Raw genomic sequence first — 57,671 nt, forward strand, 5'->3', positions numbered from 1 at the left:
GGGCTGCCTGACGCTGGTCGGCATGAACCAGCACGGCTTGGCCGTCGGCACGACGAACATCAAAGTGAAGGGGAGCCGCCCGGGCATTGGCTACCTGAGCCTGCTCCACCGCATGATCCGCGCGAAAACGCGGGAGGAGGCGGGCCACATCGTGGAGACGGCGCCGCGCTCCGCGGCTCACACCTACTGGGCGGCGGATGCGGGTGGAGCGCTGGAGTACGAGGTCAGCGCCCAGGACTTCTTGCGCCGCGAGGCGAAGGTCGAGCCCCTGGCGCGCACCAACCACTGCCTGGCGCCGCAGCACGTACCGCTGCAAGGGGAGCCGACCAACAGCTCGAGCCTGGCGCGCCTCGACCGCATGGGGCAGATCTTGAGCGCCGGCGCCCACGACGTCGAGTCGATCCGACTCGCCTTCGCCGACCGCGCTGACGGCGTGGACAGCATCGCACGTTTCCCTGAGGATAATCAGGGCACCGCGACCAACTCCTGCATCATCACCCGGCCTGCTGAGCGCGAGATCTGGGCCTGCAAGGGGCCGAGCCAGCGCGGCGCCTGGCAGCGCTTGCAATTCGAGCGCGACTAGAGTGTGCTCGGCTCTTGGAGGCGCCGCGCTGGGCTAGCAGCGGGCGTGCTGAGGGCGGCATGCAGGACACTAAAAACCGACTCCCGTCGTACTTTGGCCTGCGCCTGGCGCTCGTCGCCGCGCTCTGGATCGGCCTCGAGCGGCTGCTTGCGCTGCAAGCTTATCGGGTGGTGCCGGCGAGCCTCGGCGCCAGCCTGAGCCTCGCGTCGTGGATGGCGTTCATCGAGTTTCTGTCCACGCTGCTGGGGCTGCTTCTGGCGTTTGCGTTGCTGCGCTCGCCGGGCAAGCTCAGCCTGCCTCAGGAGGCCCTCGGTGCGCTCTTGCCGCGGCGGCTCACGTGGCTCCACGCGCTCTTGCTCGCGCCCCTGGTGTACGTGACCGCGATCTACCTTGGACAGCAAGCGGCCATCGACACGCTGCTAGCGGAGATCCGCCAAGGCGGGCGCCAGCAGGCCCAAGCGGGGCTAGGCGATTTCGGTGCGGGGCTCGCGGTGTCGTCTCTCGTCGCGACCCTGGCCTGGGTCGGCTTCATGGCGCCGATCAGCGAGGAGCTGATGTTCCGCGGGGCAATGTGGGGGGCGATCCAGCGCGGCATCGACTGGCTGCGGCCTTCCAAGCGCCCCCACAAGGAGAGCGCCTTTGACGCGGCCATGGCCGCGGCGCAAGCGGATCCGGATGCGCCGCCGCCCAGTAGCAAAGCCGTGCTGTCCGGCTCCGTGATCAGCGATCCGGCGTGGTTCAAGCTGCTGCGCGGCGTGGGGCGCGCGATCCTCGATGGCTTCATCGCGACCTTGGTGGTGCTCGCGCTGTTCACCGCCATGCACGCGGATTTCGACACCGGCCTCGGCATCATCCGCGTGGTCTCCGCGCTGGTGCTCGGCTTCTTTTGCGGGATCTTTCGCCAGTGGTCCCGCGGCGTGCTCGCCCCCATCGTGCTCCACGCGAGCTTCAACTGGCTCAGCGTGGCGACGGATCACCGCTGGGTGGTGAGCGCCAGCTTCCCGAAGTGGAAGCTCGTCCCGTCGCTCTTAGTCTACGTCGGCTTCGCCGGCCTCGTCCTGAGCTGCATCGTGCTGTTCGTCGAGTGGCAGCTACGGCGCCGCTGACTTCGTCGAAGTCCCTGAGGTTTTGGTCTCTGTCTGTTGGGTCGGGGTGTTCTTCGGTTGGACCGCCAAGGACGCCAAGGATCTTGGGCTTGCTGCGTTTGAAGCCTGAACTTGCGTCAGCACGCGGATGCGTTGTGAGTCCCTGAGGTTTTGGTCTCTGTCTGTTGGGTCGAGGTGTTCTTCGGTTGGACCGCCAAGGACGCCAAGGGCGCCAAGGATCTTGGGGGTTGAGACTGGACGCGCTGACGGGCTCCGAAGTGAGCGATCGCGCACTGCCCGAAAAAGAGATGAACGGCTCTCTCAGAGCCGCACTGTTCTTGCTAAAAAATCTTGGCGTCCCTGGCGGTTGAATCCCCGGGGAAGCGTCTGCCAAACCCGCCGGAACGCCGCAGGGAGGCGAGGCGCGCACTGCCCGAAAAAGAGATGAACGGCTCTCTCAGAGCCGCACTGTTTTTGCCCAGAAAATCTTGGCGTCCTTGGCGTCCTTGGCGGTTAAATCCCCGGGGAAGCGTCTACCAAACCCGCCAGGGCGCTGCCGGAGCGCGAGGTGCACGCGCCGCCAAGCGCCTTGAAACGGGACTATGCCGCGGCGGGCTCGGGGGGGACGAACATCGCCTGCATGATGAACGGCTTGGCGAGGACTACCAGGTTCTGGTTCTCGTCCAGGGCGGTGCCGAGGCCTGCTAGCAGGCTGAAGGTGCGGCCGTAGAGCACCAGATCGTTCGGGATGTAGATGTTGTCGATCTTCGAGATCAGGCCTTGGACATCCTCACGGATGCGCTCGAAATCGAGTTCCCGGGCTTCAGCTGGGGTCAGCTCGTAGTACTGCTCGAAGAACTCCTTGATGAGGGGCTTCGCCTTTTCGACGTCGGCCTCGCTCAAGATCCCCATGGCAACGACCGTGGGCGCGTAGGCTTCGACATCGCGGGTGAGGAAGGCCATCACGGAGTTGACCAGCTGGCGATGGAAGCTGCGGGGCAGGATCTTCACCTGACCGAAGTCGATCACGCACAGCGTGGTGCGGCCGTCGATCACGTTGAAGAGCAGGTTCCCAGGGTGGGGATCGCTCTGAAAGACGCCGTCCTGGTACATCATCTTGGTCCAGGTGTTCAGCACCAGCTCGAGCAGCTCCGTCGGCTTCACCCCGAGCTCATCCATCTTCTGCTTGTCGGTGACGCGGAAGCCCTCGAAGAACGTGGTCGCGATCACGCTGTCCGTCGTGTACTCGTCGAGCACGTCGGGGATCACCACGTCGCCACGACCCGCCGCGTTGTTGATGCTCGGGGAGAAGTTCTTGAAGTTGTCGTGGATGGTGCGCGTGTAGGCCGCTTCCTGGCGGTAATCGAGCTCGGTCTCCAGTGCGAGGCGCATCTCACGGTAGATCACCGCGAGATCGACCTTTGGCACGAAGATATTGAAGAGCGGCACTGCGATGCCATACAAGGTCATGTCGACCTCGAGCATGGCCTGGATGTTGGGGTAGCGGATCTTCAGCGCGATGTTACGGCCGTCCTTGGTGGTGGCGCGGTGCACCTGGCCAAAGCTCGCTGCGGCGATGCACTTCTCGTCGATGCTGGCGAACACCTCCTGGGGTGGCGCGCCGTACTCTTCAGTGAGGTGCGCTTGGATGCCTTCCCAGGGCGTGGGGTCGACGCGGTCCTGAAGCTTGGACAGCTCCTCCACCCAGACGCGCGGCATGATGTCCACGCGGGCGCTGATCAGCTGACCCACCTTGATCATGCCGCCACGCATGCGCACCGCCAGGCGGTAGAACGACTGAGCGTTCTTGCGATGCACGGTGTTCCACGTCTCCTTCTCGATCTCCTGGCCGAGCTTCTTCCAGCGGATCCAGAGCCAGAGGTAGGAGAGGTAGATCGGCACCAGCGTCCACGCCGAGATCGAGAAGCGCACCACGGCGTACCCGAATTTCCGTGCGGTATCGAGCTCCGAGGGGCGCTCTTCAACCGGACACAATGCGGCGGGACGTAGCGCCGTAACCTTCGGCTGCAGAGAACTCGGAGACGTCGCTAGGGCGGCAGGATCTTGCATGATAACAGGCGGAGAGTTAGCACCGAGGGGATGCGGCTCCAAGCGGCCACTTCCGCAGCTTTCGTGAACGGAAAGCGGCGCTACCAGGGCAGTTCTTCGCCGTTTGCGTGCATGAAGCGGCCGGTGGTTTCCAGGCTCAGCTCGTCGATGCGGGCGATCAGCCCCTTGGCCGCGACGTCGGGACCGATGTCGCCGTTGCCCCCGGTCATCTCCGTCTTCACGTAGCCAGGGTGCAAGATCACCACGGCCACACCGTCGCTCTTCAGCTCCTGGGCCAGGCTCTTTCCGGCGGCGTTCGCTGCGGCTTTGCTCATGCGATAGCCGTACATGCGCCCTGAAGTGTTGTCTGCCACAGAGCCCATGCGGCTCGAGACCACAGCGACCTTACTGCCTTGCTTGAGCTTGCTCTGTAGCGCGGCGGTGACGCGCACCGGGGCGAGGGAGTTGACCTCGAACTGACGCCGGATTGAATCCGCGCTGATATTCCCGAGGGCGTCGACTTCGAGCAAGCCGGCGTTGTTCAGCAAGACGTCGATGGACTCGTCGCCCACGCGCTTCGGCAGCTCAGCGATCCCGGCGTCCGTCGTGACGTCGATCCCGCTCTCCACGCGCACACCGGCGACGGCGTCGAGCTCCGGCGAGCTCTTGCGGCAGATCGCCACCACGGACGCTCCACGCCCCGCCAGTTGGCGCGCCAGCTCCAGTCCAATGCCGCGGTTTGCTCCTGTGATGACTACGACGCCCATGTCACTCCCTCTCGTCCGTTGCTGGTTCCCCCGAGACCTGCGACAGCCTCGGCAAAGCCGCAACCCCAAGCGTCGGAATAAGCGCTAGTCCAAGTCGAGGGCCCCGCTCAGCACGTCCAGAGCGCGCCGCAGCCGCTCCTCGTCGCTGTTCACCTGCGGAGCAGGGTTCGCTTCGGATGCGGGGGCTGCTTCAGGCGCAGGGCTCGCTTCAGCCGCGGGGTTCATGTCAGGCGCCGTGTTCACCGCGTGCTCCTCGAAAGCGCCGGAGCTGGCGTCTGAGGAGCGGGATTCGGGCTCGGGGGGGAGGTACGCCGATTCGGCCGCGTGGGCTCGCCGGGAAGCATCGTTCACGGGAGCCGCCACAGGATCCGCCGCGGGCGCTGGTCCTGCCTCGTGTGCTGACCCGGAATCAAAATGCCGCGGGGAAACGCTGGGGCTGGAGTTCGGGTCGAACGGGTTCTGGGGGCGCTGACCCGGGCGCTTGGAGGGCCCGCGGGAAGAGCGCAACGGCGCGCTCGGCTTCGGCCCTGGCTTGCTCACGACGGAGCGCGCCAGCTCCGCCGGTTCTGGCGGCAGCGCGGTCAGCCCTTTGTCGACGGCCTCGTCCAGGCCGCGCAGGGCCGCGAGGGCGGCGCGTTGCTTCGGGTCGGGGAGGCTCGAGTCGGCGCCCGGTCGCAGTGAGATCGTTGCGCCGTCGAAGCCGTCTTGTACGGGGCCCGCCGCCGGCCCGCTCAGTCCCTCTGCCAGGGCGCGGGGGAGCGCTCCGGCGCGGGCGATCGCGTCCGCCGAGGGCATGGCCGCTGCTGGCGGCGCGCTGGGTGACGCAGGCGGAACGGATCGTGGCAGCGCGCTAGCAGGGCCGTCAGCAGCGGGCGGTCGCACGCTGCGCTTGCCGGTCTTTTTCTGCGCCTTCTTGGTCTTTTCGTCTTCCTTCTTCTGGGCGAAGGCCGCCGCTTGTTCGAACATCGCGCGCGCCGCCTCGGCCGCCCGGTTTGCGCGCTCCGTCTCTCCGCGCATTTCCATGACGAAACGGCTCGGGATCGAGGCGCGGAGCTTGCCCCACTTCATGCGGCCTTTGCAGAAGGTCAGCGTCAAGGTGTCCTGGGCGCGCGTCACTCCGACGTAGGCCAGTCGCCGCTCTTCGTCGACGCTCTTGTTCTCCAGCACCGAGCGCGCGTGGGGCAAGATCCCTTCTTCCATGCCGACCATGTAGACATGGGGGAACTCCAGCCCCTTGGCGGAGTGCAGGGTCATGAGCGTGACGGCTTCCTTTTTCTTCTTGTCGTCGCCGTCCTTCATGTCGTCGCGAGTCGACAGTGCCATTTCCTCGAGGAAGCCTCTGAGGCTGGGGGTTTCGGCGCGAGAGACGTAGGAACCCAGGGCGTTGACCACCTCTTCGATGGCGTTCAATCGCGACTCGACGTCAGCCGGGTTGTCGTACAGGCGCTGGAGCTCCGCCTTGTAGTCGATCTGCTGCAGCAGCTCGCGCACGGTATCGACGAGATCGCTGCCTTCCCGCTCGCACTCCCGCTTGTAGTGCTCGATGAGCTTGCGGAAGCCGTCCACGCGATCGATGACCACCGGCGTAAACTCGGTGTTTTGCCGGACCTCGCTGAGCACTTCCCAGAGCTGCCGCCCTTGGTCGACGGCGGACTGCACCAGGCTCTTGATGGTGCCGCTGCCGATGCCGCGCGCCGGGGTGTTGATGATGCGCAGCAGGGCGACTTCGTCTCGCGGAAACGCCAGCACCTTGAGGTACGCCATCACATCGCGCACCTCCTTGCGATCGTAGAAGCTCTGACCGCCGACCAGCACGTAGGGCACCTGGTGACGCCGCAGCTCGACCTCGAAGGCGCGGGGCTGCTCGTTGGTGCGGAACAGGATCGCGAACTCGCTGGGGTAGACCCGCTTGTCCTGGGGTGGATTGTCGAGGCGCGCGCGGATCTCGCGGACGACGGCGTGGGCCTCGGTCGTCTCGTCTTCGAAGCGGATGAAGCGCGGCGGCTCGCCACCTTTGCGATACGGCTTGAGCACCTTGTCGTGGCGCGTGGAGTTGTGAGCGATCAGCGTGTTCGCGAGCTTGAGGATCGCTTCACGGCTGCGGTAGTTGCTCTCGAGGCGCACGACGGTGGCTTCGGGCCAGTCGTTCTTGAAGTTCAGGATGTGTTCGACTTCGGCGCCGCGCCAACCGTAGATGGACTGGTCGTCGTCACCCACGACGCACAGGTTCCGGTGCCGCTCGGCGAGTCGCCGCACGATGCGGTACTGCAAGCCGTTGGTGTCTTGGTACTCGTCGATCAACAGGTGATCGAAGCGTCCACTCTCCTTGACGCGCACATCAGGGAACTTGTCGAGCAGTTCTTCGGTGAGCAGCAGCAGGTCATCGAAGTCGACGGCGCCGGATGCGCGGAGGTTGTCCTGGTACTTGGCGTAGGCGAGCGCCGCGAGCAGCTCCTTGTCGCTCTTCGCTACCTCGGAAGCTTGCTCTGGGCGCACGGACTGGGACTTCCAGCCGCCGATCAGGTGCAGCAAGTCACCGGGGCGCAGGCGATCGTGGCCCACGCGGATGTCGCGCAGCGCGGAGCGCGCGAGGCTCTCCTGATCGCTGCGATCGTAGATCGGGAACTCGTTGGGGTAGCCGAGCTGATCGATGTTGCGGCGCAGGATGCGCACGCACAGCGAGTGGAAGGTGCTGATCTCCGGCGCCTTGTCGCCCTTCTTGCGGCGCTTGCCGAGCAGGCCGACGGCGCGCTCGCGCATCTCTTTGGCGGCCTTGTTCGTAAACGTCACCGCGAGGATGCGGTCGGGCCGGATCCCATTTCGGATCAAGTTCGCGATGCGAAACGTGATCACGCGCGTCTTTCCGCTGCCAGCGCCTGCGAGCACCAGCATCGGCCCCTTGAGGGTGTTCACCGCTTGGTGCTGTGCTGGGTTGAGATCGGGTGCGGACATGAGTGAACCGAAGCGGCGACGAACGGCAGGCTTTAGAAACCCGCGGCGCGCCCGTCAAGCCGCGAGCATCAGGGATCCGCGACCAGCGGCCCTAGGCCCAAAAACAAGCCGAAATAGCCGATACGTGCGTGCCCCAGTTCCTCCGGATCTTGGGGCGCGTCGTACATTCGGGCGCGAAAGCAGATCGATGGACGGCCGAGGTGACCACAAGCCGTCGCGCGCACCACCTGGGCAGAGCCGTCGCGATTCCATACGGCAAAGCGCTGGTAGCGCAGGTCGAAGCGGACGTCGGGTGTGGCGAACGTGAAAATGGCACCGTGTTCAATGGTTGCGCCAAGCTTGTGCTGACCTTCCTGATCCGAGAGCTTGACGCGCCCGGTCCAGTTGGGGCCGACGAACGCGTAGCCTTCGATCAAGCGTGAGGTGTCATGGACGTGGTAGCCGACCTCGAGCCGCGGCAGGGTGAGCCAGGAAGAATAGAAATGCCGATTGCCGAGCAGCTCCGCGGAGATCCCGCCGCGCACGAAGCTCCCTTCACCTGGGACGACTTCGAACAGCGGCCCAGCGCTGATCTCACCCCCGAGCCCGCCCTCGACGCCTGCACTGCCGCCGCCCACCATGCCGAAGGTGCGTGAGCGCTGAACCCAGCCAAGACGTGTGGAGTCCAGGCTGCCGAACTGACCGACCAGTGCCGCGATGCTGCGTTCGTTCGTGCTCTCGCTCGACGCTTGAGTAGCCGACGCGCCGAGGGAGAGCTGACGATCCACGAACAGCGCGGCGTCGGGATCCGGCGCGCCGCCAGGGCGCTGCTTGCCAAACTCCAGCGTGAACGCCTGCGCCAGCGCAACACTGGGCAGCAGGCACACGCAGGCTGCCGAGCAGCTAGCGAGCAATCTGGGTATTCGGGGACTTCGCGAGGTCAAGGTTCAGGGGGGTGCGCTATAGAGAGACGCATGTTGCGCATTCGGAGTGTACTCGGCAACTCACAACGGCTGGATGGCGGCGCGATGTTTGGCAATGTGCCACGCGCGCTGTGGAGCCGCTGGTGCCCCCCGGACGAAGCGGGGCGAATCGCCCTCGCGTGTCGTGCGCTGCTGATCGAAGACGGCTCGCGGCGCATCTTGCTCGAGACGGGGATTGGGAGCTTCTTCGAACCGAAGCTGCGGGAGCGCTTTGGAGTGGTTGAAGAGGAGCACGTCCTGTGTCGGCACCTGAGCGAGCTCGGGGTGCCCCATGACGAAATCGACGTCGTGGTGCTGAGCCACCTGCACTTCGATCACGCGGGTGGCTTGCTGGCTGCTTACCAGCCGGATCACACGCCGTCGCTGCTGTTCCCGAAGGCGCGCTTCGTCGTCGGGGAAGAGGCGTTTGCACGCGCCAAACAGCCGCACCCTCGAGATCGCGCTTCGTTCATCCCAGAGCTGGTTGGGCTACTGGAACAGAGCGGGAGACTGGAAATCGTAGGTGGTGAGACGGACGCCGACTTGAAGTCCGAGGCGCTCGGGCCGCGTTTCGGCTTCGTGCGCAGCTACGGGCACACGCCGGGCATGCTGCACACCGTGGCTCGCGGTGATGCTGGTGAAGTGTTTTTCTGTGCGGATTTGGTGCCTGGAGTGCCCTGGGTGCACCTGCCGATCACGATGGGCTACGACCGCTTCCCGGAGCGCTTGATCGACGAGAAATCGACGGTTTTTCCCGGCCTCTTGAGTCGCTCGGCGTGGCTCTGCTTCACCCACGACACGCGCGTTGCGGTGGCTCAGCTCACCGAAGAGAAGGGGCGCTACGGCACTCAGAACGAGATCGTAGACGCTGACTTGGATCTGGATCTGGACGCGGCTTGAGTCGCGGTTCGCCGCGCTTCACCACGCCATGCAGGTCTCGTAGATGCGCATCACGTCCTGCGCCTCGGGGCGACGGGGCGTGGTGATCATCAGCGGATCCGCGAAGGCATCTTCCACCAGCGTCGGGAGCAAGCTCGCGCTGACGCCCAGATCCGCGAGGCTGATGTCCGTCTTCACCTGGGCGCGCAGGTGCTCGATGGCGTTGATGCCGAGCTGCGCGTTGTCGTGGTTGTCGAGCTCAGGCTCAGCGACGCCGAGGGCGATCGCCACCTGGGCGTATTTCGTCTCGCTTACCAGGCAGTTGAAGCGCATGACCTCGGGCAGCAGCGTGGCCAACGTCTGACCGTGCGCGGCATTCAGCCGTGCGGAAATAGGGTGGCCCATCGCGTGGCACACGCCAAGACCAGCGCTCGCAAAGGCGATACCTGCCAGGTGCGAGGCGAACATCAGCTGACTGCGCGCCTCGAGGTTTGCACCGTCCTCGAAGGCCACTGGGAGGTGATGTCCGGCCATGGCGATCGCACGCAACGCCACCGCTTCGCTGAATGGATTGGGCCGGTTGGAGGTGAGCGCCTCGATGGCGTGGGTCAGCACATCCATGCCGCAGGTCGCGGTGACCGCAGGTGGGCAACCGACGGTGAGGGCTGGATCCAAGACGCTGGCCTTGGGTTGCACGCTCAAGTGACCGATCAGGATCTTGCGACCGCGCTTCGGATCCGTGATCACCGCGAACATGTTGGTCTCGGCGCCGGTGCCAGAAGTCGTGGGCACGGCGATCACCGGGTAACCGGCGTGCTTCGGCTTACAGCCGGGGACGTAGTCTGCGAGCTCGCCGCTGTTGGGCGCCCAGAGCGCGATGGCCTTGGCGGCGTCGAGCACCGAGCCGCCACCAACAGGGACCACTGCCGCTTCCCCGAAATCGCGGGCGGCGTCCCGACCGTGGGTGACGTCTTCCGTCGTGGGGTTCGGGCGCACGCCGTCAAAAACGCGGGCTTCGATGCCTTCTGCTGCCAAGGCTTCGGTAACCTGAGTCACGACCCCTGCCTTCACCAAGCCGGTGTCGGTGACGATCAGCGCACGCTGTTGGCCCACGCTCTTCACGTGTTTGCCCAGCTTGCTGATACTCCCAACTCCGAACTGCGCGCGGTTCACCGGTTGGATTTGAAACCCAGCTTCAGACAGCATCCGCGCACCATACAGCGAGCCACCGGGCCGTCAAAGCCGTGCGTCATGGGCGCAGGTGAGCGGAAACCGATCGAGGCTTCGGCGCATACGCCGGGCGATTCGGGAATTGCGCGACATTTGGAAACGCAGCCTGGATACGCTTAGGATCCAGTTGGAGGTTGCATGAAGAGTAAACGAAACGCATCGGGCCCCAAGGCGATCAGCCGCAAAGACTTCATTCGTAGCGCGGTTTGGGCGGCTGGTGCCGTCCTGGTGCTGCCTGGCTGCGGCTCAGATGACGATGGTGGTGGATCTGGCGGGAACGCGGGTTCTGGTGGATCGGGCGGCAGCAACGGTGGCTCTGGCGGCACCGGAAACGCTGGGTCCGGCGGCACGGGCAACGGTGGAGCTGGCGGCAGCACTGGCGGCACCGGCGGAGCTGGTGGTGCGACTGGCGGTAGTGGCGGCACCGGGATGACCGGTTGTGGCGCGACCATCTCCGCCAACCACGGCCACGTGCTGATGGTCTCTCAAGCAGACGTCGATGCGGCTGCGGACAAGACCTACGACATCATGGGCGGCGCTGGGCACACCCACTCAGTCACCATCACGGCAGCGGATTTCGCGACGCTCGCAGGGGGTGGGAGCATCACCGTGACCAGCACGACCGGCGCGGCTCATATGCACACCATCACGGTCATGTGCGCCTGATCTAGCGCGAACGCGCAGTAGACAAAACACAAGCGGCGTTACCCTCGGGTAACGCCGCTTGTTCGTGTTTGCCTGTGAGTTCCCGCGCTAAGCCGTGATTCGGGCCTCGGCAGTCACTCACCAGGCAGCGGGATCAGCTCGCCGCGATTCCGATCACCACGTTCGCGATGATGCCAAGCACGTTCAGGACCAACGAGACGACCCAGAGGATCAGGAAGATCTTCACGGTGCCAAGCTTGCTCTCCGCCGTCGCGGTGTCGCCCTTCGCGACCGCTTCCTTCGCCTGGTTGGCGAAGATGATCGGGATGATGGCGAACAGACCGCAACCACAGAGGCTGCACAAGGAGAGGATGAAGTACTTCTGAGCCTTCGCTGCCAGTTCAGCGTTTCCGCCGCCCATCCCACCGCCGGGCATGCCACCGGGCATCATTCCGCCACCGGGGGGAGCCATGGGAGCGCCTCCAGGCGGGGGAGCTCCATAACCACCGGGGGCGCCCATTCCGCCGCCGGGCGGCATACCGCCGGGAGGGGGACCGTAACCGCCACCCGCTGCTTGGATGCTCTCAGGCTGGTGATTCATCATCTTCTAGTGCTCCTCTTCCGCTTGCTTTCAGCTCAGTTGATACGCCCTCGTGGATTCGGCTCGGCCACAGACGAGGTACTTTTCTCGCCGGCAGTCGCGAAGGCGTCGCGTGACTCCCCACGCTCCCTCCAGGCCGCCTCACCACCCGAGCCGAGGTTAATACTCCACTTGGCTGGCGTTGCTAAGGCATTTTTCGCGCTAGCTGAGCCGATTGGGTGCAAAAGCCCCACGCGTTCCCGTGATGTATCCGCCGCGCTTGCGCGGAGTTTCCGCGAATCCCGATTGGGATGCGCGATACGACCACAAAAAGGCTGGTTCACCACCGGTTTCGCTTTCCGCGCGAACCACCTCTGCTTGGCTCGATGTCCCTTGCCTCGACCTCACCGAGCCTCGTTGTACGCTGGTTTCTACACATGCTGCCCTCAGTGAGTCGATCGTCCAGAGCCGTGACACGTCGCCGTCACCCGAGCCTCTGGATCGCGATGGCATTGGCCACCTCCTCGCTCAGCGGCTGCCGTTGCAGCGAGCCCCCAGCTGAGAAGGAGGAACCAGCGAAGGCTTCCCCAACCATTCAGCGGGGAGACGCGGTGCTCGTCGAGCCCAATGCCGGGGATTTCTTCGAAGCACGCGTGCTTGGACTGGAACCCGCCGCAGGGATCCAGAGCCTGAAGCTTCAGCGCAGCGACGGGGAGATCACCACCGCGGACGCCGTCGATGTGTACAAGCTCCCCGACGAGTCAGCAGCCGCTGCTGCATCCAAACAGCCGGGGCTCGCGCCGGGGCGCCTCGGGATCTGTGAAGTCGCCCATCAACGCTGGGTGGGATGCCGCATCAAGACCGTCTCGGAAGATGGCTACCAAATCGAGGATTTTGGGGGGGAGGAGCACCGGATTTCCCTGAAGAAACTCATGCTGCCCAGCGAGCTGACCCGGATGAACCTCGAGCAGCGCTTCAAAATCGGGGACCGCCGGCGCGCCTTCGAGCGCGAGGCCGCCCGCGCCGGTCAACCCGCTCCGCCACCCGGCTTTTCACCGGGCTTCAAGGAGCGGGTTATCGCCAAGCGGGGCGACGAATGGTTCTCCGCTCACATCGTGCGCTTCCACGACGACGGTGCCTTCCGGGTGCGCTGGATGGCTGATGATCGCGAGAACGACGTCGCGAAAGTCGAGGTGATCCCGGAGCCGCCCTACCAACAGCCGCCAAAACGCGGAGGTTTCGTCTTGCTCAAGCCGAATGTGCAGAGCCTGCCCTGGGCGCGCTGGCGCGTCGTTTCCGTGCGGCCTGAACTCGTGCTGCAGAACGCGGCGGGGGAACAGTCCCAGAGCAGCCGCCGTGAGGTGGTGCCCCTGGACCCGGACGTTGCCGCCTCTGACGAGGAGTCGCCTTGAGCGCCTTGCCCGAAGCATCAAGGGGCAGGGGACAGTACCTGCCAGCCGAACAGCGCGGCCCCGGTTCCGCCCCGCGAGGACAGCTCGATGTCTAGACGCAGCGGGCCGTGGCCTTCGAGGTTACATTGCCGCGCGGCAACGGCGCGGGGGCCGCGATCCAGGGTCAAGAGCCCCGGCACGACGCTCTCCCCGGCGCCGTGACCCCGTACGCTGAGCTCCAGCGAGCCGACGTTCGGTCCGGCACCCACGCCAATGTCCAGGCAGCGGCCGGGGGGTACATCGAGCTGCTCCCGGTGCAGGGCGGTCTCGCTGAGTTCCACGCGCTTCACGCCACCTAGCTGCTTTCCGCGCGTGACACCTCGACTCGTCAAGAGCCCCAACAAGCGCCCCGCAGCCAGCGGCGCGCCCCGCAGCTCAGCGGACGCTTTTCGATCGGCAGTGCTGAAGAGCGCGAACGCCCCCGGGCGCACCGCTGCTTCGACGTCGAGGCGAAATTTCCCCGCTTCACCACAGGCAAAGAGGCGCGCGCTGGGATCACCGGACGTCTCCGCGACGAGCTCTCCGCCGGCGCTCCACAAGCGCGCCGAGACGCCGCGAGCCGGTTTACCGAGCACCAGGTCGAGGCGGGTACAACCGCTCGCGAGATCGACATCCACGCTGACGCTGCGGCCAACCGGGGCCGAGCCCTCGAAGAGCTTGCTCCCCAGGGGCAGCCCGAGGCGGCGACTCAGCTCAGCGGCGGTCTTGATCGCGTCGGGTAGCGACTCGTTTGTTTCCGTGAGGTAGCGAATCGTCTGCTTGCTCGCAGGGATCTCGCTTGCCAGGCCCTGGGAGACGAGCAGTGCGACCAAACCTCGTCCCAAGTGGGGTCTGACTTCTAGTGTCAGCTCCGCCGGCTTTCCGGCACAAACCTGCAGCGTGCGGTTGCGTCCCTGGCTCGAGCCTCGACCGAGGGTGCGCCCCTCGGCGTCCAGCAGCGCGAGGTCCAGATGGGAGACATCGGAAGACGGCGCCACGAAGACGTCCGCGCACTGTCCGGCCTCGAGGCTCAAGCTGCTCAAGGTGGGCGCACTGATCTCGACTGGCAGCGCCGCCCGACGTAGGTCCTGCCAGGGGCTGCCAAGCTCTTCACGATGCGCTTGGAGCTCCGCCTCGAAGTAGCTCCACACGTTTGCTTCGCTGGGAGGTGTGTGGTGCCCAACGGCTTTGGCCGCCACCGCTGCTTTGTCCGGAGCCACCAACTGACCACCGACCGCGACCAGGCCGTGTCCTGATGCGACCCGAGCGACGACGAAGATACGCTTCGGATGTGGGGGGCAGATGACGAGGCTTGGTTCCTTGTCTGGGCGCTCGTCACTGCCGAGCACCTCGCCCCCGTCGGAGTACGCGAAGAGATCGACGTCGTCGATGCTGTCGCTCACGCGGGCGAGGAGCAGCACGCAGCGGTCCTTGGGGACGATCAGCGTGCCACTCACGCGGTCTCCCGGGGTCGCAGCTTCAACCGCGATCACCCGGGATTGCTCTGCGCCTTCCGCCGTCGCACGCGCCGCATCCGCCGCGAGCAGCGGCTTGCCGTCGGGCGGGGCGCCGCGCTCGAGGCCCTCGGCGTGTTTCGGTGCGGTCCGCGTGCTGCCGCAAGCTGCGCACAGGTAGAGCAGGCTCAGCGCGGCCGCCCAGAACGGCGCGCGTGTGCTCATTCGAAGCCACCCGCAGGCAAACTGCCCGTGCGATAGGCAATCATGCGCCAGATCAGCGCCGCGCCCTGGGCTTCCACCTCGAGGCGCGCGCGGCCGCTCTGGCGCGCGCAGAACTGCACGAAGGTGGGCTGCCCCGGCCCGCTGCTCTGATTTTCTATGTGGATTTGCGGCTGGCGCGCGACCAGCGCGAACCCGCTAGGAACACCCGAATGCGCTGCCACCACCACGGTGTAACATGCACCGGCCTGGGTCTGTAGCGTCGCGCGGGTGACTCCGGCGACTCCGAGCCACTCCCGTCGCCGCCCGGCGTCAGCGAACGTCGCCGCGCCGAGGCGCTTTTGCAAGAGCAGCAGCGCGAGCTGGTTCTTCGTCGAGTCGCTCCAGTGTTTGGGGAAATCCGCAGGAAAAGCGAACCGGCTCACCAGGCCCAGCAAAGGAACATGGGGAAAGCCTCCAGAGTAGCTCAAGCGCACGGCTCCGGGGCTCGCGGTGCAGAGCTCCACGTGGGCGTCCAGCGCCTCGCCCCGGTCGCTCACGACCAGCGCCCCATCGGGCACGCGGCGTACGTCCAGGTCGACGTCTGCGCTGCTGTGCCAGCCCTCGGGCGCCTGAGCCGAGAGCACGTCGATACGATAGCAGCCCGAGCTCAGCTCCACCGTCTGCCCGCCCGCGCCGCGCCCGTCCGCGGTGAGTCCCACCCGTCGCTGATCGAGCGCTCCCTGGCGCCACGCTGCCGCGCGGATTGCGCTCACCCGCGCTGCGAGGGTCTCTGCGCGGGCTGGTGGGCCAATCGGATGAGCCTCGTCCACCGGACCTGGATCGCGGTCTTGGAGCAGGCGCTGGGCGGCGGGCAGCGGCGCCTCAGAGGCGGCGAACACCACCTCCACCACGCCTCGGGGCGAGCGCATCTCGAGTAGCATGCGGCCGAGCTCTGCGCGACGCTCGCCACAGCGCACCAGCTGGATTAGCCCGGCCACGGAGGGCTCTGGCGCTTCGGGTGTTTCCCCGCGGTTCGGAATCACGCGCAGCACGAAGCTGACATTCCGCGCACTGATCAGCACCACGCTGGTGCACTCCTCCTCGCGCTCGAGGTAGCGCTGGGGAATACCGACCGGGACCTGATCTCCGCGCTCCAGGAGCCGCGGAGGCAGCGAGGCGTGGGCCTTTGTCTTTCTCCACGCCTTTTTCAGCGTTGAAACATCGTCGACCAGCTCCGCGCTCGCCGGACCCGCGCTGAGCGTCAGCGCGAGCAAACCAAGGCACGCTGTTCGAGTACGCGCGGATAGCAGTCGTCTAGCCCTCATCGATGTTGAAGGGGGTCTCCACGAAGCTCTTGCTCGCGTCCTCCCAGATGAACAAACGATGCGCGGTGACTTCGCCTTTGTCGACCGCAGTCACCAAATAGGCCAAATCGTGGGTCGGGGCCTCTCCTGCGCCCATCGTCATGCTCGCGGCGTCCTCCTCGGAGAAGTACGCGCCGCAATCGAGGTGAGAGTGAAAGAACACCTTCACCGGTCGCCCCGCGGCGCGCCCGGCCTCGATCGCGCGCTCGAACTTGAGCGCGTTGATCTTGAAGTACTCTCTGCCGGTGCGTGGATGATTTTCAGGGTCCACCTGGTGGTACTTGTTCGCCAGGTTCTCGAGCTCGACGGCTTCGTCGGCACGGCGCGGCTCTTCAGCGGGGCCCGCCAGGTAGCCACAGGCCTCTTCGTCGCGGGCGTAGGCCTCGCGGGCGGCTTGTTCGACGCGGGAGATGATTCCGCGGGTGAAGCTGAGATCGCCTTGGGTCCACTCGGGTTTCGTCATGTTGCCTCGGTCTTGCGAATGATTACCGCGCGGAATGGCGCTACCAGATGTAGCGCTTCTCCCATTTCATCGGCATGAAGTAGCGATCGCTGCGGTCGCAGGCGATGGTGACGACGCAGCCGCCGCCTTGAGTCGCCTGCAGTTCCTCAGCGAGCTTCACGGCGGCGAAGATGTTCGCGCCCGTCGAGTGACCGATGAACAAGCCTTCTTCGGCTGCAACACGCTCTGCCATGTCCCAACCATCCTCCGTGCCTACGGGCATGATTTCGTCAGGCAACGTGGGGTCGAAGATGTTCGGGACGATGCTGCTCGCCATGTGTTTCAGCCCTTCCAGGCCGTGCAGCGCTTCAGCGGGTTCCACGGCGACGCAGCGGATGTTGCGGCCCCCAGGCTCTTTCGCGAAGTCCTTCAGTCGCCGCGTGGTACCCATCGCGGTGCCGCTGGTGCCGAGTGCCGTGACGAACACGCTCAAGCGGTCCCCCAGCACCTCGAGGATTTCCTTGCCGGTGCCGTGGTAGTGGGCGAGGGGGTTTGACGGGTTCGAGTACTGGTCTGGATAGAAGTACTTTTCAGGGTGCTTCTCCACCAGCTCGCGCACGAGGCGAATGGCTCCGTCGGAGCCTTCCATGGGCGACGAGTGGATCAGCTCGGCGCCATAGGCCTGGGTGATGTCCTTGCGCGCCTTGGACACGTTCTTCGGCATCACGAGGTTCACCCGGAAGCCCAGCGCTGCACCCATCAGCGCGTAAGCAACGCCGGTGTTGCCGCTGGTCGCGTCGATCAGGATCTTGTCGTCGGTGAGTCGACCATCGGCGATGGCGTCCTCCACCATGCGCTTGGCGGGCCGATCCTTCACGGAGCCGCCCGGATTACAGAACTCCAGCTTGACGAACACCTCGACGTCCGGCGCCGTGCTCGCGACCTTCTTCAGCCGTAGCAGCGGTGTGTTCCCCACGGCATCGATCACATTGTTCAAGCGTCGAGAGCGTACGAAGCGATTGGGTTTCACGAGGGGTCTCTGGAAGTTGCTGTTCTTGGGGGGGAGGGTGCCACTGGGTCGCAGCGCGTTAGTCTTCTTGGGGCGCCTCGAGGGCGCGCCGCAAGTGTTGCAGCGCGGTCCAAGCGCCGCGCGCTACCTTGGAGGGGCCGCCGTGTTCGAAGTGGACGCCATGGGGCCACTCTTCGGGTGTGCCCGCCTCGAGCTCGATCTCGCTGACGCCAGCGCGCTCCAGATACACCTTGGCGAAGGTGGCTTCAGGACCGCCGCGTAGCACGACGCCGAGTGCCTCGATGCGCGCCTGCCCGCGCTTGCCCACTTCGAGCAGCTTGCGCTGGCGGCTGTAGCGGTCCTGAAACGGCAGCACGCTTCACCCGCCCGCGATGGCCGGGACGATGCTGACTTCTTCTTTGCCGTCGAGTGCGGTGTCGAGGCCATCCAGGAAGCGGATGTCTTCGTCACCGACGTAGATGTTCACGAAGCGCCGCACGCCCTTGTCGTCGAGCAAGCGCTCGCGCATGCCGGGGTGGTTCTGCTCCAGGTTCTCGATCAGCTCCCGCACGTTCGCGCCATCGATGCTCACGGCTTCTTCGCCGCTGGTCAGGGTACGCAGGGGAGTGGGGATGCGAACTGTAGTTGCCATTTCTTGCTTCCTTCGGTTGCCGCAGTCGGCCGTCAAGAGCCAGGTGGTCAGGAGACGTTGCCTGCCTCAACACCGCTCGTCTGGCCGCACGTGCCGGCGAGCGGATCCAAATAACGCGCTTCTCGAGTGTCCAGAATCGTCGGCTGCCTACCGCACAGTGTACAGCCCGCTCGAGCAGCGACTTCCACCTTGCGCAGGCGGTCCGTGCGCCCGTCGTAGGTCCAGACGACGCCTGCCGCTCGGCTGTCACCGTTGAGCCAGCGCAGCGCGAGCTCAGCCATCAGCGCGCCGGCCAGGCCCACGACGGGGCCCATCACGCCTGCGGAGTCGCAGTTTTGCTGGGCGCCGCGGGGTAGATCTTCGAACAGGCAGCGATAGCAGGGGCGACCTTCGGGGGCGACGAGCCACGCCGTCGCTTGCCAGCGGATGGCAGCGCCATGCACGAGCGGTACCCCCGCGAGGTGGCAGGCGTCTGCGGCGAGGAACTTGGTCGCGAAGTTATCCGAGCCTTCCAGCACCAGATCAACGGACCCCAAGATCTCTTCGGCGTTCTCCGGGAGGAAACGCGTCGAGCGCAGGCTGAGACGTTCGGGAGCGGCGCCGTGGCGGAGCAGGGCATCCCGCGCCGCTTCGAGCTTTGGGCGTCCGACGTCCGAGTCGCTGTAGAGCACCTGGCGATGCAGGTTCGTCAGCTCGACCTCGTCGTCGTCGAGCAAAAGCAGGTCCACGTCGCTCTCGAGCAAGGCGAGGGCTGCTGGGCAGCCGAGGCCGCCGAGCCCGATCAGCGCAACGCGGGGCCGCGCTCGCTCACTCATCGAAGTACTCGTCCAGGCTGAAGTAGCGCTCCCCCGTGTCGCAGAGGATCGTGACCACGGTCTTGCCGGGGCCAAGCTCGCGGGCCACTTCGAGCGCCACGGCCACGTTGGCTCCCGCGCTGATCCCGACGAGCAAGCCCTCGCGCTGGCTCAACGCGCGCTTGATCTCGTAGGCGCGGCGGTCAGCGACGGTGCGTACTTCCGTGGGGATCTTCGCGTCGTAGTTGCCGGGGATGAACCCCGCAGCGATGCCCTGGATCTTGGAGGGGCCCCTCTCCCCCCGAGAAATAGTCGCACAGGTCTCCGGTTCGACGGCGATCACGCGACAACTCGGGTAGCGCTCGAGCAGCGCCTTGCCAACGCCGCTCACCGTGCCTCCGGTGCCGACCGCGGCCACGAACGCGTCCACCGGGGTGTCTCCCAGTGCGTGGAAGATCTCCTGTGCCGTCGACTCGTAGTGGACGTTCGGGTTCGCTTCGTTGTCGAACTGCTGAGGCATGAAGGCGCCCGGCGTACTCGCCACGATTTCACGAGCCTTCGCGATCGCGCCTTCCATCTGCTCCGCCTCCGGAGTCAGCACGAGCTCGGCGCCCATGCTCTCCAGCAGCTGGCGGCGCTCGAGGCTCATGCTCTCCGGCATGGTCAGAACACAGCGGTAGCCTCGCCGTGCGGAAACGAGTGCGAGTCCAATGCCGGTGTTGCCGCTGGTGGGCTCGACGACTACCCCACCGGGCTTGAGCAACCCTTGCGCCTCCGCTTGCAGGATCATCGATAGGCAGATGCGGTCCTTGATCGATCCACCAGGGTTCTGGCTCTCGAGCTTGCCGAGCACGCTGGCCCGGGGAACCTCGGTCTCCAGACGCTGGATTTCGACCACGGGGGTGTCCGTGATCAACTCCAGGATGTCTTCGTAGATCCGTGGATGCTTGGCTGGGGGGAGAGGTGCGTTCGGGGTCATAGGGGACTCAGATCACGTAGACGTAGCGCCGCGCGCCGGGGCGCGGCAGTCCTAGTTCGTCCGCTCGGGCGCAGATATCGCTGACGCTGACTGCCGCAAAGCACTCTTCGACGCGCTCGGAGAGATCGCGAAACACACTCTCGGTGACGTTGCGCACCTCGTCCTGCTCCGCCGCTTTGTCAGGCGCTTTTTCGCCCAGGGAGATCGGACCTTCCAGCGCGCGGATCACGTCGCTCAGCTTGATCTGGGCTGCGGGTTTCGCGAGGGAGTAGCCGCCCTGAGGGCCGCGCTTGGAAGCGACGATCCCAGCGCGCTTCAGATCTTGGAAGATCTGCTCGAGGAAGCGCGGAGGGATGGACTGGCGCTCGGCGATGTCTTTCACCTGAGTCGGCCGGCCCTCGTTGTAAAACGCGATGTCGAACAGGGCGCGAACGGCGTAGCGGCCTTTGTTCGAGAGCTTCACCGGGGGTGATCTGCTTTTACACATCGGGTTTGTCAAGATTAGGCGTGGCGATGGCGCGTTTTTCGCGCCAAGAGACCCCGGAAGAGCAAACAATTCCGTTTCGCCGCAAGCAGTGCTGAGTCGAGAATCTCCCTATGTGCGACACCTTCGTGGCCCTTGGTGAGGCCACACCCAGTGGGGCGCCGCTGTTCGGAAAGAACAGCGATCGCGAGCCGTTCGAGGCCCAAGGCCTGGAGTGGGTCCCGCCGCAGGTTCACGACCTAGAAGCTCGGGTATGCACCACCCACGTCGCGATCCCCCAGGTAGCCCGCACCCGCGGCGTGCTGCTCAGCCGTCCGTACTGGATGTGGGGCGCGGAGATGGGTCTCAACGATGCGGGAGTCGTTGCCGGAAACGAAGCGGTATTCACTCGCTGCGCGGCGGCCCGGCGCAAGCGTCGAGAGCTCGGCCACCCGGGGCCACCTGCGTTGCTTGGCATGGACGTGGTCAGACTTTGCCTCGAGCGGGAAGCTACGGCGGAATCCGCGGCGGCCCTGGCCTGTGAGCTCACCGAGAGCCATGGCCAGGGCGGTGAAGCTGGGCACCAACTCCGCAACTTCGACTACGACAACAGCTATCTGTTCGCCGATCGCGGCTCCGCCTGGGCCGTGGAGACTGCTGGGCGCGCCTGGGTGAGGCGGCGAATAGACGGCATTTATGCGATCTCGAACCGCCTGCGTATCCGCGAGGATTGGGAGTTCGCCAGCCCACACATCGCGGCCTATGCCCGGGACTGTGGCCTCAGTCCGGGGCGCGGCCGAATCGATTTTGCGGGGACTTTTCGCGACAAATTCTACGAAGCGGCCGCGATGGGCGGTGCTCGTCAAAACCGAGCGGAGGGGTTGCTCTCCCAGGGCAGCGGCGCGCTCACCGCTGGCTTTGCGTTCGACGTCTTGAGAGATCATGGCGGCGCTGCGCCCGACGCAAACCGACCTCAAATCTGCGCACACGCCGGCTGGTTGCCCCAGCGGCGAGCCGCTCAAACCACGGCTTCTCTGGTCGTCGATTTCGGTCAAGCGGACCCTGGTGGAGCGGCGTTGCCGATCTGGGTCACCGGGACCAGCGCTCCCTGCACCAGCTTGTTCAAGCCGGGTTGGCTCGAACCCAGCACGCATCCGGCTTGGCTCCCGGAGTTCCCCGGCGCGCGTGGGGATCGCAGCACCTGGTGGCAGCACCAGCGCCTGCTGAAGCGGGCCAGGCGCGACTGGATTAAATTCCTTGAGGAAATTCGTGTCGAGCAGCGGGCATTCGAGGCGCAGCAGCTGCTGGAGCTCCCCGCAGCGCGAAAGGGCTCTGAGAGCCTGCGTGACGAGATGTCGCAGCGGGCGTTCGCTGCAGCCTCGGTGCTCGAGGAGCGCTGGGCGGCTTGGGCCGACTCGCGGCTTCAGCGCGAGGGGACTGGCCCGAACAACTGGTACCTTCGGAATCTGGAGCGCCGGGCGAACCTCGGTTGAAGCGTCGCACTGGGTGGATCGCGCGCAGAGCGGGGGAGGAAACCAGGCGCCGCGCGGCTCACAGTGTAGGACTACAGCCGGCGCGAAATGGGCGGGCTTTTTCCCGGTCTTTGGGTGCTGGGAGCAGACTCGATCCTCAGGGCTGGACCAGAGTGTCTCACCCAAATCAGTCGCCACGCAGCGCTGTGCTGCATTCCTGCTGTTTCCGCGCGAGTTCAAGGACGAGGTAGGCAGCGCGCCTACGCCGTCCGACCAGGCGTCTTTCTGGGTGGGAAATCCGCTGCGGCCTTGGGTTGGTGAAAACAATGCAGCGAAGCTGTTCTCCGCAGCCGAACCGCCGCTGGAATGATTGTCGAGGCAGACTCCGGGTGTTAGCCAAAAGAGGCTTGATGACGGACCACTCGCCCGCTCGCGCTCGCCGGATAAAGGCGGTTCGGCCGGGGGGGGACCGAGGCGCCCAAAGCGCATCCGGTCTCGTGTCCGCTGGCTTGAGTCGGAGCCTTTGCTCCACCCCTCATGGAGGCTGTTGAGATATGCGCTGGGCAGTTTGGTTGGGAGTCGCTGGGTTGGCTGGAATCATGGGCGCGTGTGGTGCCTCTGGAGACGGCGGCGCGGACGCGGTCAGTCTGGGCAATCCGGGATGCACCGGCGCTGGCGACTGCAGCCTGTGTGGCGTGTGCTTCGACAAGTGTGTGTGCGAGAACGGCGATGGAAACGCCTGTGCGGTTGCCTGTGGCGTGCCCGGCTCTGGAGGCTCTGGCGCATCCGGCGGTTCGGGAGCTCAAGGCGGCTCTGGCGGGAGCGGCGCAGCAGGTGGATCGGACCAGGGGGGCACCGCTGGCACGGGCGCGACGGGAGGCAACGCCGGGAACACCAGTGGCGGCAACGGCGGGACCAGCGCCACCGGGGACCAGGCAACCGGGATTCGTATCAGTTCCATTTCCGTGTGGCAAAGTGTCAAGGTGCCGGTGATGGAGAACGGCGGCTCGGTCAGCGCCAGCACCCGCAAGGCGCCCGTGGTCGCGAGCAAGGACGCGGTGTTCCGCGTCTTCGTGTCTCCAGACGCCGATTGGCAGCCGCGCCAGCTCGCTGCGGTGCTCGACCTGGACGGTCAGACCTACGAGGCGACGGCCTCGCCGAGCGCCGAGTCCAGCGATAGCGACGTGAACACCACCTTCAACATCAAGGTACCTGGCAGCGCCATCACCACCGGCTCGAGCTACTCGGTGACCCTGTTCGAAACGGGTGGCGGCGGCCCAGGCAGCAACGCGGGCTCTCGCTACCCGGGCAGCGGCAGCGAGGCGCTCGCCGCAGAGGACCCGCGCGGCCCACTGCACGTCGTGCTCGTGCCCGTGACGATCAACGGCTTCACGCCGGACGTCGGCCAGAACCGCGTCGACTCCTACATCAAGCGCCTGACGTCGATGTATCCGGTGCCCACGGTCGAGATGACGGTGCGCCAAGCAGTGAACTACGGCAGCAACGTCAGCGCCAACGGCAGCGGGTGGAACCAGCTGCTGAACGCGATCTACAACCTGCGCGCTCAGGACAACCCGCCGAAGAACACGTACTACTACGGCGTTCTGGCACCCACGAGCAGCGCCCAGTCGTACTGCAGCAGCGGCTGCGTGGCGGGCTTGAGCGGTCTGCCGGCAGCAAACGACGACTACCAGCGCGGCTCCATTGGCCTCGGCGTGTTTCCCGACGGACAAGACATCGGCTCCGCGGACACGATGGCCCACGAGCTTGGACACGCTCATGGTCGGCCCCACACGATGTGCGGCACCGGCGAGAGCGGCAGCGGCTACCCGTACTCCGGTGGTGGGATCGGCAGCTGGGGCTACGATCTGAGCATCGACCGCGTGCGCCAGCCCACGACCTACAAGGACGTGATGGGCTACTGCAGCCCGAACTGGATCAGCGACTACAACTACAACCGGATCTTCGACCGCGTTGCGTACGTGAACGGTGGGGGCTTCGTGGTTCCGCCGAGCGACCCGGCGCGCTTGGTTGGCGACTACATGAGCTTCATCGTGGAGGCTGACGGCCGCGTGATTCGCGTCAACGACGTGCACCTCAACGGTCCGGCGTGGGGCGAAGAGAGCAGCGCAATGCTCGTCGATCAGGACGGGAACGACCTCGAGGAGCTGAAGGGTTTCTACTACCCGTTCGCCGAGGAGCAGTTCGGCGGTACGCTGCTGGTGCCGAAGCCGAAGCAGATGCCCTCGCTAGCGTATGGCATCGCGAGCAAGCTCTCGCCGGCTGGAGTGGTCGCGCCCCTGGGCGTTATCCAAGACAACCGCCTGTACTGAGCTTCACCTCACTAGGCACTGGCGACACATACGAGCGCAGTTGGATCCCCAGCTGCGCTCGTCGCATTTTGTCGCGGACGACTACGCCAACCAGACGCGTGTTTGGTTTGCCATACGGATACGCTTGTCCGTGCTCAGCGCCCCGCGCCGTGGGAGCCGCGAGCGTTCTTGCCTTGCGGTAAGAATTCTCCAGGTCGGATCTGGCGCGGTATGCGCGGTTCGAACGCAACGAACAGGGCGCTATCATCCCAGGGCACACAACGCTCGAGGCCCTTGAAAGCAAGGCGCGCCCAAGAATTTTCACGACACTGTTTTCGCACGAAAATGCGGGGTGGTTTCGTTGTGCAGTTAAGTGCAGCGTGTTAGCTACAGAGGACTGCGGAGACGGTGCACGGTTTTCTGAAGTTGCCGTGCGGCAACCAGAGTGGCGCCGTTTCCGAGGCTCCCGCAACAACGGCATCGAAGAGGCAAGCATGAAGCACTGGCTGTCACGCGGTTTGGTGGGGATGTTGGGTTTCTGGGCTTTGGCCTGTCAGCCAGCTTCTGGTGGCGGCGGGTTCGACGACGGCAACCTCGGGGACCCTGGGTGCGATGTCGAGAGCGGTTGCGGATCATGTGACAGCTGCTTCTCCCGCTGCGTGTGCGACACCGGGGACACGGACGCCTGCACGGCTGCTTGCGGCTCTGGACAGGGCGGCTCCGGTCAGGGCGGCAGCGACGCCCAGGGGGGCAGTGCTCAAGGCGGAAGCGACGCCCAGGGCGGTAGCGCTCAAGGTGGTTCCGATGCCCAGGGCGGCACCGACGCGGGCGGCGCGAGCGGCAGCGGGGGCACCGCCGGTAGCGCCGGCACCGGTGGCGCTGGCGGGACTAGCGGTAGTGGCGGCGCCGGCGGCAGTGGCGGGACTAGCGGAAGCGGGGGCACCAGCGGGAGTGGCGGGACCAGCGGCAGTGGCGGCTCGGGCGGCGGCACGACGGCGGGCGCGCCCGCCACCGGGATCGACATCAGTCAGGTTTCCGTGTGGCAATCGGTGAAGGTCACGTTGATGAACAACGGGGCGGGGCAGTCGCCGAACGCTCCTGTGGTCGCTGGGCGGGACGCTTTGGTGCGAGTCTACGTCAGCCCTACGTCCTCCTGGCAGAGCCGAAGCATCGTGGGCCGCCTGACCGTAGGTGGCCAGTCGATGGACGTCACTGCGAGCCCAAGTGGCGCTTCAAGCGACGCGACCTTGGGTTCGTCCATCAATTTCAACGTGCCCGGAAGCTGGATCACGGCCAACGCGAGCTTCTCCGTGGAGTTGCTCGAGGCGAGCAGCGGAAGCTTCCCCGGTACGAGCAGCGGCTCCCGCTACCCGGCGTCTGGCACCGCAAGCCTTGCTGCAGAGTCGCCGAACGGGGCTTTCAAACTCAAGCTGGTCCCGATCCGCGTCAGTGGCTACGAGCCCGATCTCTCCAGCGCTCGCGTGGAGACCTACCGTCAGCAGCTGCTGGCCATGTATCCCATCGCTTCGCTTGAACTCACGGTGCGCGCCACCTGGGCGTATAGCGGCACGGTGACCCGCACCTCGGGGTGGTCGTCACTGCTGAGTTCCCTCCAGAGCTTGCGTCAGAGCGACAACCCCAGCGCAGAGACCTACTACTATGGGGTGCTTGCCCCGGCGTCTCGCTTCAGTAGCTTCTGCTCTGGTTCCTGCACCGCGGGCCTTGGCTCGGTGCCGAGCGCCAACAGCGACTATTACCGTGCGGCAATAGGCCTTGGGTTCTTCCCGGACGGCAGCAACAGCGGTTCTCCCGACACGCTAGCTCACGAGGTGGGCCACACGCTGGGCCGGTCCCACGCGCCGTGCGGCGGTGTCTCGTCTTACGACGGTAACTTCCCTTACTCCGGTGGAGGGATAGGCAGCTGGGGCTATGACGTCCGCAGCCAAAAGGTGCTCACGCCCTCCGGTCGTTATGACGTGATGGGTTACTGCGATCCGAGCTGGCTGAGCGACTACACCTACAGCGCGATGTTTGATCGGATTTCCTATGTGAACGCGAACCCCGCGCTGCACGTCCCGGTCGGTTCGCTGCGCGCCGCCGGTGCGTTCGAAGCCTTCACGCTGCGGCCTGACGGCACCCTCGAGTCTCTGGGGAAGGTCCAGCTGCGGTCCGCCGCAATGGGCGACGCGACGCTGGTTCACCCGGTGGATGAGCAGGGCAAGCCGCTGCCCGCGGTGTCCGGCTACTTCACGCCCTACGGCGACGACGAGCTGGGCGGGACGCTGCTCGTGCCGGTACGTGCCCTGCCCAGCGCCGCAGGCGGCTTGATCTCCAAGGGGTTGTTGGTGCAGCTCGGGGGCCCAGCGGTGCTGGAACCCGAGTGGATCACGCCCATCGCGCCCTGATCCAAGGCTCAGCCCCCAGATGAATCGGAGCCAAGCTGTGGCGCCCGTCCCTGGATAACACACCGCGCGGAAACGTGGCGTTCGACCAACTGGTCGTTGGGTTCGAGCGGAAGCATTGGCGCTTCTTTTCTGCACGGAAGTCACCGATGCTCAGGGGATGGCTCCCCCGTATCGACGCCTCCGAAGCTCTGGCGCAACTCGCAGCCTCAGCCTGCTGCTGGTCGCGGTGTTGAGTGCCGCGTGCCAGGCGGAGCTCGGTACCGCGGGTGCCGGTGGCAGTGGCGAGTTCGATGCGGGGAGCGTCGGAGGTGGCACCTCCGGCGGCGGCGCGGGGCGAGCGACTGGCGGCAGCAGTGGCTTCGACACTGGTGGTGCTGCGGGGGCTGACGCTGGCGGGATGGCTGGCGGCAGTGGAGGCTCTGCGGGGCATTCGCTGACGGGCGGCGCTGGCGGCGCCGATGCGGGTGGTAGCGCCGGCTTAGGTGGCGAGAGTGGTTCTGGCGGCGCTGGTGGTTCAGCGGGCTCGGCTGGTGGCGCCTCAGGCGGCAGCGCTGGCTCAGCGGGCTCAGCTAGTGGTGGCTCGGGCGGCAGTGCTGGCTCGAGCGGCAGCGGCGGAAACGGGGGATCAGGCGGCAGCGGTGGTGGAGTCGCCGCGGGCTCCCCAGTACATGGCTTGCGCATCTCACAAATTTCTGCGTGGCAATCCGTCAAGGTGACGCTCATGGACGCTGGCGCGGCGAGAACACCGAACGCGCCGCTGGTGCAGGGCAAGGCGGCGTTGCTGCGGGTCTTCGTGACGCCGACGGCGGCTTGGACGAAGCGCGCCGTCGTCGGCAAACTGAAAGTCGGGAGTCAGTCCCAAGAGGTCACCTGGACCCCGAATGGCGCTTCGACGAACAGCAAGCTGAGTTCGTCGCTGAACTTCAACGTGCCAGGCAGCTGGCTCACGCTGGGAGCCAAATTCTCGGTCCAGCTGGTCGAGGCGACGAGTGGTGCCTACTCGGGTACTACGGCTGACTCCCGCTATCCCAGCAGCGGGACGGCGGCGCTTGGGGTGAAGTCCCCCGGCGGCGCTTTCCGCGTGAAGCTCGTGCCAATCAAGATCAACGGGCGGCTACCGCTCCTGAATCAGGCCCGTCAGGATGCCTACCGCGACTACTTCTTGGCTCAGTATCCGACCGCGACACTGAACCTATCGGTGCGCGCCGCGTGGACCTACAACAGCTCTGTCGCCGCGGATGGCACGGGCTGGCCGGCCCTGCTCAGCGCGCTGCAGCAGCTGCGCCAGAACGACAATGCTGGGCCCAAGACCTACTACTACGGGCTACTGGCGCCCGCGGGGAGCAGCTCGGCCTACTGCGGTGGGGCGTGCATCGCTGGGCTTAGCAATGTGGTTGGTCCCAACGACGAGAATTACCGCGCGGCAATCGGGCTCGGAGTGTTCGCGGATGGATCCGACGTGGGCTGGCTCGAGACATCGGCTCATGAGCTTGGACACGCCCAGGGGCGGTTGCACGCCCCCTGCGGCACGACCGTATCGGTGGACGCGGCGTTCCCCTTCGCCGGCGGGAAAATCGGCCGCTGGGGCTACGACAAGCGGAGCAAGACGCTGCTGAACCCCTCCCAGGTGCTGGACGTGATGGGCTACTGCGACCCGCGCTGGATCAGCGACTACACGTACAAGGCGCTGTTCAATCGCATGGCGGCAGTGAACGCCCAAGCCGCCTTGGTGCTTCCGCCGGGATCACTACGTGGCCCAGGAGCCTTCATCGCCTATCAGCTGACACCCGATGGGAGGCTCGAGCTCTTGGGGCGGGTTCAGCAACGCTCGAATGCGCTCGGGGAAGCTCGCAGGGTGTATCCGGTGGACCGGAGTGGGAGCCTGCTCGCGCCGATTGACGGCTACTACACGCCCTATGGGGAGGAAGAGCTCGGCGGCAGCCTGCTCGTGCCCCTCGGCGCACTACCCGCTAGCAGTGAGCGCTTGGTCAGTGACTCCTGGCTCGCCCAGCCCTGAGCGCCTGAACCCGGTCGCGGCGTGAAACCGAGTACTGACGGACCCGCCGAGCCCGGGGGGCCATCCATGGCTGCAAGTCGCGGTTGGATGGGCTATATGCTGGAGCCATGGCAAGCAAGTTGACCCTCGAGGCCATTCTCACCGTGCTGGCGGGAGCGACCGTCGTCGCGTGCAACAACAACACGGAGGCCAAGCCGGAGCCCGCTTCCAGCGCCGCGGCGAACAACGAAGCTCCGGCGGCTACCGCTGAAGCCACCGCCGCAGCGTCGGTCGAGGCGAAAGAGGTCGGCTCCGCGGCTCCCGGTTCGAGCGCCAGTGGCAAGCCGATGAGCTGCGCGCCCGGTAAGTGCGGCAAGGGCTCTTGCGGCTGAGCTAGCGCGCGCCCGGAACCCAACCAGAGCGGGGGCTGCGGGTGGACTACGGGAGGACGCCCGGGAGGCACCTGACGCGTCTCACCCCCAAAAACAGCCTCGCGTGCGCTTGAATTTGGGGGTGAGGGGCGGCGGCCTCAATGCGGCGATGCAGCTGAGCTGGCTAGCGCCTGTGGCTGCTCAGTACAGGCCTTCGATCAGGTCGCCGTAGCGTTCCAGCACGTTGCGACGCTTGAGCTTCAGCGTGGGCGTCAGCATGCCATTTTCCGTGGAGAAATCCTCGGTGATCACCGCGAAGTTGCGAGGACGCTCGAAGCCTTTGAAGTCCTTGCTGAACTTGTCGAGCTCGCCCTGGATCAGCTGCTTGACCTTGGGGTCGCTGCCCGCCTGAGCGACGTCCACGCCGTTTTCCGCGGCCCAGGCCTTTAGCGCGTCAGGGTCTGGTACCACGATGGCGACGTTATGGGGCTTGTTGTGGCCGTGGATCATCACGTTGGCGATGAAGGGGCTCAGCTTGAGCTTCTCTTCGAGCGGCGCGGGAACCACGTACTTGCCGTTCTCCAGCTTGTACTGTTCCTTGATGCGCCCCGTGATGTAGAGGTAGCCGTCGTCGTCGAGACGGCCCATATCACCGCTGCGGAAGCCGCCGTCGTCCATCAGCACGGCGGCGTTTTCCTCTGGGCGGTTGTGGTAGCCCTGCATGATGTTGGGGCCGTAGATCACGATCTCACCGTTGACCGCATCGCCGGTGACCACGGTGTCGATCTTGATGGTGACGCCCGGGATCGCCCGCCCAACGCTGCCGATCTTGCGGTGACCAGGGTAGTTCGCCGTGGCGATGGGGCTCGTCTCCGTCAGGCCGTAGCCTTCGTAGACCATGATGCCGAGGGCATCGACGAACTCCGCGACCGTCTTGTCGAGGGCAGCGCTCCCGCTGATCGCATACTTCAGCCTGCCGCCGAACTTGTCGCGGATCTTGTTGAAGATGATCTTGTCGGCGAGGCCGAGGCCCATGCCCTCGAGCATACCCAGCGACTCGCCAGCGTTTTTCCGTGTGGCATTTTTGATGCCGGAGCGGAAGAGCCCCTGGATGAAGCCGGGCTTCTCGCTCATCTGCTTGTTTACGCCGTCGTAGATGCGATTGAAGATGCGAGGCACCGCGAACAGCACCGTGGGCTTCACTTCCGCGAGGTTACCCACCAGGTTCGGGATGTCGTCGTTGATGCCGATGGAGCAGCCCATGCTGATCAGGCCGTGGAGCTCGCAGGTTTGACCCATCGAGTGCGCCCAAGGCAGGAACGAGAGCGAGCGATCTTCAGCGTTGAAGGTGAAGACCTCGTGAATCGCGTTGAGGTTCGAGCAGATGTTCGAGTGGGAGAGGATGACGCCCTTCGGGTTACCCGTGGTGCCCGAGGTGTAGATGAAACCGGCGGTCTCCTTGGGGTCGGGCTGCTCTGGGTCGACGGGGTGCTGCTCGCCCTTCTTGAGCAGCGCGCTGTAGGCATCCACGCTGTCCGCGTTGCCCTCGAAGTTGATCACGTGCTCCAGCGCCGGCAGCTCCGGCTGAATCTTCTTCAGCTTGTCGTAGACGTCCTGGTTCGCTGCGAGCACGACCTTGGCGTCGCAGTCACCCAAGATGAACTTCCACTCGTCGGGCTTCTGCGCTTGGTACATCGGCACATAGGCTGCGCGGAGGCCGTACGTGGCGTAGCAACCCACCGCCCACTCCACGCGGTTGTCGGCGATCACGGCGACCTTGTCTCCGGGCCCGACACCGAGCTCCTTCAAAGCTGCGCGGAAACGATCGACGTCACGCTTGAAGGTCTGGTAGTCGATCCACTTCCATTCCGAGCCCTGTTTGGTCCCGAACAGCGTGCGCGTCGCGTGGGTCTTCGCGCTCTTTTCAAGTACTTCAACCAGGTTCTTGAACTTCTCGGCCATGCTCCGTCCTATCCGTAGCGTTCATCGCCCGTCGCGTGGGTCTTTGCGCTGCCAGGGGCAGCCAGTCCGCGGTCGTCTGGCTCGCCGCCACGCGCTGAGGGATTTGCGGACCAGGGTTTTACGGGAGGCGACGCCCAGCGGTCAACGCGAGACGGCGGCGCATGGGCTGTCCCGAGGTCGAGCTCTGGCGCTGAGGGTCGCGTCGACGATGGGTTGCGGGCTTTTGCCGGGGGTTCGCTCGCGCGACCCAGCTGTGCTAGGGCGAGGCGCTTCATGCCCTCCTACAGCCTCGTCACTTTCGGCTGCCAGATGAATCAGCACGACTCCGAGCGCATGGAGGAGGTGCTGCAGCGCGCCGGCTATGCCCCCGCAGCAGATGTGGAGCACGCCGATTTGGTGGTGCTCAACACCTGCAGCGTGCGGGAGAAGGCCGAGCAAAAATTGCGCAGCGAGGTGGGGCGACTCGGCGTCTTGAAGCGCAGCCGCCCAGAGCTGCTGATTGGCGTGGCGGGTTGCGTGGCGCAGCAAGAGGGTGAGCGCCTGGTGAAGCGCATGCCCCAGATCGACCTCTTGATTGGCCCCGACAACATCCCGGAGCTGCCGGGTCTGCTGCGCGAACTGGAGGGCGGGGCGCCGCCCCAAGTGCGTGCGGCGTTCGACCTGGACTCGCCGCGCTTTCTCAGCCTGGAAGCCGGGCTGCCGCGCTCGCGCCAGGTGTCGAGCTTCGTCACGATCATGAAGGGCTGCGACGAGCGCTGTTCCTTCTGCATCGTGCCCACCACTCGCGGTCCTGAGCGCTACCGGCCATCCGGGGAAATCTTGGCGGAGTGCGAGGCGCTGGTTGCTCGCGGCACCCGCGAGATCACGCTGCTCGGCCAGACGGTGGACAGCTACCTGGACCCGACGTCTCAGCTCCCCTCGGCGGCGACGGATGCCGCGCCCCTCGCCAAGCTTCCATCGGGGGAGACGGCGAAGCGTCGCGGTGCCGGGATCCACGCTGACGAGAGTGAGTTCCCGGGGTTGCTCCGTGCGATTTGCGCGAGGGTGCCTGGCCTTGCCCGCTTGCGCTACACGAGCCCCCACCCGAGGCACCTCACGCCGTCGCTGATCGCAGCGCACCGCGAGCTGCCTCAGCTGGTGCGCCACGTTCATATGCCGGTGCAGTCCGGCAGCGACCGCGTGCTGCGGCGCATGATTCGTCGCTACAGCGTGGCGGAGTACCTCGAGCGCACGGACGCCTTGAAGCAGGCAGTGCCCGGGCTGAGTCTCTCGACGGACATCATCGTGGGTTTCCCTGGGGAGACAGAAGAGGATTTCGAGGCCACGCTCGAGCTGGTGCGCCGCGTGGGTTTCGTAGGCGTTTTTGGCTTCAAGTACTCCGAGCGCCCGGGCACACCAGCGCTCAAGCTGAAAGACGACGTGACCGAAGCAGAGAAGAGCCGGCGCCTGGCGGCGCTGTTCGACCTCTCGGAGGAGCTGAGGCGCGAGCACCTGAGCCGACTGATCGGCAACGTCGAGACGGTGCTGGTGGAGGGCCTCGGCAAGACCGGCGGCTACACCGGTCGCACCGAGCGGAACGAGATTGTGCACTTCGGAGCCAACAGCGACGTGCTGGGTGAGCTGTGTGAGGTGCGCATCGTGGGCGCCTTCAAGCACAGCCTGCAGGCAGAGCTCCTGGACGAGGCGCGGCGCGCACCGCTTCCGAGCAGCGAAGCCACGCCAGAGCAGGCGCGGGTAAGTAAACCTGGGCGCGTCAACCTCCCGGTGGTGTGATGGCAATCGTCAAAAACTACAATCAACACACGCCAGAGATTCACGAGTCTGTTTTCCTGGCGGAAAACGCGGTGGTGGTGGGTGAGGTGTACATCGCCGAGTCCGCGAGCATCTGGTACGGCGCGGTGCTCCGAGGAGATGTGGGGAGCATCCGCATCGGCGCCCGCACCAACATTCAGGACAACGCCACGGTGCACATGACCGGCGGCGTGAGCGACGCGCTCGTGGAGGAGGACGTCACCGTTGGTCACAACGCGGTGATCCACGGGGCCACGGTGCGCCGTGGGGCGTTGATCGGCATGGGCTCCGTGATCTTGGACAACGCGGAGATCGGCGAGGGCGCGATCATCGCTGCGGGCGCCGTCGTGCCGCCCCGCATGAAGGTGCCGCCTCGAGTTCTGGTTCGGGGCACCTCGGCGAAGGTGGTGCGGGAGCTGACGGAGCGTGAAGCGCTCGAAGGGGCTGCGGGCGCCGCGATTTACCAAGAGCTCGCCCTGGGACACCGCCGCTAGCGCGCTCAGTCGTGGTATAGGCGCGCCATGCAGCTGACCATCAACGGCGAAGAACATCAGGTCCCCGATGGCCTCAGCGTGCGCGCGTTGATCGAGCACCTCGGGCTGACGGATGGCCCCGTTGCCGTCGAGCGCAATCGCGAGGTCGTGCCTCGGGCGGAGCACCCCAGCGTGCAGCTCGCAGAAGGAGACGTGCTCGAGATCGTGCACTTCGTCGGCGGCGGCTGAGCACTTGCGACCCGTGGTCGAATAGCCCGGGAGCCGCGCTCGACGAACCGGCGCTTAGCCTGCGCTTGGCAGCATATACGCCACGATCATCGCGGTGACCTCGTCGACCAAGCGCTCGGGATCCGTCTCTGGCTGTTCAATCACCGCGGCGTGAGTCACCGCCTCCACGCTGTGCACCAAGATGAACGGCGCGGTCTCGAGGTCGAGCCCCGGCCGAAGCTCGGAGCGGCGCTGCTCGAGGTAGCCCTTGATCATCGCCTGCGCCGTAGTGTTGGTCTGGCGGTGATGGTCAGGCGTGGAGATGCGGGGAAGCTGCTCTGCCAGCACGCGGTGCAACTCTGGCTCCAGGCGGTGCACGTCGAGCATCACCTGAACGAGCCGGCGGATCCCGTCGGGGAGGGGGAGGCTTGCGGCGGTCATCAGGCCGCTCCCGAGCAAGTCCATGATGTGGCGAACGTGGCGCTCCACCAGCGCGCTGACCAGCGCCTGCTTGTTCGGGAAGTACTGATACAGCGAGCCGATGCTCACCCCCGCCACCTCGGCGATGCGGTTCGTGTTGGCGCCCTCGTAGCCTTCTTCTACGAGCACGCGAGCCGCCGCCTCCAGAATCGCGTCGACGGTGGCTCGCGCGCGGGCTTGTCTCGGCCTTTTCCGTGCGGCATTGGGTAGGGCCACGCGTTTTCCGGCGGAGGTAGCCTTGGGGGCTGGCTGTTTGGCTTTGGCGGAACGCTTGTTGGTGGGTTTGGCGGCGGCCTTGGACTTGGCGCCCGAGGAGAGGCTTTTCGCGGTGTTGGGCATGTGAGTCGGTCTTCAGAAAAGTGAGCCGGCGCGCGAAACGGGGGCGCGTTTCAGCTGATACAAGCTACCAAACGCCTGAAATCGATGCGAGTTGGTAAATCGAGTATTTGCTCATATTAATTTCCCATGACCCAAACGCAAGAAATGCCACTCGTCGCTAGCCCCACGTCACCGCCGCGCCTGCAGGGCTTCAGCGCGTTCAGTGCGTTGCGCGCCTTTGGCACCGATCCACTGGCCTTCTTGCGCGAGGTGGGCACCCAGGGCGACGTCATGGAGACGCGCTTCGGTCCCCGCAAGGCGGTTTTCTTGCGGGATCCGCGTGCCGTGGAGCAGATCTTGGTGACGCATCAGAAGGAGTTCACCAAGGACACGCGCGGCTACTACTTCCTGCGCAAGGTGCTGGGCAACGGCCTCGTCACCAGTGAAGGCGACTTCTGGCGTGAGCAGCGCCGCATCAGCCAGCCGGCGTTTGCGAAGCAGCGCATCGAAGGGCTGACCGAGACCATGGTGCGCTGCACCCAGCGCCTGCTCGATGGCCCCCTTGCGGCGGCCGCGGCATCTGGGGCGCCGGTGGACATCGCCGGGGAGATGATGCGGGTCACGCTGGATGTGGTGAGCGCGACGCTGCTCGGTATCGAGTCCGGCGAGCGCGCTGACGAGGTGAGCTGGGCCATGCCCGTGGTGCTCGAGCACGTCGTCTGGGGGATCACGCACCCGCTCGCGCTGCCCGAGGTGTTTCCTACCGCGCGGAACCGGAAGTACAAGAAGGCGCTCAAGGCCCTGGACAGCGTGGTCGAAGGCATCATCGCGGAGCGCCGCGCGCGGGCTGATACTGCTGGTCGGCAGCCTGAAGAAGCACAGCGAGGCGACTTGCTAGACATGTTGATGGAAGCCCGAGACGAAGAGACCGGGCGCGGCATGACGGACAAGCAGCTGCGGGATGAGGTGATGACGATGTACCTCGCCGGCCACGAGACCACCGCGGCGTCCCTCGCTTGGACGCTGTGGCTCCTCACCCAAAACCCTGACTGGGCCCTCAAGATCCAAGACGAGGTCGACACGGTACTGCAAGGGCGCGCGCCCACCCTCGCCGACATCGGGCGCCTGGACGTCACGCGTCGCGTGCTGGAAGAGGGGATGCGCCTGTATCCGCCGGTGTGGCTGCTAGCGCGGATGAGCACGGCGGATCACACCATCGCCGGCTACCACGTCCCCAAGGGTCGTCTGGTGTTCGTGAGCCCGTGGCTCAGCCACCGGGATCCCAAGTTCTTTGCCGATCCCGAGCGCTTCGACCCCGATCGTTTCCTGCCGGAATCACGCGCGAAGCTGCCGAAGCACGCCTACTTTCCCTTCAGCGCGGGGCAGCGCAAATGCATCGGGGACCGCTTCGCGCTGCTGGAAGCGCAGATCATCCTGGCGATGCTGCTCGCCCGCTTCCGCTTCGTCGCACCTTCGGCCGAGATCCCGGAGCCGCTCTGCGCCGTGACCCTGCGCCCCAAGCACGCCTTGTTGATGCAGGTTGCCCCATGTGGGAGCGCGGATTCTTGAGCCAAGGAAGGTCTCGAGCCGCCTCGCCGTAAGCTGTCGCCTCAGCCGAAGCTCCTTTCACCCGCGCGGGAATCTGACCCGTCGCCGGTGGCGTTGGAGCCAAGGCAGGGGCGGCGTGCAGCGAACTTTGCACTGCCGACCCGCTCCCCGATACGATCCAGGAGTGAGTATGGTGCTCGGCAAGGCTGACCCCCATTCGAAGCAGCAACAGAGTGACAGTGACTGGGCGCTGAGTTCGCGGAAACCCGCGCGGCGCAAGGGTCGTCGCTGGCTGTTGCCGAGCTTCATGGTCGCGCTGGTCGCAGGGATCACGGGCGGGACGACGTACGCCTACTATCACTACCTGCCTCCGGGCCGCAGTGTCCCGGGCACCTACGTCGGCGGACGCCTCCAGCCCGAGGACAAGCCGCTTCGCGTGTGGCTGGAAGAGCGCCGCACGCAGCTCTTGGCCCGGCCGGTGTACCTCGAGATAGACGGTGAGGTGCATCAGCGTCGCCTCGGCGCCCTCGGGGTAGAGCTCGATGTGGGTCAAACCCTGGCGAAGGTGCGCGAGCACGCGGAGCAGGGGAGCATTTCCGAGCGGATCTACCGGGTGGTCTCAGCCAAGCGTGGTGAGCAAGACTTGCCGCTGGTTTGGAGCTTCGATGAGCGCAAGCTGGAGGTCGCACTCGAAGAGCTGGCGCCTGAGGTATTTCGCGATCCAGTGGACGCGCGCCTCGATTTGGTGGGACATCAAAAGATCCACGACACCCCCGGCCGGAGCCTTGACGTGCTTGCCACCGTCAAGAGCATTGCCGCAGGGCAAGAGTTCGACGAAAATCAGATCCTCGAGCTGAAGGTCAAGTCGACACCGCCGCAGGTCAGTCTGGATATGCTGGCGGACATCGACGTATCGCAGATTCTAGGCGAATTTCAGACGAAGTTCGCCGGTACCGGGGAGGGGCGCGCGGTCAACATCGCCCGCGGCGCGGAGCTCTTGAACGGCGTCGTGATCGCGCCGGGGCAGACGCTGAGCTTCAATGAGCGCGTGGGTGACCGCAGCCTGGCACGGGGCTTCACTTGGGCGCCGGTGATCTTGGATGACGAGCTCACCCCAGGCGTTGGAGGTGGTACCTGCCAGGTCGCTTCCACCCTGCATGCTGCGGCCGTGTATGGAGCCCTCGACGTCGTTGACCGTCGCAGCCACAGTCGTCCAAGCGGTTATGCGCCGCTCGGGCTCGACGCGACGGTGGTCTTCGGTGAGGTCGATCTGAAGATCCGAAATCCCTACGACACGCCGATCATCGTGCACGCGTTCATTCCCACGCCGGGCTTCCTCAAGGTGGAGCTCCTCGGCAGGGCAGCGCCGAAGGTCGAGTACAAGTACGGCGTGTCTCGCGCGTACGACTTCTATCGTCGCATCACCACCAAGCCCTGGATCAAGCCGGGCAAGCGCTTGATGCGTCAGCGCGGGCGCAAAGGCTACGACGTGGTGAGCTGGGTGAAGATCACGCGCCCCGATGGCACCAAGGCGGATCGCTCCTACAACAGCAGCTACCGCCCCGTGCCGGAGGTGTTCTGGATTGGCCCCGGCTACGATCTCGATGAACTGCCGGAGCTGCCCGATGGCGCGAAGGACGTCCAAATGGACGGCCGCTCACTGCCGAACGAGCTCTTCAGTAGCAGCCCCTTCGAAGAGCCGCCCAGCGGCTGAAACCCCTTGTTTTAGCGGGTTTGGGGGTGAGGCGCGGCGCAGCTCTCTACGCCTGACCAGGTCGCCCCAGGTGCCATGCATTTCGCAGCCCGGGCTTGATCTGACACGCACAGCCGCTAAACACGGGGCGTGACTGGACGGGCCATCACCGGGTGTCTGTTTGCGCTGACGCTCCTGAGCGCGTGCAAAGACAAGGCGACCGCCGAGCACGGCGCGCCGGGCAGCTCTGCTGTCGCGTCAGCGAACGCCAGCGCTGTGCCTGCCGCGCTGTCCACGATGCAAGTGGATCACGGCGAGCTCGACACTCAAGCTCCCCAAGACGCTGCCATGATCGCCGCGACCCAGATCGCGACCATCGTCTACGCGCGGCCCCACAAGGAGTCGCGGCGTCTCGGTTACTTGCGTCTCGGCGCTGTCGTGAAGCGCGACCCAGAGGCGACCAAGGACAAGGTCGGCGACTGCAAGGGGGAGTGGTACCACATCTACCCGATGGGGTACGTCTGCACCGAAGACGCAACGACGGACCTCGAGGCTCCCCTGGTCAAGGCCACCAAGCGCCGCGCTCACCTCGACAAGCCGATGCCCTATGCCTACGGCTTCGTGCGCGCGACAGCACCGCAGTACCTGAAGGTGCCGTCGAAGAAGCAGCAGATCGACAGCGAGTTCGGCCTCGAGGATCACCTCAAGTGGTTCGCGGAGAACTCTGCCGAGGTGCAGAAGGTCGAGCTCGGAGCCAACGACATCCCGTTAGATCCGCGGGGAATCGCCGTCCCAGGGCTCAAGCACCCAGCGGGCTTCAAGCTCTCGACGGAGCTCTCTCGGGTGGAGCTGTTTGGTGGTGACGCGAACGACCCCGGGCCCCCGTGGTGGGTCGAAGATGGCCGTAAAATCCCCAATGTTTCTGGCTTCGAGGTGCCCGACTACGCGATCTTCGCCGACCGCGTGCGGCGCAAGACCGGGCTGTCTTTCGTCGACTCGTTCATCGCCAAGGATGAAGATCTGACTCGCGGCTTTGCGGTGACCGTGGACATGCGCATCATCCCCACCACGAAGGTGAAGCCTGACACCGGCTCCCCGTGGCACGGCGTCGAACTCACGCCCGAGATGCCGGTGCCCTTCGCCTTCATCATCAAGCGCGACGCGGTGACCTACCAGCTCCTGAAGGGCAAAGACGAGGTGCGCAAGATGGGCACACTGCCTCGGCGCGCCATCGTACCCATCACCGGCAAGGCGCGGATCAAGGCGGGCAAGCGCTTCTACCAGACGCTCAAGGACAAGACGCGCTGGCTGAAGGCCGACGACATTGGCATCGTCTCGCCGCCCGCGGAGTGGCCCGAGGCCGCCGAAAAGGGCGAGAAGTGGATCGATGTTTCCCTGGGGCAGCAAACCCTGGTGCTCTGGGAGGGCAAGCGCGCCTGGTACGCGACGTTGGTCTCCACCGGGCGCCCGCGCTTTGGGGATCCGAAGACCACCAACGCCACCCCAACCGGTGTCTTCCGCCTGCAGAGCAAGCACATCGCGGCGGCCATGGACTCCGAAGAAAACTCCAGCGTTGCTGGCGGCAAGAAGGCTGGAGGTGGCGGAGGCCCGCGCTACGACGAAGAGACTCGCGCGACCATCGCGCGGCTTAAAAAGGCTGAAAAGGACGGCACCAAGCTGTCGTCAGAAGATCAGCGTCGGCTCGCCAACATCGCCAAGGGACGCCACCCCGAATACGGTGTGACCCGGCGCCGCGGAGCCGGCGGCTTCGAGCTACGGGACGTCCCGTGGATCCAGTACTTCGCCGCCGGCTACGCACTCCACGGCGCCTACTGGCATGACGTGTTCGGTATCCCGCGTAGCCACGGCTGCGTGAACCTCGCCCCCATCGACGCCCGCGTCGTCTTCAACTGGACCGACCCGCCGCTCCCAGACAACTGGCACGGCATCAACATCGGGACAGACATGGGCGAGGGGACCACCGTGAACATCCACGAGTAACGACACCCGCGAGAGATGCCACCTCGCACGGGCCCTTCGTCTCGTTGGCGGTTGGTTGTGTCTGGGTGCTCACGTGGATTGACCGCAAAGGTCGCCAAGAGCGCCAAGGGATTCGGCTCGAAACGCGTGAGCCCAGACGTACGTCCAGCCACCTGCATCGGCGGAGCGCAAAGCGCTGCCAATACTCAAACGACGCGTTCAAGTTGGGAGCGGGGCTGCCCTGAACTTGGCGTGCTTGGCGTGCTTGGCGGTTCCCATTTGAATTGTTCTGTGGGGGTTGAAGGGGTCTGCGCTGGTGCACCTCACCCCCAAAATGAACAGCTCAGGCGAGGAGGTCGAGGGCGCTTTGGCGGATGGCGAAGGCGGCGTTGATGAGTCCCACGTGGGAATAAGTCTGAGGGAAGTTGCCCCACTGCTCGCCGTTTTGTGGGTCGATGTCTTCGCTGAACAGGCCGACGTGGTTCGCGTGCTTGATCAGCTGCTCGCAAGCTTCAATTGCTTCCTCGCGGTAACCAAGCCTGGCTAGAGCCTCGGCGGCCCAGAAGCCACAAACCGTGAAGGTGCTGAGCGTCTCGCCGATGCCGTCGAAGTGATTGTAGCGCTTCATCAGGTAGCGATCGACGCTGAGCCGCTTGTAGAGCTCCCGTACGTGGCGCTCGGCGCGCGCGTCGCCGCGCTTCAGGTAGCCCATGTTGACCATCATGAAGAGCGAGGCATCGGCGTTGTTGTTCGAGGGGCTGGTGCTCTCGGCGTAGAAGCCGAGCTCCGGGCGGTAGCACTGCTCTTCGATGATGCTACGGGCTCGAGCCACCAGGCCCAGGGCGCGACCTTCGAGCGCCGGATCGGCGATCGATTTGCCGATGCGTGCTGACAGTGCGGCGCCAATCCAGTGGAAAAGCAATGGGAACGTATGAACTTCAGGTTCCGCACGGTACTCCCAGATGCCCGCATCGGGGAGCTCCATCGTGTGTTCGATGTAGCCGAGCAAGCGGTGCACCAGAGCCGCGCGGTGCTCGTGGTTGCCCTGGGTGTCGAAGCGTAGGTCCAAAAACTGGGGCGCGATGGCGGCGATGATCTCGCCGTAGACGTCGTTCTGCACTTGCAGGTAGGCGGCGTTGCCGACCCGCACAGGCTGGTTGTCGTCCTTGTAGCCGGCGAGGTGATCCAGCGTGCGCTCCGAGAGCCGAGACTCCCCGCTGATGCCGTAGACCGGCTGGAGCGCGGCGGTGCCTTCCGCGATGTTGTGGGCGAAGGAAACGAAGCGCTCCATCTCCTCGAAGTGCCCTAGCCGCCGCATCGCGTGCAGCGTGAAGTAGGTGTCCCGCAGCCAGCAGTAGCGGTAGTCCCAGTTTCGCCCAGAGCCCGCGTGCTCCGGGATGCTGGTGGTGGTGGCCGCGGTGATCGCGCCCGTGTCTTCGTACTGGTGGAGCTTCAGCGCGAGTGCTGAACGGATCACCTCGCGTTGGAAGATACCGGGCAAGTTGGTGTGTTTGACCCAGGTCTCCCAGTACTTGCGAGTGCGCGAGAAAAACGTCTCGCAGGTTTCCTCCAGCGCGGCCTCGAGGGGGTTGCCCCAGGTCAAAACCACATACGTTTCTTGAGTGAGCAGGAAGGGGCGCTCCTCGAGCAGGTAGGCGAGGGGCACGTTCGTCGTCAGGCGTAGCGGCCCACCGTCCACTTGCCACTGCACGTGGTTGCTCGCGACGTAGGACGCCGGAACCTTTTCGCCATAGTCGTAGACGGGGTGGCACGCGACCTTCACACTGGGGCGACCGTCCAACGGACGCAGGCGCCTCACCAGCATGTTTGGCTTGAAGGAGCGATCGTACTGCTTGTAGCGCGGCGCGAAGTCGATCAGCTCGAAACGACCCGACTCCGAGCTGAACACCGTGCGCAGGATGTTGGTGTTCGGCAGGTAGTCTTGCTCCGTTTGAAACTCGCTCTCGCGCGGTTGGACGCTGAACTCGCCGCCACGTTTCGAGTCGAGCAGTGAACCGAACACGAAGCTCGAGTCGAAGCGCGGCCAGCAAAGCCAGCTGACGGCGCCGCGATCGTCGATCAAGGCTTGATAAGAGCAATTGCCGATCAGTGCGTGTTTCACGGAGGATCTCTCAGGGGAGGTGGGGACGAGGCATGAAGGCGCTCAGCGTCTTTCACGCTGTCTAGGGCCTCGGTTGCAGACCCAGTGTGGCCTATGACATAAGCGACACTTCATGAGCAAAGCCAAGCTAATCGTCGCATCGGCTCGCCTGCCGGTAACGATGGCGAAGCGAGCCGACGGATGGACGGTGCACGCTAGCACCGGTGGTCTCGTCACCGCGCTGAAATCCGTCGCCGATCAACGCCCGTTCACCTGGCTCGGTTGGCCAGGCACCCACGTCTCAGAAGCCGATCGTGGAGCCGTTACGCGCGAACTCAGCCGCCACGGCTCCGCGCCAGTATTCATCGCAAAGAGCGATATTTCAGGCTTCTACGAGGGCTTCAGCAACCAGGTGCTGTGGCCACTGTTTCATGCGCTGAACGAGCGCATCCACTTCGATCGCAGCGCTTGGCGTGCGTATCAAAAGGTGAACGAGCAGTTCGCTGACGCGATCTTGGAGCAAGCTGGCCCCGGCGACGTCGTCTGGGTGCATGACTACCAGCTGGCTCTCGTTCCAGAGCTCTTGCGGCGCCGAGGTTTGGACTGCCCGATCGGGTTTTTCCTCCACATTCCTTTCCCCGCGGCCCAGACCTATCGCTCCCTCGCGGTGCGCGAAGAGATCCTGACCGGCTTGCTCGGCGCTGATTTGCTCGGCTTTCACAGCTATGAGTACGTTAGCCATTTCCGCGCGGCATGCTTGCGCGTGCTTGGTATCGAGAGCGATCCGAACTCGATTCGCTTGTCCTCCCACCGCGTGAAGCTCGGGATGTTGCCGATCGGTATCGACCCGGGGGAGGTGACGGAGCTCTGTCAGACGGAGGACGCGAAGAGCGAGCTGCAGCGCCTTTCAGAGACCTACGGAAACAAGCACATCGTGGTCGGCGTCGACCGCTTGGACTACACCAAGGGGATCCCGGAGAAGCTGCGCGCGTTCGAGGAGCTGCTCGCCCGCCACCCGAAGCTTCGGGACAAGGTGGTGTTAATCCAGATCGCCGCGCCTTCACGCATGGGCGTCCAGGAATACCAAACGCTGAAACGTGAGGTCGACGAGCTGGTTGGCCGCGTGAATGGGCGTTTTGGTTCCGCGTCACACACTCCCGTCGTCTACGTGAATCAAGCGTACTCACGGGCGCGCTTGGCGGGGCTCTACCAGGCGGCTGATGTCGCGCTCATTACACCGATTCGCGATGGCATGAACCTCGTGGCGCTGGAGTATATTGCCGCGCGGAGAGAACAGGGCGGTACCTTGATCCTCAGCGAGTTCGCCGGCGCCGCGCACTGCTTGCCTGGGGCGCGGCTGGTGAACCCGTACAACGTGGACCAGGTAGCCCACGAGTTGGCGCATGCGCTCGAGGGCCGCGTGGCTCGCACGAAGCAGCAGCAGGCGTTCGGGAACATGCTGGACTTCGTCGACAACAACACGAGCATGCGCTGGGCGAAGCGCTTCCTGGACCAGCTGGAGTCTGGAACGGAAGGCGCGCGAACCACCTTCAAGCGCTTGCGGGTCGACGCGGAGCCCCTCGCATCGCAAGTCCGCGCGGCAACGAATCCACTGATGTTGTTGGATTACGACGGCACCCTGCGGGGCTTCGTCAACGACCCGATGAACGCCACCCCCGAGCCGCGGATCCTGCAGACGCTGGAGAAGCTCTCGCAGCTCTGTACGCTCTACGTGATCAGTGGACGCCCGGCAGCGGTACTCGAGGAGTGGCTCGGCAAGCTGCCGATCGGGCTGGTTTGCGAACATGGGTTGGGTGTGAAGCCGATCGGCGGCGAATGGCACGACCGGGAGCAACCAAGCATCGAGTCGCTCAAGAAGGCAATCGACCCGTTGTTCAAGGACTTCGTGTCCCGCACTCCGGGCAGTCGAGTCGAGTACAAGCGGGGAGGGATCGCCTGGCACTACCGCGCCGCTGACCCGGAGTTCGGTGCCTTCCAGGCGAATGAACTGCTGCCGCTGCTGGCGGACGTGTTGAAGCGTCGCCCGTTCAACGTGCTCAAGGGGAACCGCGTGATCGAGGTGCGTCACGAGCAAGCCACCAAGGGCCGCGCAACCAGCGAGCTCTTGCGACGCCACTCAAAGGCGGATTTCCTCTTCTGCGCGGGCGACGACCGCACCGATGAAGAGATGATGGACGCCATCCCCAAGAGCTGGGCCTCCCGCGCCGTCACGTGTTGGGTGGGCAGCGCCAACAGCCGCGCGCAGTTCTGGGTGGAGTCGAACCACGCCTTGCTCGCGGAGCTGGAGCGTGTCGCGGCCCTCTGGGAAGCGCAGCGGAAGAAGCCCAAGAAGAGCCGCTAGGGTCCTGCCAGCCGTCGACGTCGGATCGAAGGGTCGTTTCAACGCCCGGCGCGCATCGACAAGCCCAGGCAACAGGGCTACATCCTTCTGGAGGCTCGAAGGTGTGAGGGCCCGAGCCACTTCATCGCCATGCGTTTCCGTCTGTTTGGATTTCCGGTTCAAGTCGAACCGAGCTTTTGGGTGATCGCGGTGTTGTTCGGCCTGAACACGGCTGCGGGCAGCATGGGCGCGCTGTTGACGGGCATGCTGATTTGGCTCGGCATCCTGCTCGTCTCCTTGTTGGTTCACGAGCTGGGGCATGCGTTCGCCGCGCGAGCCTACGGAGAGTCCCCACACATCGTGCTCCATGCCCTCGGTGGACGTACCGTCTGGTCGCCGAACTCGGAGCCCACGCGGGTCCAACGCGTCATCGTGACTGCTGCTGGGCCTTTGGCTGGCTACCTGCTCGCCGCGGGGGCGTTCGTCGCGCTGGTCGTTAGCGGTCAGGAGCTGCTTGGTGAGAAGGTGAGCATGACCGGGCGGGTGCTGAGCCAGCTCGCCATCCTCAACGTCTTCTGGTCGACGTTCAATCTGTTGCCGGTCATCCCCTTTGACGGCGGGCACATCGTCGCGGCCATCTTGGGGAAGGGGCGTGAACGCGTCGCTCTGATCATCTCCGTGGTGGTGGGTGTCCTAGGCGCGATCGCGTTCCTGGTCGGGAACATGATGTTTGGCGCCATCATCCTCGGCTGGGCAGCGGCCACGAACTGGATGAGTCTGCGTCGCCCAGAGCCTGCGCCGATCCCCAAGGAGGCGCTGCTGCAAATGCTGACCGAGGCTCGCAACGCCATGGATCAGGGACGGTTGGCGGAAGCCCACGCCATTGGGCGCGCCGTGTTCGAGGCGACTCCCGACGCGGACGTACGACGCCGTGCCGCCGAAATCGGCGCTTGGTCAGCTCTCCTGGGGGGTGACCCTGCAGCCGCCGAGCAGGTGCTCGAGCGTGCGCCAAAAGATCAGCCTCTGGATCCATACCTGCGTGCTGCAGTGCTCGAAGCCTCGGGTCAGGACCAGCGTGCGGTGGAGACGATTGCCCACGCTCGACGCGCGGGTGACACGCGTCTTGAGCTCGCTGCGCTCTACATCAAAGCTTTGCTCAAGGTGGGCGACTTCGAGCGCGCCGCCCGCGTCACCTTGGATATCTTCGACGACACTCCCAGTGATGACGCCCGGCGGGTGGCCCACGCTGCCCTCGACGGGGGTGCCGCGCTCGCGGCAGCGAGCCTGTTCGAGCGGCTCTTCGAGCGCACCGGAGTCGCGGACGACGGCGTGTCGGGGCTGCGGGGTTTCGTTGAAGCGGAGCAGATGGATGCGGCGCTCAGGTTGCTGAGGCAGGCGGTCTCGGCGGGGCTCGACCCAGAGCGCGTTCGCCACGACGATCGCCTTGGCGCGCTCCAGCGGGACAACCGCTTCGAGGACGCGCTGTCTGGGACCTAGGTCGTGCACTCGCTGCGCGCCCTATGACATCTCTTGCGCGGCACCTTGCATCCGTGACTCAACTTCACACCTGAAGCCACGGCTGTTTCCGCGCGAATCACCGCGTCCTCACGTGGCTGCTCATGCGTTGTCACGCTTTGCCGTTAGCGAGAGATGGCAGCGGACGAAGGCAAATTGGGGGCGTCGCAGTTGCGAAGGGCGAGGGAACCGAGGCGACGTCGGGGCGTGAGCGCCTTAGACATCCGGGGTGACGAACGCCCCGACTACAGCCGTGCGGTAGCGACTGCGGAAGAGATTGTCGGCACGACGCGTGCATTGCTCACTCGCACGCGGCTTGGAGGACCAGCTTGTTTGCCTGAATGGGAGCGAGGCTGGAACCCTTACAAACGCGATGACGCAACATCGATGAGGCGCGGAGAGCGCGCCCAAACGGAGGTCAAGGCAACATGAATCGGCGTTTCTTGGTGGGAGCTCTAGTGTGTACCGTCGCGGCGGGCGCTTTCGCGGCGCTACGTGGTGGGGACGCTCCGATCAGCGCGCCGCAGGCCATCGTCGCCGAGCCTTCGGAGGCGCCTGCTGTTGCCGTCAATCGCGCTGATGAAGCGAGCGCCAAGGCGGCTGATACGCGTCACGCCACGCGTAACAGTGACGTCACTCCCGAGCAAAAGCAGGCGGCTGACGACTTGCCCGCTGGCGCGAAGCCTGTGGACAACTCCGGCGCTTGCCCCCCCGAGATGGTGCAGGTGTCTGGTGAGTACTGCACCGAGGTGCGCGAGACCTGCAAGGAGTGGCTCGATGATCCCAAGCTGCCCTACGCCCGCTGCAAGGTGTTCGAGAAGTCCGAGTGCGTGGGCAAGCGCGTCAGCATGAACTACTGCATCGATCGCTACGAGTACACGAAGCCCGGTGAAGAGCTGCCGCTCAACCATCAGAGCTTCGTGACTGGCAGCAAGATCTGCAAGGCACAGGGCAAGCGGCTCTGCGCGGAGCAGGAGTGGAACTTCGCGTGCGAGGGCGAGGAGATGCGCCCGTACCCCTACGGCTGGGAGCGCAAGGCCGTCTGCAACCAGGATCGCGACGACCTGTACGAGATGAAGAAGGGACACCAGGTCCTCAAGGATCACCGTGAGAAGAGCGGCGAGCGCGACGAGTGCGTGAGCCCGTTCGGTGTCTACAACCTCGCTGGTAACCTCGACGAGCCCACCCTGCGTGAAGGCGCGACCCACAACTATCCCTTCCGCACGGCGCTCAAGGGCGGCTGGTGGATGGCGGCTCGCAATCGCTGCCGTCCCGCCACGACGGCTCACGACGACCACTACGAAGACATCCAACTCGGCGTTCGCTGCTGCTCGGACGTGCCCGGCAGCCAGGGCGGACCCAACGGCTGAGCGTCTCGCCAGACGTTCGAAGAGCCCAACATCCGGTCGGCCGAAGCCACCCGCGAGCAACTCGTGGGTGGCAAAATCGTGTCGTTTCCAGGCGAACTTATCGTCGCACCGCGTGCGTGCCAGGTGTCCGCAGTGCCTCAGATTTCCTGGATTCTAGACGTGCGTAGTGCATCAAATGTCGCCGTTAATGGCTTGATATAATTGGACTAATTCGGCGTATGCGTCGCTTACTTGAAACCTGAAGGTTCGTGACCTACAGGTCGCACTGGGTGTCACCAATCAGCCACGTGACCGAGGCGGTGCCTTGACATCCCTAGGGGCTCACGCAGAATCGCCTGGCTTTGCGTCCCATCCAGCTACCCCTCTGGTTGACGGTCGGAGTGTTCGCCCTGGCCGCCTGTGACCGCCCATCGCCTGAGCCGCGTGCCCTGCAGCTCGACGAGGCAAACCAAGCGTCGGAGTCCATCCCGCCGCAAGAGAGCGTTGAGGAGGCCCAGCCTCTAGCCAACGTCGCTCCGGCTCCCGAGGCGAAGACAGCGCCAGCCAGTGAGAGCGGGGAGTGCCCCGCGAACATGGTGCTGGTTGAAGGCGAGTACTGCCCGAAGGTGAAGCAGACCTGTCTGCGCTACCTCGACCCGCCAGGCCGCTTCGAGAAATTCCGCTGCGCTGAGTACAAGCAGCCCGCGGAGTGCGAGGGGCCGAAGAAGAAGATGAAGTACTGCATCGACCGCGATGAGTACGTCGCTCCGGGCAACACCTTGCCGGAGAGCCACAAGAGCTGGACCCACGCCGACCAGACGTGTCGCGCCCAGGGCAAGCGCGTGTGCATGGAGAGCGAGTGGAACTTCGCCTGCGAAGGTGAGGAGATGCGCCCGTATCCCTACGGTTTCAAGCGCGACCCCACCGCATGCAACGCGGATCACACCGACTTGGTCGACGCCGAGGGCAACCTCAAGGACCGTCGTGTTCCGCCGGGAACGTACAACCGCTGCGTCAGTCCCTTTGGCGTGCGTGACATGGCCGGAAACCTCGAGGAGTTCGTGACCATCGACGGGTCCACGCCGGCCCGCCCGGCCATGAAGGGCGCCTACTGGCAGCCTAGCCGCAACTTCTGTCGCGCGGCCCAGACGGCCCACGACCGCTACTACAACGGGACCGAAACCGGCTTCCGTTGCTGCGCCGACGTCGACTGAACTTCGGACAAGCGAGACGCAAGACGCGGGTTCTACACCGGAGCCCGCGTTTCTGCATTTCGCCCTGGGTTTTGGGGGAGAGGGAACAGCCACGGGAACACGAGACCCCGTGTTTGGCGTTCTGCGAAGCCATGGCAGGGGAACTCGACGGGCGGTGGCGTTGGGTGCTGGGAGGCGCTGCGGTGTGCGCTGCGGCGCTCCTAGGGCTGACCGGGCTCTTGGTGCTGCGTCAGACGCACTATCCGTATCAGGACCTGGTGAGCCGCCAGCTCAGCTGGGCCGCCGTGGGGCTCGTGGTCGTCGGGCTCAGCGTTTCGATCGAACCGAAGGCGCTGACACGATTGGCGTACCCGCTGGCTGCTGTGGCGGTGCTCGGCGTCAGCCTCGCAGCGGGTCTAAGCTCCCAAGCGTGGCTCCGCCCCGCCGACGTGTTGTGCGTGGCCGCGATCCCTGCTTTTGCGCGTTTCTCCGCCGAGCGGCAGAACCCCGCGAGCAGCCTTTCCGCTTGGCTGGCGGGCAGCATCTTGGGGCTGGTTGGGCTCAAGTTGCTGCTGAGTGCCGGACCTGGTGGGGCACTGATCTGGCTGGCATGCGGCGTCGCGGCGCTCTCCCTGGTGCGCTGGAGCGTGGCTCAACGCCTGAGCTTTGGCGCTGTGAGTTTGCTGGTTCTGGGTACGCTCGTGGCGCTCCTGCGTCCGTACCAGCTCGCGCGACTCAAGTACTGGTTGTTCCCGGGTGACGATCCCCACGGCGCAGGCTGGCGCTTCTTGGAGCTGCGACGCCTGTTGGCACAGGGAGGGCTCTGGGGAGCCGACGCGCCTTGGCCCACGCGTCACGGCGTCACGGCCTTCGAAGCGCCCTATGTGTTCGTTGGCAACCAGGCCGGATGGGTTGGGATGGCTGGCGTCGTGTTGCTCAACCTGGTCGTCGTCGGGGTCGCGGCCTGGATTGGACTCCGCGCCTCGAGCATCGAGTCGCGCGCGATCGGCCGCGGAGTCGCGGCGTTCTGGGGCGTGCACCTGCTGCTGGCTGCGGGGGGCAACCTCGGTTTGGTCCCGGAAATCGCGAATACTGCGCCGCTCCTGGGTTACGGGGGCTCAGCGGTCGTCGCGGCGTTGCTCTCTCTCGGGCTCTTGCTGCATGTGTTGCGTCGCCGCGAGGAAACACCAGATCAGCGTTTCGCGTAGGCTCGACTCTTCTAGCCCACACTCGGCGCATCCCTGCTAGCGTCTCGTGTATGCAGACGCCCTCTTCCCGGCACCTCGAGGCGCTCCCTCACCCCAAAAAACTCGAGGAGCTGTGTCGAGCTCTGGCAACGCTGGATGCGGTGATGTGCCAGGAGTGGGACGGTCGCTACTACTCTTTCAATGCGGCGTGGGCCGGAGGTCAGCGCATGGCTTCGATGCGTGACGGCTCCGGCGACGAGTTCTTCATCGTGTTCGAGGCGGGGCGGGCATTCATCAAGGGGTTCGCACACGAACGCAGCGATGCGATCCAGCGCTACAGTCTCGAAATCGCCAAAGCGCAGGTGCCCGAGGTCTTTGCTGCGTGCCTCGAGGAACCGGCGTTTACCCCAGACTACGCTTCGTTCGTGCTGTGGCACCCCGGGGGCGAAGCGGGATGGTCGGCGCTCGAGCTCGGGCTGCCCGACGCCGGTGATCCCGACGGATCCGCGGATCTGTTGGCGATCTTGGCGGGATCCCCGGAGCAATATGTAGCGTTCGCCGCGTGGTACTTCGAGTCCGAGGTGCCGCTAGCTGCGGTGGAGCGTGTTTACGGAAACGAGCCGCTCAGCAAGGCTCTTGTTCAGCAGTTGAACCCCGAGCTTGCCCTTGAAGAGATCCTGGAGGATCTCGAAGAGATCGGCTATCCGCTCGCGGGAAATCAGTAGTTCGCCAGGGTGTCTTCGGAGGCGATGGAGTCCTTGGCGGGTGCCGCAGCGATCCCCGCGGCAACGTCATCAGGCAGCTTGAAGTGCAGCTTCAGGTTGCGGTGGGCTGCGCGCATCGCAAAGTCCTCGCGCACGGCGGAGTTCTGGAACCAGCCGTGCCCAGCGGCGATCTGTCGAGCCTTGTGGGCGAGGCTGTCTTCGGGGGCGTTCTGCTCGAGGATCGTGGCGTACAGGGTGACGAAGCCGTCGCCTTCGTCCACGAGCTCCCAGAAGCGCGTTTGCATCGGGAAGTCCAAGGTGGACGGCGTCTGAACTTGCCAGTATCCGCGGTGCCCGGCAGCTGCTTCGGCGTCCGGCAGAATGACCTCGCTATCTGCGGTGTGGCTGTGGCCGCACAGGTGCAGGACCACGTTGTCGTGGCTTGCGAGCAGCGCCTCGACGTCGGCGCGCTTGTGCCCGCCGAGCTTGATCGACTCGGCCGCGTGGTGGCTTGCGACGAACACGATCTCGTGAGCTTGGTCAGCGGCGTCGAGCTCCTGCTGCAGCCACGCCCACTGCTCATCGTCAATGGCGCCCTCACTGCCTGGGATGTCGAGGGAGAGCGTGTTGAGGGCGATGATGCGCAGGGGCAGACCCTCCACGGGGTGGAAGCTATAGTTGCCTCGCCCGGCGTCGACGTCCTCTGTCGAGTAGCCGTGCCCGACGGGGTCCCCCGGTTCTGCGCTCAGGATCGAGACGAGCTCGGGCAAATCGGGGATGTAGCGATCGGGATCCGCGGGCGTGGGGCCCTGAGTGGTCACGTCGGCGTTCGGCGTGGAGCCGTCACGGAAACCCCCTTCAACGCCGGGCGCCGGCGCGATCCCGGCGAAGTATTCCAAGCCTTGAAAGACCTCGCTGCCTTTGGCGGCGTCCTGGACCTCTTGGCTGGCGTCGGCGATCCCGGTGTACTGCACCTCGTGATTACCGATGGTCACGTACCACGGCATTCCTATCCCTAGGGAAACGTAGGGGTCGTTGTAGTCGTTGCCGGGCCCCTTCACCGGGTCGTCGTCTTTGCCACTGTCTGGATCAATCGTGCCGCCCTCGAGGATCTTGAACACCCAGTCGAGCTCGTTGTACTGACCTCCGTCCGCCAGGTCGCCGGTGACGATGGTGAAGTCCAAGGGGCGCTGCAGATCTTCCATGATCGCCCGTACGGTGCGGACTTGGCTCTCAAACGCCTGGGTCACCAAGTGATCTTGCGGTCGATAGGTGCTGCCGATGCTCAGGCCGGTCACGCCTTCGAGGCGGATCGGGCTCTCTTCGTCGACGACCTGGGGATCCGAGGAGTGCCAGAAGAAGAGCAGGCTCCGACGAGTGCCGGATGTGTGGCTCTGCCAACCCGGTGCGAGTTCGTCGTGCTCGATCCAGGGCTCCCCAGGACCCAGCTCCACACCGAAACCCAGCTCCGTGTAGCGGTCGAGATCGTTGATTTTGAAGGTGCCGGCGTTGCGCTCAGCCAGGGTGCTGGCGGGCACTTCCTTCGGCCACCAGACTTGCTGCAGCGTGGTGTAGCGCTGCTCGGTGATTGGGTAAGCTGGTGCCTTGCTGCTGGCCTGAGACGTCTCACCCTCAGAGCCGCAGCCGACCATCGGCAGCCCAAATCCCAGCAGACACAGTCGACCAATCAGCCCAAGCCAAGCCGTACGCATCCCAAAAGGGTGCCACGGCGGCCAGCTTTTGTAACGACTGTGTGCCTAGAATGTGACGAAGCAGTGCTCTTCCCGTAACGGGCGTCGCGCTGCTGCCAGCCTAGGACCGCTGCGAGCCTAGAACCGCTCGCCGTGGATGGCCTTGGCGGGCTCGCTCAGCGTGATCGGGATCCAGAACGTGCGCATCTTGGTGGTCTCCCCTCGGCGGGTGTAGCCCGCCAAGCCGTAGAGCACGTTCCACCAGTGGCCATCGGGGGTCTCTCCGTAGCTGAACAGCGGGAAGATGTGGAACTCCCAGTCGAGGCCCGTACCGAGCTTCTTCTCGCGGTAGTAGACGTTGCCCACGAGCTGGTTGACCTCTTCACGGTTGCTGAAGCGCCAGTACAGCGGGAAGCCGACCGTTGCGCGACTCCCCGGGGAAGCGAAGTCCCAGAAGAAGGGCGCCACCACCGTGTGGCTCGAGTTGCCGTTGCGACCGAGGTAGACGAATGGGTGAATGTTCGTCTCCCAGCCGGTCAGGCTCGAGGTGTGCTGGAAGAACGGCGTGATCCAGGTGGTGCGGCTGATGCCGTAGGTGTTGAAGCTGCCGTAGAAGGGGAACAGCGCGAGGCTGTTTTCGCGCGGAGACGTCCGGCGGTAGTAGAACGGGAACAACAGCGTCTGATCGAGGCCGATGTCTGGGTCGCTGTACTGCCAGAACAGTGGCGTGATCATGTCCAGCGACGTGCGGCCGCGGTAGCGCGCGTAGCCCCAGGTGACGAAGGTCTTCTCGCCGTTCTCACCCGTCGCGTCGAGCCACAGCGGGTTGATGAAGAGGCGCTCGCGCGGCCCCTTGCGGCCGTAGTGGTAGAAGGGGAAGAGCGTGGTGTGGCTCTCGTCCTGGCCCCAGATGTGCCAGTAGAGCGGGAGCAAGTGGAAGTAGTCCCGCTCCTGAGTGTGCTTGCGGTAGTAGGGACCCCACACGTTGAGCCACGACAGATCGCGGTCGTTGTAGCGGTAGTAGTGGAGCAGCGGCGGGATGACCTCGTACTTCGTCTGCTCGTTCTGTCCGTAGAAGTAGAACGGCGCGATGCCGAGATCGAGATCCTTCGCGGTGCGCGGATCGCAGCTCGGGCCGCCTTCCCAAGAGCAGAAGGCAGGGCCAAGCAAGTTGAAGCCGCCGTGGGCGTCGTGGTTCAGGTAGGTGAGCAGCGGCGGAATGATGGTGTAGCCACCATCCGGCCGAGTCCCTGTGAAGTAGATGGGCGCGAACCAGTTGTCGGTCTCGCCCGGCGCCTGGCGGTTCACCCAAGGGCCAACCACCGTCGTGCGGCTGTCCTTGTCCCGTAGGTTCCAGAAGATGGGGAAGAGCACGTCGTCGGCGTGCTCGGCGCTGCGACGGTTGTAGTACAGGCCGCCGAACAGCGACGCGCGGTCGACCTTGGTCGGATCCGTGAGGCTGAGCTTTTTGCGCTCGAACCAGAACGGGAACACCGTGGTCAGCTGGTACTTGTTCGAGCGCTCCTTGTAGTAGAGCCCGTAGAAGCTGCGCTCTGTCTCGCCTTCGCTGCCGAAGCCGGCGGCTTCGCGCCCCGATTCCTCGTCATCGGGGAAGTAGTCGGTGCCGATACGCTTCTTGACGCTCTTCTTCAGGCGTAGCGGGTTCGCGGGCAGCGATGGCTCGGTTCCGGGCGGCAGCAAGCTCTCGCCGCCACTCGCGGCGTGCTGCTCTGGAGTCCCCGGTGGCGGCGCTTTCGGTTGCGGCTGCGCTGGGGGTGGCCCACCGCCGCCAAAGCCTGGCTGCAAGCCGCCGCCGTAGGGATCTTGAGCGAACGCGGGCGCTGTTACGCAGAAACCCAGGGCGAGCGCCCCAAAGGCCAAGAGGTGCTTCACGCTGCACCTGCCTTGAGCAGTTCGCTGACCTGCGCGACGACGTCGGACCGCGGCACTTCCGATTGCGCCTTACCCCCCGATCCCTCGGAGGCAGCAAAGTCCTTCAGCTGAACCACGCCGCGCTCGATCTCGTTGTCGCCGAGCACCAGCACCAGGCGCGAACCCAGGTGATTGGCGCGGCGCAGCATGCTCTTCATCGAGTTTCCGCGACCGTCCACTTCCGTGGGGATCCCGGCCTGACGCAGCTCACGGCCGAGCACCAGCGCCTCGCCGATCGCCCCGGCACCTAGCGGCGCGATGAAGACGCCGTCAGCGCGCTCTTCCGCTTGCTCACCGAGCGCCAGCAAGATGCGCTCGAGGCCCATCGCGAAACCAATGGCTGGCACATCGGGGCCGCCCAAGCTCTTGATCATGTTGTCGTAGCGGCCACCGCCGCAGAGGGTGTTTTGCGCGCCCAAATCGCCGCTGCTCGACTTCAGCTCGAACAACGTGCGGGTGTAGTAGTCGAGGCCGCGCACCAGGGTGGGATCGAGCTCGTAGCGCACGCCGTAGCCGTCCAAGTAGCGCTGCAGCGTCTCGAAGTGCTCCCGATCCTCGTCGCTCAGGACGTCGAGGAGCTTCGGCGCGTCCGCGACCAGCGCTTGATCTTCTGGGGCCTTCGAGTCGAGGACCCGCAGTGGGTTCTTCTCCAGGCGGCGCTGCGAGTCCTGGGACAGCGAGTCTTTGTGGGGGGTGAGGTAAGCCAAGAGCGCGTCTCGATAGCGCTCTCGGGTGCCCGCGCTACCCAGGCTGTTCAGGTGCACCGTGACGTCGCGGATCCCCAGGCCTTCGAACAGGCTCACCAGCATCTCGATCAGCTCGGCGTCGCACGCCGGCCCCGCGTCGCCGAAGATCTCGCAGCCCGCCTGATAGAACTGGCGATAGCGACCGCGCTGGGCGCGCTCCGCGCGAAACATCGGGCCGAGGTAGTACCAGCGGCTCACGGGCTCTTGAGCCTGAACGGAGTGCTGAACGTACGCGCGCGCCGCGCTGGCTGTGCCCTCAGGGCGCAGGCAAAGCTGATCGTGATGCCGCTCGAAGGCGTACATCTCCTTCTCGACCACGTCCGTCGTGTCGCCGATGGAACGCACGAAGAGCTTGGTGTGCTCGATCAGCGGAGTGCGAATTTCCGTGTAACCGTACAGCTCCGCCGAAGCGCGAAACGCGCGCTCGAGTCGCTGCCAGTTTCGGATAGCCGCTGGGTACTCGCCCTTGGTCTGTACGGGCAGGATGTCGAACATCCCTTGAACACTGCGAAAGCTCATCGGTTACGAGGACCTAGCGTTACCTCGCCGATGCCACGCGAGGGCGCCCGGCTTATGCTCGCTCGTTGGGGGAGGGTCAAGGAAGATGGCGCACCGAATGGGGGGAATTGGCCGATACGGTGTTCTCGGCACGTGCGAAACCCGCTTTCTCAGCTCTCCAGTGCGTCAATGCGCGTGCTAATTGGGGCTGATGCGGGTCGCCGCGCTCGATTTCGGCAAAGTGCGTATCGGCCTGGCGGTCAGTGACGACTTGGGGTTGATGGCGCACCCACGGCCTCATCTCGACGGCCGTCAGCCGGGAAAGTGCCTAGCGGAGCTGTGTGCGCTGGCGGAGCAAGAGCAGGTCACGCGCTTCCTGGTCGGTTTGCCCCGGCAGCTCGACGGGCGAGAGGGACTGAGCGCGCGCCGCGCCCGGCAGTTCGCGGCGAAGCTCGCCGAAAAGAGCGGCCGATCGGTTGAGTTGGTCGACGAGTGGCTCACCACCGTGGAGGCGTCGGCGCGCCTTCGCGACCAAGGTCTGAGTTCTCGGCAGCAGAAGGGCCGTGTCGACAGCGCCGCCGCTGCGGTGTTGCTCCAGAGCTGGCTAGACGGACGCCGGGAGCGCGAGGGGTGAGGGGACCCGAGCCGCGCCGGGGATCGCTCCGCGGAGTCGCAGCGGAGCGTCGAGCGTTGTGACTCAGACGGTGAAGCGCAACAGCACCAACCCGAAACGCGGCAAGTCGACGTCGCGAGGGTCACGCCCGAAGAGCGGCGCTGGGCGGCCCAAGGGAAAGCGAGGAGCAAAGAGCCGCAGGCGCTGGCCTTTCGTGCTGCTGGTTCTGCTGGCGGTGCCCCTGGTTGGCTTCCTGATCTGGGCCCACAGCGGAGGTGAGGCGAGCACCAGCGTGCGCTTCGAGGTCGACCCGTATGAGGACCGCCCCCAGCTGATTCAGCGCTTACACCACGCTGGACTGGTGCAGAGCCCCACGTTGTTCGGCTGGTATCTGACGTTTGCCGGGGAAATCGAGCCTGGGGCGCACCTCCTGGGGCCTGGGCTCAGCGCGGCAGAACTCAGCCGTCGCCTCACCCGCAGTCGGGGGCGGAACTCACAGAAGCTGAGCGTTCCCGAAGGACTGAATCTCTACCAGATCGCGGAGCGCGCCGAGGCCGCACAGATCTGCGCGGCGCAAGATTTTGTCAGTGCCGCAAGGAAACAAACACTGCTGGACGAGCTGGGCATTGAGCGCTCCAGTTCCGTCGAGGGCTATCTCTTCCCCGCGACCTACGAGTTCGCGGCGGATACGCGGCCCGAGGACGTGATTCGGCGCTTGGTTCGTGAGACACGCAAGCGCCTGAGAGCCCTCGGGGACAGCGAGCTCGTCAAGCGTCGTGGCTGGGGTGAACACGAGATCCTCACGTTGGCCTCGATGATCGAAAAGGAAGCAGGGGTCCCGGAAGAGCGACCGCTCATCAGCAGCGTGTTCCACAACCGCCTGGACTCCCCGGAGTTCGAAAAACGCCGGTTTTTGCAGTCGGATCCGACCAGCGCCTATGCCTGCTTCGCGGAGCCCAAGCAGGTGCCTGCGTGTGCAGGCTTTTCCGGGAAGGTCACTCCAGCGCTGAACCGCGATCCAAAGAACCGTTACAGCACCTACGTCGTGCAGGGCCTACCGCCGGGCCCGATCGCGAACCCTGGAGAGGCCGCGCTGCGGGCTGCGGTATCGCCAGCCAAGACCGACTACCTGTTCTTCGTGGCTCGCGGCGGCGGGCGTCATACGTTCACGCGCACCTACGCTGAGCACCAGCGCGCCGTTGAGTCCCCGTAACGCGCCAACCCCAAAAAAAACCGAGCGTCGCGCTGCCCGTTTCGCTAAAGCGCGCCCCATGGAGCCTTCAGCGAACGCCTTCGAGCAAACCGTTCACACGATTCAGTTTCTCTCGGCGGACGCCGTGCAGAAAGCCAACAGCGGCCACCCGGGAACGCCGATGGCGCTCGCTGGGATCACTGTGGATGTGTTCACGCGTCACCTTCGCTACAACCCGGAGGATCCCGCTTGGCCGAACCGCGATCGCTTCGTGCTCTCCTGCGGTCACGCCTCGATGTTGCTGTACTCCACGCTGCACCTCGCTGGCTACGACCTGAGCCTGGATGACCTGGTGAACTTCCGCCAGTGGGGCAGCAAGACGCCGGGTCACCCCGAAGTCGGTCACACGCCGGGCGTGGAGACCACCACGGGTCCGCTGGGGCAAGGCGTCGGAAACGCGGTGGGCATGGCCCTCGCGAGCAAGCTTCAGGGGGCGCGCATCAGCGACGGCGCGCCGCTGATCGACTACCGGGTGTTCGCGCTGTGCAGCGACGGCGACCTGATGGAAGGCGTCGCTGCTGAGGCGGCGTCTCTCGCCGGGCAGCTCAAGCTCGACAACCTGGTGATGGTCTACGACGACAACAAGATCACCATCGACGGAGACACCAGCATCACGTTCACCGAAGACGTGGGTGCCCGCTTCGAAGCCTACGGCTGGTTCGTGCAGCACGCCGACGGGCACAATCCTGAGCAGTTCCGTGCGGCACTGGATGCGGCAGTCGCCGAGCGCGCGCGCCCTAGCCTGATCGTCGCCCGTACCCATATCGGCATCGGCGCGCCCACCAAGCAGGACACGCCGGATGCCCACGGGGCACCCCTGGGCGAGAGCGAAATCCAGGGTGCCAAGAAGAACGCCGGCTGGCCCGAGAACGAGCACTTCCGCATCGCGCCCGAGGCGCTCGAGGTGTTTGCTGCGCGCAAGGTTGAGAACCTCGAACTCTACGCCGCGTGGCAAGCCCGGGTGAGCAAACTCAGCGGGGAGGGGAAGGAAGCCTTTGCTGCGTTCCTTGGTGAGCGC

The 57,671-nt window shown here is 65.3% G+C and carries 46 protein-coding genes (2 of these 46 only partly in view); 25 read left to right on the forward strand and 21 right to left on the reverse strand.

All coding sequences use genetic code 11. The features are described 5' to 3' along the window. On the forward strand, positions 1-583 hold the 3' portion of the coding sequence (locus H6718_15065; GenBank protein ID MCB9586719.1) for a hypothetical protein. Its footprint begins 521 nt before the window's first position; the window shows 583 of its 1,104 coding nt (coding positions 522-1,104); the start codon falls outside the window, past its left edge; its stop codon occupies positions 581-583. 59 nt (positions 584-642) lie between these two features. After that, positions 643-1,689 carry a CPBP family intramembrane metalloprotease gene (locus tag H6718_15070; GenBank protein ID MCB9586720.1) on the forward strand — a complete coding sequence of 349 codons (1,047 nt, stop codon included), beginning with the start codon at positions 643-645 and terminating at the stop codon, positions 1,687-1,689. A gap of 579 nt (positions 1,690-2,268) precedes the next feature. Here H6718_15070 and H6718_15075 read toward each other — a convergent pair. The 4 genes from H6718_15075 to H6718_15090 form a co-directional block, all read right to left on the reverse strand. Continuing rightward, entirely contained in the window at positions 2,269-3,738 is a 1,470-nt protein-coding gene (locus H6718_15075; protein ID MCB9586721.1) for an AarF/ABC1/UbiB kinase family protein, read from the reverse strand. An 80-nt stretch (positions 3,739-3,818) separates the two neighbouring features. Next, the gene (locus H6718_15080; protein ID MCB9586722.1) at positions 3,819-4,484 is read right to left on the reverse strand and encodes an SDR family oxidoreductase; all 666 of its coding nucleotides are present in this window, start codon (positions 4,482-4,484) and stop codon (positions 3,819-3,821) included. A gap of 84 nt (positions 4,485-4,568) precedes the next feature. Then, positions 4,569-7,436 (reverse strand): UvrD-helicase domain-containing protein, encoded by a 2,868-nt coding sequence (locus tag H6718_15085; GenBank protein MCB9586723.1) that lies wholly within the window; start codon positions 7,434-7,436, stop codon positions 4,569-4,571. A gap of 68 nt (positions 7,437-7,504) precedes the next feature. Next, positions 7,505-8,302: a hypothetical protein gene (locus H6718_15090; protein ID MCB9586724.1), complete on the reverse strand. Its 798-nt coding sequence runs from the start codon at positions 8,300-8,302 to the stop codon at positions 7,505-7,507. 87 nt (positions 8,303-8,389) lie between these two features. Here H6718_15090 and H6718_15095 point away from each other — a divergent pair, with 87 nt between their 5' ends. Next, positions 8,390-9,277 carry an MBL fold metallo-hydrolase gene (locus tag H6718_15095; protein ID MCB9586725.1) on the forward strand — a complete coding sequence of 296 codons (888 nt, stop codon included), beginning with the start codon at positions 8,390-8,392 and terminating at the stop codon, positions 9,275-9,277. A gap of 18 nt (positions 9,278-9,295) precedes the next feature. Here the strand turns inward: H6718_15095 and H6718_15100 are convergent, their stop codons facing one another. After that, complete coding sequence (locus H6718_15100) at positions 9,296-10,462, reverse strand: iron-containing alcohol dehydrogenase (GenBank protein MCB9586726.1); 1,167 nt, start codon at positions 10,460-10,462, stop codon at positions 9,296-9,298. 162 nt (positions 10,463-10,624) lie between these two features. Between H6718_15100 and H6718_15105 the strand changes: the two genes are divergently transcribed. Then, positions 10,625-11,152, forward strand: coding sequence for a hypothetical protein (locus H6718_15105; GenBank protein ID MCB9586727.1), 528 nt, complete (start codon positions 10,625-10,627; stop codon positions 11,150-11,152). Positions 11,153-11,285: 133 nt separating this feature from the next. On the opposite strand, the gene H6718_15110 is transcribed toward H6718_15105, so the two are convergent. After that, positions 11,286-11,732, reverse strand: coding sequence for a hypothetical protein (locus tag H6718_15110; GenBank protein MCB9586728.1), 447 nt, complete (start codon positions 11,730-11,732; stop codon positions 11,286-11,288). 485 nt (positions 11,733-12,217) lie between these two features. Between H6718_15110 and H6718_15115 the strand changes: the two genes are divergently transcribed. Further along, the gene (locus H6718_15115) at positions 12,218-13,123 is read left to right on the forward strand and encodes a hypothetical protein (protein ID MCB9586729.1); all 906 of its coding nucleotides are present in this window, start codon (positions 12,218-12,220) and stop codon (positions 13,121-13,123) included. Positions 13,124-13,140: 17 nt separating this feature from the next. On the opposite strand, the gene H6718_15120 is transcribed toward H6718_15115, so the two are convergent. The 9 genes from H6718_15120 to H6718_15160 are packed head-to-tail and all read right to left on the reverse strand — an operon-like array spanning position 13,141 to position 20,502. After that, complete coding sequence (locus H6718_15120) at positions 13,141-14,820, reverse strand: hypothetical protein (protein MCB9586730.1); 1,680 nt, start codon at positions 14,818-14,820, stop codon at positions 13,141-13,143. Continuing rightward, entirely contained in the window at positions 14,817-16,124 is a 1,308-nt protein-coding gene (locus tag H6718_15125; GenBank protein MCB9586731.1) for a hypothetical protein, read from the reverse strand. The genes H6718_15120 and H6718_15125 overlap by 4 nt, the downstream gene beginning before the upstream one ends. Next, on the reverse strand, positions 16,114-16,626 hold the full coding sequence (locus tag H6718_15130; protein MCB9586732.1) for a Mov34/MPN/PAD-1 family protein: 513 nt from the start codon (positions 16,624-16,626) through the stop codon (positions 16,114-16,116). Before H6718_15130 ends, H6718_15125 begins: the two co-directional genes overlap by 11 nt. Positions 16,627-16,666: 40 nt before the next feature. Next, complete coding sequence (locus H6718_15135) at positions 16,667-17,635, reverse strand: cysteine synthase family protein (protein ID MCB9586733.1); 969 nt, start codon at positions 17,633-17,635, stop codon at positions 16,667-16,669. A gap of 58 nt (positions 17,636-17,693) precedes the next feature. Next, a complete protein-coding gene (locus H6718_15140; GenBank protein MCB9586734.1) occupies positions 17,694-17,990 on the reverse strand; it encodes a hypothetical protein in 297 nt (98 codons plus the stop codon). A 3-nt stretch (positions 17,991-17,993) separates the two neighbouring features. Beyond that, a complete protein-coding gene (locus tag H6718_15145) occupies positions 17,994-18,266 on the reverse strand; it encodes a MoaD/ThiS family protein (GenBank protein ID MCB9586735.1) in 273 nt (90 codons plus the stop codon). A gap of 47 nt (positions 18,267-18,313) precedes the next feature. Next, positions 18,314-19,081: a HesA/MoeB/ThiF family protein gene (locus H6718_15150; protein ID MCB9586736.1), complete on the reverse strand. Its 768-nt coding sequence runs from the start codon at positions 19,079-19,081 to the stop codon at positions 18,314-18,316. Beyond that, the gene (gene cysK, locus H6718_15155) at positions 19,074-20,039 is read right to left on the reverse strand and encodes a cysteine synthase A (protein ID MCB9586737.1); all 966 of its coding nucleotides are present in this window, start codon (positions 20,037-20,039) and stop codon (positions 19,074-19,076) included. The genes H6718_15150 and cysK overlap by 8 nt, the downstream gene beginning before the upstream one ends. Before the next feature lie 7 nt (positions 20,040-20,046). After that, positions 20,047-20,502, reverse strand: a complete 456-nt coding sequence (locus H6718_15160; GenBank protein MCB9586738.1) for an Rrf2 family transcriptional regulator — start codon at positions 20,500-20,502, stop codon at positions 20,047-20,049. A 134-nt stretch (positions 20,503-20,636) separates the two neighbouring features. Here H6718_15160 and H6718_15165 point away from each other — a divergent pair, with 134 nt between their 5' ends. From H6718_15165 to H6718_15185, 5 genes are all read left to right on the forward strand, one after another. Continuing rightward, positions 20,637-21,995, forward strand: a complete 1,359-nt coding sequence (locus tag H6718_15165; protein MCB9586739.1) for a peptidase family C69 — start codon at positions 20,637-20,639, stop codon at positions 21,993-21,995. A gap of 533 nt (positions 21,996-22,528) precedes the next feature. After that, on the forward strand, positions 22,529-24,307 hold the full coding sequence (locus H6718_15170) for a hypothetical protein (GenBank protein MCB9586740.1): 1,779 nt from the start codon (positions 22,529-22,531) through the stop codon (positions 24,305-24,307). A 473-nt stretch (positions 24,308-24,780) separates the two neighbouring features. Continuing rightward, positions 24,781-26,691, forward strand: coding sequence for a hypothetical protein (locus tag H6718_15175; GenBank protein MCB9586741.1), 1,911 nt, complete (start codon positions 24,781-24,783; stop codon positions 26,689-26,691). Between the two features lie 157 nt (positions 26,692-26,848). After that, complete coding sequence (locus H6718_15180; GenBank protein MCB9586742.1) at positions 26,849-28,708, forward strand: hypothetical protein; 1,860 nt, start codon at positions 26,849-26,851, stop codon at positions 28,706-28,708. 107 nt (positions 28,709-28,815) lie between these two features. Then, entirely contained in the window at positions 28,816-29,079 is a 264-nt protein-coding gene (locus tag H6718_15185) for a hypothetical protein (GenBank protein ID MCB9586743.1), read from the forward strand. Between the two features lie 180 nt (positions 29,080-29,259). Here the strand turns inward: H6718_15185 and H6718_15190 are convergent, their stop codons facing one another. Then, entirely contained in the window at positions 29,260-31,020 is a 1,761-nt protein-coding gene (locus H6718_15190) for a long-chain fatty acid--CoA ligase (GenBank protein ID MCB9586744.1), read from the reverse strand. Positions 31,021-31,293: 273 nt separating this feature from the next. Between H6718_15190 and miaB the strand changes: the two genes are divergently transcribed. From miaB to thiS, 3 genes are read left to right on the forward strand one after another with little or no spacing between them, the layout of a single operon-like run. Then, entirely contained in the window at positions 31,294-32,793 is a 1,500-nt protein-coding gene (gene miaB, locus H6718_15195) for a tRNA (N6-isopentenyl adenosine(37)-C2)-methylthiotransferase MiaB (GenBank protein ID MCB9586745.1), read from the forward strand. Continuing rightward, the gene (locus H6718_15200) at positions 32,793-33,305 is read left to right on the forward strand and encodes a gamma carbonic anhydrase family protein (protein MCB9586746.1); all 513 of its coding nucleotides are present in this window, start codon (positions 32,793-32,795) and stop codon (positions 33,303-33,305) included. The genes miaB and H6718_15200 overlap by 1 nt, the downstream gene beginning before the upstream one ends. Positions 33,306-33,332: 27 nt before the next feature. Beyond that, a complete protein-coding gene (gene thiS, locus H6718_15205) occupies positions 33,333-33,533 on the forward strand; it encodes a sulfur carrier protein ThiS (GenBank protein MCB9586747.1) in 201 nt (66 codons plus the stop codon). A 54-nt stretch (positions 33,534-33,587) separates the two neighbouring features. Here the strand turns inward: thiS and H6718_15210 are convergent, their stop codons facing one another. Next, complete coding sequence (locus H6718_15210; GenBank protein MCB9586748.1) at positions 33,588-34,331, reverse strand: TetR/AcrR family transcriptional regulator; 744 nt, start codon at positions 34,329-34,331, stop codon at positions 33,588-33,590. A 126-nt stretch (positions 34,332-34,457) separates the two neighbouring features. Here H6718_15210 and H6718_15215 point away from each other — a divergent pair, with 126 nt between their 5' ends. The 3 genes from H6718_15215 to H6718_15225 all read left to right on the forward strand — a co-directional run bounded on the left by H6718_15215 (position 34,458) and on the right by H6718_15225 (position 39,552). Beyond that, positions 34,458-35,879: a cytochrome P450 gene (locus H6718_15215; protein MCB9586749.1), complete on the forward strand. Its 1,422-nt coding sequence runs from the start codon at positions 34,458-34,460 to the stop codon at positions 35,877-35,879. Between the two features lie 163 nt (positions 35,880-36,042). Then, the gene (locus H6718_15220) at positions 36,043-37,572 is read left to right on the forward strand and encodes a VanW family protein (protein MCB9586750.1); all 1,530 of its coding nucleotides are present in this window, start codon (positions 36,043-36,045) and stop codon (positions 37,570-37,572) included. A gap of 327 nt (positions 37,573-37,899) precedes the next feature. Next, complete coding sequence (locus tag H6718_15225; GenBank protein MCB9586751.1) at positions 37,900-39,552, forward strand: L,D-transpeptidase; 1,653 nt, start codon at positions 37,900-37,902, stop codon at positions 39,550-39,552. Positions 39,553-39,874: 322 nt separating this feature from the next. On the opposite strand, the gene H6718_15230 is transcribed toward H6718_15225, so the two are convergent. Continuing rightward, entirely contained in the window at positions 39,875-41,653 is a 1,779-nt protein-coding gene (locus H6718_15230; GenBank protein MCB9586752.1) for a glycoside hydrolase family 15 protein, read from the reverse strand. A 112-nt stretch (positions 41,654-41,765) separates the two neighbouring features. On the opposite strand from H6718_15230, the gene H6718_15235 reads away from it, so the two are divergent. The 6 genes from H6718_15235 to H6718_15260 all read left to right on the forward strand — a co-directional run bounded on the left by H6718_15235 (position 41,766) and on the right by H6718_15260 (position 49,942). Then, a complete protein-coding gene (locus H6718_15235; protein ID MCB9586753.1) occupies positions 41,766-43,994 on the forward strand; it encodes a bifunctional alpha,alpha-trehalose-phosphate synthase (UDP-forming)/trehalose-phosphatase in 2,229 nt (742 codons plus the stop codon). A gap of 129 nt (positions 43,995-44,123) precedes the next feature. Next, entirely contained in the window at positions 44,124-45,470 is a 1,347-nt protein-coding gene (locus tag H6718_15240; protein MCB9586754.1) for a site-2 protease family protein, read from the forward strand. 446 nt (positions 45,471-45,916) lie between these two features. Continuing rightward, positions 45,917-46,858 carry an SUMF1/EgtB/PvdO family nonheme iron enzyme gene (locus H6718_15245; protein ID MCB9586755.1) on the forward strand — a complete coding sequence of 314 codons (942 nt, stop codon included), beginning with the start codon at positions 45,917-45,919 and terminating at the stop codon, positions 46,856-46,858. Between the two features lie 341 nt (positions 46,859-47,199). Further along, positions 47,200-48,051, forward strand: a complete 852-nt coding sequence (locus H6718_15250; protein MCB9586756.1) for an SUMF1/EgtB/PvdO family nonheme iron enzyme — start codon at positions 47,200-47,202, stop codon at positions 48,049-48,051. A gap of 131 nt (positions 48,052-48,182) precedes the next feature. Beyond that, positions 48,183-49,238, forward strand: coding sequence for an FtsW/RodA/SpoVE family cell cycle protein (locus tag H6718_15255; protein ID MCB9586757.1), 1,056 nt, complete (start codon positions 48,183-48,185; stop codon positions 49,236-49,238). Between the two features lie 50 nt (positions 49,239-49,288). Beyond that, entirely contained in the window at positions 49,289-49,942 is a 654-nt protein-coding gene (locus H6718_15260; GenBank protein ID MCB9586758.1) for a hypothetical protein, read from the forward strand. Here the strand turns inward: H6718_15260 and H6718_15265 are convergent. The 3 genes from H6718_15265 to H6718_15275 all read right to left on the reverse strand — a co-directional run bounded on the left by H6718_15265 (position 49,936) and on the right by H6718_15275 (position 54,809). Continuing rightward, entirely contained in the window at positions 49,936-51,633 is a 1,698-nt protein-coding gene (locus tag H6718_15265; protein MCB9586759.1) for a metallophosphoesterase, read from the reverse strand. The two genes, H6718_15260 and H6718_15265, sit on opposite strands and share 7 nt — an antisense overlap. 117 nt (positions 51,634-51,750) lie before the next feature. Continuing rightward, positions 51,751-53,505 (reverse strand): hypothetical protein, encoded by a 1,755-nt coding sequence (locus tag H6718_15270; protein MCB9586760.1) that lies wholly within the window; start codon positions 53,503-53,505, stop codon positions 51,751-51,753. Further along, a complete protein-coding gene (locus H6718_15275) occupies positions 53,502-54,809 on the reverse strand; it encodes a histidine--tRNA ligase (protein MCB9586761.1) in 1,308 nt (435 codons plus the stop codon). Before H6718_15275 ends, H6718_15270 begins: the two co-directional genes overlap by 4 nt. Before the next feature lie 190 nt (positions 54,810-54,999). On the opposite strand from H6718_15275, the gene ruvX reads away from it, so the two are divergent. The 3 genes from ruvX to tkt all read left to right on the forward strand — a co-directional run. Beyond that, the gene (ruvX, locus tag H6718_15280; GenBank protein MCB9586762.1) at positions 55,000-55,422 is read left to right on the forward strand and encodes a Holliday junction resolvase RuvX; all 423 of its coding nucleotides are present in this window, start codon (positions 55,000-55,002) and stop codon (positions 55,420-55,422) included. A gap of 70 nt (positions 55,423-55,492) precedes the next feature. Next, positions 55,493-56,614, forward strand: a complete 1,122-nt coding sequence (gene mltG, locus H6718_15285; protein ID MCB9586763.1) for an endolytic transglycosylase MltG — start codon at positions 55,493-55,495, stop codon at positions 56,612-56,614. 58 nt (positions 56,615-56,672) lie between these two features. Then, positions 56,673-57,671: the 5' portion of a transketolase gene (gene tkt / locus H6718_15290; GenBank protein ID MCB9586764.1), read on the forward strand. It continues 969 nt past the right edge of the window; only the first 999 of its 1,968 coding nucleotides appear in the window; it begins with the start codon at positions 56,673-56,675; the stop codon falls past the right edge of the window.

Source organism: Polyangiaceae bacterium (genome assembly GCA_020633205.1).
Classification (GTDB): Bacteria; Myxococcota_A; Polyangia; order Polyangiales; family Polyangiaceae; genus JAHBVY01.

Coding starts and splice junctions, on each gene's coding strand:
- H6718_15070 (MCB9586720.1), top strand. CDS start 643: ATGCAGGACACTAAAAACCGACTCCCGTCGTACTTTGGCCTGCGCCTG.
- H6718_15075 (MCB9586721.1), bottom strand. CDS start 3,738: ATGCAAGATCCTGCCGCCCTAGCGACGTCTCCGAGTTCTCTGCAGCCG.
- H6718_15080 (MCB9586722.1), bottom strand. CDS start 4,484: ATGGGCGTCGTAGTCATCACAGGAGCAAACCGCGGCATTGGACTGGAG.
- H6718_15085 (MCB9586723.1), bottom strand. CDS start 7,436: ATGTCCGCACCCGATCTCAACCCAGCACAGCACCAAGCGGTGAACACC.
- H6718_15095 (MCB9586725.1), top strand. CDS start 8,390: ATGTTGCGCATTCGGAGTGTACTCGGCAACTCACAACGGCTGGATGGC.
- H6718_15100 (MCB9586726.1), bottom strand. CDS start 10,462: ATGCTGTCTGAAGCTGGGTTTCAAATCCAACCGGTGAACCGCGCGCAG.
- H6718_15105 (MCB9586727.1), top strand. CDS start 10,625: ATGAAGAGTAAACGAAACGCATCGGGCCCCAAGGCGATCAGCCGCAAA.
- H6718_15110 (MCB9586728.1), bottom strand. CDS start 11,732: ATGAATCACCAGCCTGAGAGCATCCAAGCAGCGGGTGGCGGTTACGGT.
- H6718_15115 (MCB9586729.1), top strand. CDS start 12,218: ATGGCATTGGCCACCTCCTCGCTCAGCGGCTGCCGTTGCAGCGAGCCC.
- H6718_15120 (MCB9586730.1), bottom strand. CDS start 14,820: ATGAGCACACGCGCGCCGTTCTGGGCGGCCGCGCTGAGCCTGCTCTAC.
- H6718_15125 (MCB9586731.1), bottom strand. CDS start 16,124: ATGAGGGCTAGACGACTGCTATCCGCGCGTACTCGAACAGCGTGCCTT.
- H6718_15130 (MCB9586732.1), bottom strand. CDS start 16,626: ATGACGAAACCCGAGTGGACCCAAGGCGATCTCAGCTTCACCCGCGGA.
- H6718_15145 (MCB9586735.1), bottom strand. CDS start 18,266: ATGGCAACTACAGTTCGCATCCCCACTCCCCTGCGTACCCTGACCAGC.
- H6718_15150 (MCB9586736.1), bottom strand. CDS start 19,081: ATGAGTGAGCGAGCGCGGCCCCGCGTTGCGCTGATCGGGCTCGGCGGC.
- cysK (MCB9586737.1), bottom strand. CDS start 20,039: ATGACCCCGAACGCACCTCTCCCCCCAGCCAAGCATCCACGGATCTAC.
- H6718_15165 (MCB9586739.1), top strand. CDS start 20,637: ATGTGCGACACCTTCGTGGCCCTTGGTGAGGCCACACCCAGTGGGGCG.
- H6718_15170 (MCB9586740.1), top strand. CDS start 22,529: ATGCGCTGGGCAGTTTGGTTGGGAGTCGCTGGGTTGGCTGGAATCATG.
- H6718_15175 (MCB9586741.1), top strand. CDS start 24,781: ATGAAGCACTGGCTGTCACGCGGTTTGGTGGGGATGTTGGGTTTCTGG.
- H6718_15180 (MCB9586742.1), top strand. CDS start 26,849: ATGGCTCCCCCGTATCGACGCCTCCGAAGCTCTGGCGCAACTCGCAGC.
- H6718_15185 (MCB9586743.1), top strand. CDS start 28,816: ATGGCAAGCAAGTTGACCCTCGAGGCCATTCTCACCGTGCTGGCGGGA.
- H6718_15190 (MCB9586744.1), bottom strand. CDS start 31,020: ATGGCCGAGAAGTTCAAGAACCTGGTTGAAGTACTTGAAAAGAGCGCG.
- miaB (MCB9586745.1), top strand. CDS start 31,294: ATGCCCTCCTACAGCCTCGTCACTTTCGGCTGCCAGATGAATCAGCAC.
- H6718_15200 (MCB9586746.1), top strand. CDS start 32,793: ATGGCAATCGTCAAAAACTACAATCAACACACGCCAGAGATTCACGAG.
- thiS (MCB9586747.1), top strand. CDS start 33,333: ATGCAGCTGACCATCAACGGCGAAGAACATCAGGTCCCCGATGGCCTC.
- H6718_15210 (MCB9586748.1), bottom strand. CDS start 34,331: ATGCCCAACACCGCGAAAAGCCTCTCCTCGGGCGCCAAGTCCAAGGCC.
- H6718_15215 (MCB9586749.1), top strand. CDS start 34,458: ATGACCCAAACGCAAGAAATGCCACTCGTCGCTAGCCCCACGTCACCG.
- H6718_15225 (MCB9586751.1), top strand. CDS start 37,900: ATGATCGCCGCGACCCAGATCGCGACCATCGTCTACGCGCGGCCCCAC.
- H6718_15235 (MCB9586753.1), top strand. CDS start 41,766: ATGAGCAAAGCCAAGCTAATCGTCGCATCGGCTCGCCTGCCGGTAACG.
- H6718_15240 (MCB9586754.1), top strand. CDS start 44,124: ATGCGTTTCCGTCTGTTTGGATTTCCGGTTCAAGTCGAACCGAGCTTT.
- H6718_15245 (MCB9586755.1), top strand. CDS start 45,917: ATGAATCGGCGTTTCTTGGTGGGAGCTCTAGTGTGTACCGTCGCGGCG.
- H6718_15255 (MCB9586757.1), top strand. CDS start 48,183: ATGGCAGGGGAACTCGACGGGCGGTGGCGTTGGGTGCTGGGAGGCGCT.
- H6718_15260 (MCB9586758.1), top strand. CDS start 49,289: ATGCAGACGCCCTCTTCCCGGCACCTCGAGGCGCTCCCTCACCCCAAA.
- H6718_15265 (MCB9586759.1), bottom strand. CDS start 51,633: ATGCGTACGGCTTGGCTTGGGCTGATTGGTCGACTGTGTCTGCTGGGA.
- H6718_15275 (MCB9586761.1), bottom strand. CDS start 54,809: ATGAGCTTTCGCAGTGTTCAAGGGATGTTCGACATCCTGCCCGTACAG.
- ruvX (MCB9586762.1), top strand. CDS start 55,000: ATGCGGGTCGCCGCGCTCGATTTCGGCAAAGTGCGTATCGGCCTGGCG.